Source organism: Kitasatospora aureofaciens, from assembly GCF_001188955.3.
Lineage (GTDB): Bacteria > Actinomycetota > Actinomycetes > Streptomycetales > Streptomycetaceae > Kitasatospora > Kitasatospora aureofaciens.
This window is the reverse complement of record NZ_JPRF03000065.1, coordinates 1-57,312: the sequence shown is the minus strand read 5'-3', so window position 1 is coordinate 57,312 and position 57,312 is coordinate 1. Positions and strand designations below refer to the sequence as shown.

At 72.8% G+C, this 57,312-nt stretch carries 48 protein-coding genes and 3 tRNA genes (1 of these 51 only partly in view); 16 read left to right on the top strand and 35 right to left on the bottom strand.

Translation table 11 applies throughout. The features are described 5' to 3' along the window. Positions 1-811, bottom strand: partial view of a S41 family peptidase gene (locus tag HS99_RS33320; protein WP_232543030.1) — the 5' portion only. The gene continues 2,426 nt to the left of window position 1, outside the view; only the first 811 of its 3,237 coding nucleotides appear in the window; the start codon lies at positions 809-811; its stop codon lies beyond the left edge, outside the window. A gap of 167 nt (positions 812-978) precedes the next feature. Here HS99_RS33320 and HS99_RS33315 point away from each other — a divergent pair, with 167 nt between their 5' ends. Then, the gene (locus HS99_RS33315) at positions 979-2,070 is read left to right on the top strand and encodes an IS630 family transposase (protein WP_030291294.1); all 1,092 of its coding nucleotides are present in this window, start codon (positions 979-981) and stop codon (positions 2,068-2,070) included. Here HS99_RS33315 and HS99_RS33310 read toward each other — a convergent pair. The 3 genes from HS99_RS33310 to hrcA form a co-directional block, all read right to left on the bottom strand. Beyond that, positions 2,067-2,816: a 16S rRNA (uracil(1498)-N(3))-methyltransferase gene (locus tag HS99_RS33310; protein ID WP_030283910.1), complete on the bottom strand. Its 750-nt coding sequence runs from the start codon at positions 2,814-2,816 to the stop codon at positions 2,067-2,069. The genes HS99_RS33315 and HS99_RS33310 overlap by 4 nt on opposite strands. 93 nt (positions 2,817-2,909) lie before the next feature. After that, on the bottom strand, positions 2,910-4,052 hold the full coding sequence (dnaJ, locus tag HS99_RS33305; protein ID WP_030283907.1) for a molecular chaperone DnaJ: 1,143 nt from the start codon (positions 4,050-4,052) through the stop codon (positions 2,910-2,912). A 75-nt stretch (positions 4,053-4,127) separates the two neighbouring features. Beyond that, positions 4,128-5,162, bottom strand: a complete 1,035-nt coding sequence (gene hrcA / locus HS99_RS33300) for a heat-inducible transcriptional repressor HrcA (RefSeq protein ID WP_030283905.1) — start codon at positions 5,160-5,162, stop codon at positions 4,128-4,130. Between the two features lie 270 nt (positions 5,163-5,432). Here hrcA and htpX point away from each other — a divergent pair, with 270 nt between their 5' ends. The 3 genes from htpX to HS99_RS33285 are packed head-to-tail and all read left to right on the top strand — an operon-like array spanning position 5,433 to position 7,824. Further along, positions 5,433-6,353: a zinc metalloprotease HtpX gene (gene htpX, locus HS99_RS33295; RefSeq protein WP_030283903.1), complete on the top strand. Its 921-nt coding sequence runs from the start codon at positions 5,433-5,435 to the stop codon at positions 6,351-6,353. Positions 6,354-6,382: 29 nt separating this feature from the next. Further along, positions 6,383-6,967 carry a PspA-associated protein PspAB gene (gene pspAB / locus HS99_RS33290; RefSeq protein WP_030558031.1) on the top strand — a complete coding sequence of 195 codons (585 nt, stop codon included), beginning with the start codon at positions 6,383-6,385 and terminating at the stop codon, positions 6,965-6,967. 23 nt (positions 6,968-6,990) lie between these two features. Continuing rightward, positions 6,991-7,824: a DUF3097 domain-containing protein gene (locus HS99_RS33285; protein ID WP_030558033.1), complete on the top strand. Its 834-nt coding sequence runs from the start codon at positions 6,991-6,993 to the stop codon at positions 7,822-7,824. Here HS99_RS33285 and HS99_RS33280 read toward each other — a convergent pair. Genes HS99_RS33280 through HS99_RS33270 form a run of 3 tightly spaced genes read right to left on the bottom strand, consistent with a single transcriptional unit; the run spans position 7,815 to position 11,638 of the window. Beyond that, a complete protein-coding gene (locus HS99_RS33280) occupies positions 7,815-8,372 on the bottom strand; it encodes a Uma2 family endonuclease (protein WP_030283894.1) in 558 nt (185 codons plus the stop codon). The two genes, HS99_RS33285 and HS99_RS33280, sit on opposite strands and share 10 nt — an antisense overlap. A gap of 41 nt (positions 8,373-8,413) precedes the next feature. Further along, entirely contained in the window at positions 8,414-9,643 is a 1,230-nt protein-coding gene (hemW, locus tag HS99_RS33275) for a radical SAM family heme chaperone HemW (RefSeq protein ID WP_030283892.1), read from the bottom strand. A 57-nt stretch (positions 9,644-9,700) separates the two neighbouring features. Beyond that, entirely contained in the window at positions 9,701-11,638 is a 1,938-nt protein-coding gene (locus tag HS99_RS33270) for an AMP-dependent synthetase/ligase (protein ID WP_030283890.1), read from the bottom strand. 311 nt (positions 11,639-11,949) lie between these two features. Here HS99_RS33270 and HS99_RS33265 point away from each other — a divergent pair, with 311 nt between their 5' ends. Then, positions 11,950-13,683 carry an ABC transporter ATP-binding protein gene (locus HS99_RS33265; protein WP_030283888.1) on the top strand — a complete coding sequence of 578 codons (1,734 nt, stop codon included), beginning with the start codon at positions 11,950-11,952 and terminating at the stop codon, positions 13,681-13,683. 158 nt (positions 13,684-13,841) lie between these two features. Next, positions 13,842-15,740, top strand: a complete 1,899-nt coding sequence (locus HS99_RS33260; protein ID WP_191898877.1) for an ABC transporter ATP-binding protein — start codon at positions 13,842-13,844, stop codon at positions 15,738-15,740. A 122-nt stretch (positions 15,741-15,862) separates the two neighbouring features. Here HS99_RS33260 and lepA read toward each other — a convergent pair whose 3' ends face one another. Further along, entirely contained in the window at positions 15,863-17,731 is a 1,869-nt protein-coding gene (lepA, locus tag HS99_RS33255) for a translation elongation factor 4 (RefSeq protein WP_030283884.1), read from the bottom strand. 202 nt (positions 17,732-17,933) lie between these two features. Here lepA and HS99_RS45985 point away from each other — a divergent pair, with 202 nt between their 5' ends. From HS99_RS45985 to HS99_RS44315, 3 genes are all read left to right on the top strand, one after another. Beyond that, positions 17,934-18,239 carry an antibiotic biosynthesis monooxygenase family protein gene (locus HS99_RS45985; protein WP_030283882.1) on the top strand — a complete coding sequence of 102 codons (306 nt, stop codon included), beginning with the start codon at positions 17,934-17,936 and terminating at the stop codon, positions 18,237-18,239. Positions 18,240-18,435: 196 nt separating this feature from the next. After that, positions 18,436-18,705: a 30S ribosomal protein S20 gene (gene rpsT / locus HS99_RS33245; protein WP_030283880.1), complete on the top strand. Its 270-nt coding sequence runs from the start codon at positions 18,436-18,438 to the stop codon at positions 18,703-18,705. Positions 18,706-18,974: 269 nt separating this feature from the next. Continuing rightward, positions 18,975-19,850 (top strand): hypothetical protein, encoded by an 876-nt coding sequence (locus HS99_RS44315; RefSeq protein WP_141763865.1) that lies wholly within the window; start codon positions 18,975-18,977, stop codon positions 19,848-19,850. Between the two features lie 51 nt (positions 19,851-19,901). Here HS99_RS44315 and holA read toward each other — a convergent pair whose 3' ends face one another. Continuing rightward, positions 19,902-20,900: a DNA polymerase III subunit delta gene (gene holA, locus HS99_RS33235; RefSeq protein WP_030283877.1), complete on the bottom strand. Its 999-nt coding sequence runs from the start codon at positions 20,898-20,900 to the stop codon at positions 19,902-19,904. A 155-nt stretch (positions 20,901-21,055) separates the two neighbouring features. On the opposite strand from holA, the gene HS99_RS33230 reads away from it, so the two are divergent. After that, positions 21,056-21,349, top strand: coding sequence for a hypothetical protein (locus HS99_RS33230; protein WP_030558037.1), 294 nt, complete (start codon positions 21,056-21,058; stop codon positions 21,347-21,349). Between the two features lie 48 nt (positions 21,350-21,397). Here HS99_RS33230 and HS99_RS33225 read toward each other — a convergent pair whose 3' ends face one another. After that, complete coding sequence (locus HS99_RS33225; protein ID WP_030283875.1) at positions 21,398-22,333, bottom strand: LysR family transcriptional regulator; 936 nt, start codon at positions 22,331-22,333, stop codon at positions 21,398-21,400. 137 nt (positions 22,334-22,470) lie between these two features. On the opposite strand from HS99_RS33225, the gene HS99_RS33220 reads away from it, so the two are divergent. The 3 genes from HS99_RS33220 to HS99_RS33210 all read left to right on the top strand — a co-directional run bounded on the left by HS99_RS33220 (position 22,471) and on the right by HS99_RS33210 (position 26,025). Continuing rightward, a complete protein-coding gene (locus tag HS99_RS33220; RefSeq protein WP_191898876.1) occupies positions 22,471-23,763 on the top strand; it encodes an MFS transporter in 1,293 nt (430 codons plus the stop codon). Between the two features lie 77 nt (positions 23,764-23,840). After that, positions 23,841-24,440 (top strand): cysteine hydrolase family protein, encoded by a 600-nt coding sequence (locus tag HS99_RS33215; protein WP_030283872.1) that lies wholly within the window; start codon positions 23,841-23,843, stop codon positions 24,438-24,440. Positions 24,441-24,900: 460 nt separating this feature from the next. Further along, entirely contained in the window at positions 24,901-26,025 is a 1,125-nt protein-coding gene (locus HS99_RS33210) for a DUF4185 domain-containing protein (protein ID WP_030283870.1), read from the top strand. Between the two features lie 207 nt (positions 26,026-26,232). On the opposite strand, the gene HS99_RS33205 is transcribed toward HS99_RS33210, so the two are convergent. From HS99_RS33205 to HS99_RS33170, 8 genes are all read right to left on the bottom strand, one after another. Then, positions 26,233-28,830, bottom strand: coding sequence for a ComEC/Rec2 family competence protein (locus tag HS99_RS33205; RefSeq protein WP_063737964.1), 2,598 nt, complete (start codon positions 28,828-28,830; stop codon positions 26,233-26,235). An 82-nt stretch (positions 28,831-28,912) separates the two neighbouring features. Next, entirely contained in the window at positions 28,913-29,899 is a 987-nt protein-coding gene (locus tag HS99_RS33200) for a ComEA family DNA-binding protein (RefSeq protein ID WP_240520899.1), read from the bottom strand. 228 nt (positions 29,900-30,127) lie between these two features. Beyond that, on the bottom strand, positions 30,128-30,973 hold the full coding sequence (locus HS99_RS33195) for a DegV family protein (protein ID WP_030283864.1): 846 nt from the start codon (positions 30,971-30,973) through the stop codon (positions 30,128-30,130). A gap of 32 nt (positions 30,974-31,005) precedes the next feature. Continuing rightward, positions 31,006-31,857 carry a hypothetical protein gene (locus tag HS99_RS33190; RefSeq protein WP_030597856.1) on the bottom strand — a complete coding sequence of 284 codons (852 nt, stop codon included), beginning with the start codon at positions 31,855-31,857 and terminating at the stop codon, positions 31,006-31,008. 363 nt (positions 31,858-32,220) lie between these two features. Further along, positions 32,221-35,118, bottom strand: a complete 2,898-nt coding sequence (leuS, locus tag HS99_RS33185; RefSeq protein ID WP_030557594.1) for a leucine--tRNA ligase — start codon at positions 35,116-35,118, stop codon at positions 32,221-32,223. Positions 35,119-35,471: 353 nt separating this feature from the next. Continuing rightward, positions 35,472-36,767 (bottom strand): NsdA family TPR-like regulatory protein, encoded by a 1,296-nt coding sequence (locus HS99_RS33180; RefSeq protein WP_030283857.1) that lies wholly within the window; start codon positions 36,765-36,767, stop codon positions 35,472-35,474. 97 nt (positions 36,768-36,864) lie between these two features. Beyond that, positions 36,865-36,937: transfer RNA gene (locus HS99_RS33175), tRNA-Ala, on the bottom strand. 223 nt (positions 36,938-37,160) lie between these two features. Then, positions 37,161-38,600, bottom strand: coding sequence for an MFS transporter (locus tag HS99_RS33170; RefSeq protein WP_030597859.1), 1,440 nt, complete (start codon positions 38,598-38,600; stop codon positions 37,161-37,163). A gap of 103 nt (positions 38,601-38,703) precedes the next feature. Between HS99_RS33170 and HS99_RS33165 the strand changes: the two genes are divergently transcribed. Then, complete coding sequence (locus HS99_RS33165; protein WP_046385974.1) at positions 38,704-39,603, top strand: helix-turn-helix transcriptional regulator; 900 nt, start codon at positions 38,704-38,706, stop codon at positions 39,601-39,603. Between the two features lie 136 nt (positions 39,604-39,739). On the opposite strand, the gene HS99_RS33160 is transcribed toward HS99_RS33165, so the two are convergent. The 8 genes from HS99_RS33160 to HS99_RS45425 all read right to left on the bottom strand — a co-directional run bounded on the left by HS99_RS33160 (position 39,740) and on the right by HS99_RS45425 (position 44,409). Further along, positions 39,740-39,812 (bottom strand) — tRNA-Ala (locus HS99_RS33160). 57 nt (positions 39,813-39,869) lie between these two features. Then, positions 39,870-39,942: transfer RNA gene (locus tag HS99_RS33155), tRNA-Ala, on the bottom strand. Positions 39,943-40,106: 164 nt separating this feature from the next. After that, positions 40,107-40,754 carry a histidine phosphatase family protein gene (locus HS99_RS33150; RefSeq protein ID WP_030283851.1) on the bottom strand — a complete coding sequence of 216 codons (648 nt, stop codon included), beginning with the start codon at positions 40,752-40,754 and terminating at the stop codon, positions 40,107-40,109. Next, positions 40,751-41,209 (bottom strand): ribosome silencing factor, encoded by a 459-nt coding sequence (gene rsfS / locus HS99_RS33145; RefSeq protein ID WP_030597865.1) that lies wholly within the window; start codon positions 41,207-41,209, stop codon positions 40,751-40,753. The genes HS99_RS33150 and rsfS overlap by 4 nt, the downstream gene beginning before the upstream one ends. A 171-nt stretch (positions 41,210-41,380) precedes the next feature. Then, on the bottom strand, positions 41,381-43,183 hold the full coding sequence (locus tag HS99_RS33140) for an LCP family protein (protein ID WP_063737962.1): 1,803 nt from the start codon (positions 43,181-43,183) through the stop codon (positions 41,381-41,383). 13 nt (positions 43,184-43,196) lie between these two features. Beyond that, positions 43,197-43,829: a nicotinate-nucleotide adenylyltransferase gene (gene nadD / locus HS99_RS33135; protein WP_030283845.1), complete on the bottom strand. Its 633-nt coding sequence runs from the start codon at positions 43,827-43,829 to the stop codon at positions 43,197-43,199. Between the two features lie 124 nt (positions 43,830-43,953). Next, a complete protein-coding gene (locus tag HS99_RS45430; RefSeq protein WP_167344932.1) occupies positions 43,954-44,109 on the bottom strand; it encodes a hypothetical protein in 156 nt (51 codons plus the stop codon). Between the two features lie 153 nt (positions 44,110-44,262). Continuing rightward, complete coding sequence (locus HS99_RS45425; protein WP_157846575.1) at positions 44,263-44,409, bottom strand: hypothetical protein; 147 nt, start codon at positions 44,407-44,409, stop codon at positions 44,263-44,265. 261 nt (positions 44,410-44,670) lie between these two features. On the opposite strand from HS99_RS45425, the gene HS99_RS33130 reads away from it, so the two are divergent. Then, positions 44,671-45,741, top strand: coding sequence for a M48 family metallopeptidase (locus HS99_RS33130; RefSeq protein WP_030283843.1), 1,071 nt, complete (start codon positions 44,671-44,673; stop codon positions 45,739-45,741). Positions 45,742-45,813: 72 nt separating this feature from the next. On the opposite strand, the gene HS99_RS33125 is transcribed toward HS99_RS33130, so the two are convergent. From HS99_RS33125 to proB, 5 genes are all read right to left on the bottom strand, one after another. Beyond that, positions 45,814-46,875 carry an SCO2583 family membrane protein gene (locus HS99_RS33125; protein WP_030557590.1) on the bottom strand — a complete coding sequence of 354 codons (1,062 nt, stop codon included), beginning with the start codon at positions 46,873-46,875 and terminating at the stop codon, positions 45,814-45,816. A 102-nt stretch (positions 46,876-46,977) separates the two neighbouring features. Next, positions 46,978-47,559, bottom strand: coding sequence for an SCO2584 family spore wall biosynthesis protein (locus tag HS99_RS33120; protein ID WP_030597867.1), 582 nt, complete (start codon positions 47,557-47,559; stop codon positions 46,978-46,980). Positions 47,560-47,667: 108 nt separating this feature from the next. Next, positions 47,668-48,951, bottom strand: a complete 1,284-nt coding sequence (locus HS99_RS33115; protein WP_030283836.1) for a glutamate-5-semialdehyde dehydrogenase — start codon at positions 48,949-48,951, stop codon at positions 47,668-47,670. 64 nt (positions 48,952-49,015) lie between these two features. Beyond that, the gene (locus HS99_RS33110) at positions 49,016-49,540 is read right to left on the bottom strand and encodes a DUF8830 family protein (protein ID WP_030557588.1); all 525 of its coding nucleotides are present in this window, start codon (positions 49,538-49,540) and stop codon (positions 49,016-49,018) included. 166 nt (positions 49,541-49,706) lie between these two features. Then, positions 49,707-50,843, bottom strand: coding sequence for a glutamate 5-kinase (gene proB, locus HS99_RS33105; RefSeq protein ID WP_046385975.1), 1,137 nt, complete (start codon positions 50,841-50,843; stop codon positions 49,707-49,709). A gap of 309 nt (positions 50,844-51,152) precedes the next feature. Between proB and HS99_RS44310 the strand changes: the two genes are divergently transcribed. Beyond that, complete coding sequence (locus tag HS99_RS44310) at positions 51,153-51,947, top strand: hypothetical protein (protein WP_030557586.1); 795 nt, start codon at positions 51,153-51,155, stop codon at positions 51,945-51,947. Between the two features lie 93 nt (positions 51,948-52,040). On the opposite strand, the gene obgE is transcribed toward HS99_RS44310, so the two are convergent. The 4 genes from obgE to HS99_RS33080 form a co-directional block, all read right to left on the bottom strand. Next, positions 52,041-53,519, bottom strand: coding sequence for a GTPase ObgE (obgE, locus tag HS99_RS33095; RefSeq protein ID WP_030283827.1), 1,479 nt, complete (start codon positions 53,517-53,519; stop codon positions 52,041-52,043). Between the two features lie 119 nt (positions 53,520-53,638). Then, positions 53,639-53,896: a 50S ribosomal protein L27 gene (gene rpmA, locus HS99_RS33090; RefSeq protein WP_030058248.1), complete on the bottom strand. Its 258-nt coding sequence runs from the start codon at positions 53,894-53,896 to the stop codon at positions 53,639-53,641. Between the two features lie 14 nt (positions 53,897-53,910). Then, positions 53,911-54,228, bottom strand: coding sequence for a 50S ribosomal protein L21 (gene rplU / locus HS99_RS33085; protein ID WP_030233759.1), 318 nt, complete (start codon positions 54,226-54,228; stop codon positions 53,911-53,913). Between the two features lie 229 nt (positions 54,229-54,457). After that, a partial coding sequence (locus HS99_RS33080) for an Rne/Rng family ribonuclease (RefSeq protein WP_063737961.1) occupies positions 54,458-57,312 on the bottom strand: 2,855 nt, incomplete at its 5' end.

Genomic DNA, 57,312 nt, shown 5'->3' with positions numbered 1-57,312 from the left:
GGCGGCGGGGCGCGGCGGTGTCCAGGTCGTCCAGCAGCCAGAGGTCGCCGGCCCGGTGGAAGACCACCCGGGTGCCGTCGGTGGCGGCGTTGCGGGCGTAGAAGCCGTCCGGGTCGGTGCTGTGGCGGCGCAGGTCGGAGCCGTCCGGACGGCTGGACCACAGCTCGCCGACGCCCTCGTGGTCGGAGAGGAAGGCGATCCGTTCGCGCACCCAGAGCGGGGAGTCGAGCTGCCCGTCCAACTCCTCGTGGATGCGGGTGAACCGGTCCTGACCGATCCACAACTTGCCCGCCCGGCCGCCCCGGTAGCGCTTCCACCAGGCCGGCTCGCGGTTGTTGACGGTCACCAGCAGCGCGCGCTCGCCGTCCGGCTCGAAGGCCAACCCGCCGACCGGCCCGTACGGCAGCCGCGCCGTCTCGCCGCCGTCCAGCGGGACGGCGTGCGCCCAGGTGCGCCGCACGCCGGACTCGCCAGCGCCGGTGGTGGCGATCGGGCGCCCGTCGGCGGTCCAGCCGTGCACCCGGGTCTCGCCGTTGCCCCAGTACGTCAGCCGCCGGGACGGCCCGCCGTCCACCGGCACCACGTGCACCTCGGGGGCGCCGTCCCGGGTGGAGGTGAAGGCGATGAGCCGCCCGTCCGGGGAGAACCTGGGGTGGTGCACCGGCAGGTGATCGGCGGTCAGCCGCCAGGCCCGGCCGCCGTCCAGCGGGGCGAGCCACAGGTCGTCCTCGGCGACGAAGGCGACCAGGTCACCGTGCAGATGGGGATGGCGCAGGTAGGCACCCGCGGAGGTGCTCAGGGAGTCCGTCACCCGGTCAGCGTAAGCAGGTGCGGGTACGATCCGCGCCGGTTTCCCGAGAACCCCGGCCCGGCGCACGGGAGTCAGGGCGTATCCGGCAATTCGCGCCCGGCGGGAACTGTCAAAGACGCCCTAGTGTCCTGAGTCTGGAATTTCATTCATAAATATAGACTGGGGCTGTGGCGCGGACGGGTCGGCCGAAGGTCGAGTTGGTGTTGTCGGAGGATGAGCGGGCTGCCCTGGAGGGGTGGGTGCGTCGCCGGTCGACGCCGCAGGCCTGGGCTTTGCGGTGCCGGATCATCCTGGAGTGCGCGAGCGGCGCGTCCAACAAGGACGTCGCGGAGCGGCTGGGATCGACGCCGCATGCGGTCGGCCGGTGGCGGGCCAGGTTCGTCGAGCACCGGATCGCCGGTCTGGGCGACATGCCCAGGCCGGGAGGTCCCCGCACGGTGACCGACGAGCAGGTGGCCGAGCTGGTCGCCAAGACCCTGGAGCGCACCCCGAAGGACGCTACGCACTGGTCGACCCGGTCGATGGCCAGGGAGACCGGTCTGTCCCAGTCCACCGTGTCACGGGTCTGGCGCGCGTTCGGACTGCAGCCGCATCGCGCTGAGACCTTCAAGCTGTCCACCGACCCGTACTTCGTGGACAAGGTCCATGACGTGGTCGGCCTCTACCTCGACCCGCCCGAGCGTGCCCTGGTGTTCTGCGTGGACGAGAAATCCCAGATTCAGGCGCTTGACCGGTCCCAGCCGGTGCTGCCGATGATGCCGGGCGTGCCGCAGCGGATGACCGCCGATTACGTCCGCCACGGCACCACCACCCTGTTCGCCGCACTCGAGGTCGCCACCGGCAAGGTCATCGGCTCGCTTCACCGCCGCCACCGGGCCGAGGAGTTCAAGAAGTTCCTGCTCCGGCTGGACAAGGAGGTCCCCGAGGGGCTGGATGTTCACCTCGTGCTGGACAACTACGCCACCCACAAGACGCCGGCGATCAAGACCTGGCTGGTCTCCCACCCTCGCTTCCACCTGCACTTCACCCCGACCGGCTCGTCATGGCTCAACCTGGTCGAGCGCTGGTTCGCCGAACTGACGAACAAGCAGATACGGCGAGGCGTCCACAAGTCCGTCCAGGCCCTCGAAGCCGATATCCGTGACTGGATCGCCACCTGGAACACCGACCCGAAGCCCTACGTCTGGACCAAGACCGCCGACGAGATCCTCAACCGCCTAGCCGGATATCTGAAGCGAATTCCTGACTCAGAACACTAGGACCAGCGGCCGGTGCGCCCCAGCAGCAGCGCCCCGGCGGCCACCCCGGCGGTCGAGGTGCGCAGCACCGAGGGGCCCAGCCGGTACGGCCGGGCGCCCGCCTCGGCGAAGGCGGCGAGCTCCTCCGGGGAGACCCCGCCCTCCGGGCCGACCACCAGGACGATGTCCCCGCCGGCCGGCAGCGCGGCCTGCGCCAGCGGCTCGGCGCCCTCCTCGTGCAGGACGGCGGCCAGGGCGGCCTGCGCCAGCAGCGGCGCCAGCTGCCGGGTGGTCATCAGCTCCCGCACCTCGGGGAAGCGCAGCCGACGGGACTGCTTGCCCGCCTCCCGGGCGGTGGCCCGCCACTTCGCGAGCGCCTTGGCGCCCCGCTCGCCCTTCCACTGGGTGATGCACCGGGAGGCGGCCCAGGGGACCACCACGTCCACGCCTACCTCGGTCATGGTCTCCACGGCCAGCTCGCCGCGGTCGCCCTTGGGCAGCGCCTGGACCACCACGATCCGCGGCGCCGGCTCCGCCTCCCGCCGCACGGCGTCCACCGTGACGTCGATCGCGTCCTTGCCCAGCACCTCGGCGACGGTGCCGTCCACGCCGAGGCCCAGCCCGTCCGCCAGCGTCACCGCCTCGCCGGCCGTCAGCCGCTTCACCGCCGCCGCGTGGCGCCCCTCCGCGCCGTCGAGCCGCACCACGGCCCCGGGCGCGGCGGCGGCGATCCGCTCGGTCTCGACGACGAAGACGGGCGCGGTCATGAGGAGGACCTTTCCGGGGAGGGGCCAGCGGCCGGGTGGGGACAACACGGAAGGGGTGCCGGGGGACTGCCCCCGGCACCCCTTCCCGGACGACTACCGGCCGTTGAAGGCGTCCTTCAGGCGCGAGAAGAGGCCCTGCTGGCCCGGCGCGAACTGGCCGGACGGCCGCTCCTCACCGCGCAGCATCGACAGCCGGCGCAGCAGCTCCTCCTGCTCGGCGTCGAGCTTGGTGGGCGTCTGCACCTCGACGTGCACTATCAGGTCGCCACGGCCGCCGCCGCGCAGGTGGGTGATGCCCCGGCCGTGCAGCGGGATCGACTGGCCGGACTGGGTGCCGGGCCGGATGTCGACCTCCTCCAGCCCGTCCAGGGTCTGCAGCGGCACCTGGGTGCCGAGCGCGGCGGCCGTCATCGGGATGGTGACGGTGCAGTGCAGGTCGTCCCCACGCCGCTGGAAGACGCTGTGGGCGGTCTCGGCGATCTCGACGTACAGGTCGCCGGCCGGGCCGCCGCCGGGGCCGACCTCGCCCTCGCCGGCCAGCTGGATCCGGGTGCCGTTGTCGACACCGGCCGGGATCTTGACCGTCAGGGTGCGGCGGGCCCGCACCCGGCCGTCGCCGGCGCACTCGGGGCAGGGGGTCGGCACGACGGTGCCGAAGCCCTGGCACTGCGGGCACGGGCGGGAGGTCATGACCTGGCCCAGGAAGGAACGGGTGACCTGGGAGACCTCGCCCTTGCCGCGGCACATGTCGCAGGTCTGGGCGGAGGTGCCGGGGGCCGCGCCCTCACCGTTGCAGGTGGTGCAGGTGACGGCGGTGTCGACCTGGAGTTCCTTGGTGGTGCCGAAGGCGGCCTCCTCCAGGGTGATCTCCAGCCGGATCATGGCGTCCTGACCGCGGCGGGTGCGCGAGCGCGGGCCGCGCTGGCCGGCCGCGGCGCCGAAGAAGGCGTCCATGATGTCGGAGAAGCCGAAGCCCGCCGCGCCGGCGCCGAAGCCGCCCGCGCCACCGCCGCCGCCGGGCGACAGCGGGTCGCCGCCGAGGTCGTAGACCTGGCGCTTCTGCGGGTCGGAGAGCACCTCGTAGGCGGCGTTGATCTCCTTGAACCGCTCCTGCGTCTTCGGGTCCGGGTTGACGTCCGGGTGCAGTTCGCGTGCCAGGCGCCGGAACGCCTTCTTGATCTCGTCCTGCCCCGCATCCCGTCGGACGCCGAGTACCGCGTAGTAGTCCGTGGCCACCAAATGCTCCGCTTGTTCCGCCTGTAGTAGTGCGACTGGACACCGCCGCCGGACATCCGGCGACGGTTTTGCTTGCTACGACTCGGCCAGGATCTGGCCCACGTACCGTGCCACCGCTCGCACCGCCCCCATTGTGCCCGGGTAGTCCATCCGGGTCGGTCCGATCACACCCAGTTTGGCCACGCTCTCGTCGCCCGAACCGTAGCCGACCGAAACGACCGAGGTGGAATTCAGCCCTTCGTACGCGTTCTCCCGCCCGATCCGGACCGTCATCGCGGGGTCCGCGGTCTCACCCAGGAGGCGGAGCAGGACCACCTGCTCCTCCAGTGCCTCCAGCACCGGCTGGATGGTGAGCGGGAAGTCGTGCCCGAAGCGGGTCAGGTTGGCCGTGCCGGCCAGCATGATCCGCTCCTCGTTCTGTTCGGCGAGCGCCTCGAACAGCGTCGCCAGGACCGTACTGACGGTCGGCCGGTCGGTCTGCTCGAAGGCCGCCGGCAGCTCCTCCAGGAGGCCCGGGACGTCCGGCAGCCGCTGGCCCGCCGCCCGTGCGTTGATCCGGGTCCGCAGGTCCGCCAGGACCGTCTCGCCGACGGTGCCCGGGCAGTCGATCATCCGCTGCTCGACCCGGCCGGTGTTGGTGATCAGCACCAGCATCACCTTGGCCGGGGCCAGCGCCACCAGCTCGATGTGCCGGACCGTGGAGCGGGTGAGCGAGGGGTACTGCACCACGGCGACCTGCCGGGTCAGCTGGGCGAGCAGCCGCACCGTGCGCCTGACCACGTCGTCCAGGTCGACGGCGCCGTCCAGGAAGTGCCGGATCGCCCGGCGCTCCGGGGAGCTCATCGGCTTGATCTCGGCGAGCTTGTCGACGAACAGCCGGTAGCCCTTGTCGGTGGGGATGCGCCCGGCGCTGGTGTGCGGCTGGTGGATGTACCCCTCCTCCTCCAGCGCCGCCATGTCGTTGCGGACCGTCGCCGGGGACACCCCCAGGTTGTGCCGCTCCACCAGGGCCTTGGACCCGACCGGCTCCTCGGTGCCCACGTAGTCCTGGACGATCGCGCGCAGCACGGCGAGCTTGCGGTCGTCCAGCTGGCGGACCTCACCGGCCATGGGGCACGCACCTCCGTCTTCGCACGTTGTCCGTCTGTGATGCTGCGAGCCGCTCCTCCCGGAGGGCCCCGACCTTGGCACTCTGCACGCACGAGTGCCAAAACCGTACGTGCCAGTGTACGGCCCGGCCCCTACCGCAGGAACGGCCCGGCCGGGGTGATCCTGCCCGCAGTTCCGGACGGCCACCGCGACACTCCGCGTGCGGGGGGTGGTGCCCCGGGGCCGTCCGGGTGGCAGCATCGAAAGCGACGGCGAACGGAGGAGCAAGAGATGTCGAGCTCGGGCCAGCACACCCGTTTCGCGCCCGACCGCGGCCTGACCAGCCGCATGGTCGCGACGATGTTCGTGATCGGGCTGCTGTACGTCGGCTTCACGGGCCTGCTGATCGCGCTGCTGCGCGGGGCCTGGCCGCTGATCGTACTGATCTCCGGCGGGCTGTTCGTGGCCCAGTTCTGGTTCAGCGACAAGATCACCGAGCGGGCCATGGGCGCCCGGCCGGTGACCGCGGAGCAGTTCCCCCAGCTGCACGGCACGGTCGACCGGCTCTGCGCCCTGGCCGACATGCCCAAGCCCCGGGTGGCGGTCGCCGACAACGACATGCCCAACGCCTTCGCCACCGGCCGCAACCCGCAGAACGCCGTGGTGTGCGTCACCACCGGCCTGCTGCGCCGGCTCGAACCGGAGGAGCTGGAGGGCGTCCTCGCGCACGAGCTGTCGCACGTCGCCCACCGGGACGTCGCGGTGATGACCATCGCCGGCTTCCTCGGCGTGCTCGCCGGGGCGATGACCCGGATCGCCATGTACGGCGGGTTCATCGGCGGCAACCGCAACAGCAACGACCAGAACGCGGCCATCGCGGCGCTGGTCATCCCGCTGGTGTCGATGGTCGTCTACGCCATCAGCTTCCTGCTCACCCGGCTGCTCTCCCGCTACCGTGAGCTGGCCGCCGACCGGGCCGCCGCCCAGCTCACCGGCCGCCCCAGCGCCCTGGCCTCCGCCCTCACCAAGGTGACCGGGCAGATCGCCGCCATCCCCACCGAGGACCTGCGCCGCTCCCAGCCCTACAACGCCTTCTACTTCGCCCCCGCGCTGAGCGCCCGGGAGACCGCCTCCCAGCTGCTCTCCACCCACCCGACGCTGGAGAAGCGACTGGCCCAGCTGGCGAAGATCTCCGAGCAGCTCGGCCGCTGAACACCCCCGCCTGCTTCGAAAGGACCGCCGTGGGATTCCTGGACGCCCTGTTCGGCCGCACCAAGCCCGTCAAGCCCGACCTCGACCAGCTGTTCGGCCTGCCGTCCGCCGCGCTCACCCTGGAGGCCGGGGCCGGGTTCCTGCCCACCGGACTCGGCTCGGTCTGCTTCGCGGCCGTCGAGGGCGCGGCCTTCGTCCAGGTGGAGCAGCAGGTCCGGGCGCTGCTGGACGCCGACACCGAGCGCGGTGGCGTCCCGGTGGAGGCCTCCAAGGACGGCTACGGCTACTCCTGGCTGCTCGCCCGGCACACCCCCGACGAACTGCCGGAGCTGGTGAACGACCTCCACGCGGTCAACAGCGAACTCGAGGCGAACGGCTTCGGTCCGCAGCTGCTCTGCTCGCTGGTCGCCTTCCGTAACGGGGAGGGCCAGTCGCTGGCCCTGGTCTACCTCTACAAGCGGGGCACCTTCTACCCCTTCGCCCCGATGCCGGGCGGCGGCGAGCGGCGCAACAGCCCGCTGGAGCTGCAGGTCAACGCGATGCTGGGGAACGACCTGCGGCTGGAGAAGGACCTCAGCCGCTGGTTCCCGGTCTGGGGCGCGCCCGGCCTCTGACGGGCCGTCCTATAGTCGCCCCCATGCGCAGCCACCAGTACGGACCCGACCTCACCCCGCCGTGGAAGAAGCAGCAGCCCGCGCCCGAGGTGCCCGCCGAGCGGGACCTGGTGGTGGAGGAGGCGGCCACCGGCTTCTGCGGGGCGGTGGTGCGCTGCGAGAAGACCGCCGAGGGCTTCACCGTCACCCTGGAGGACCGGTTCGGCAAGCACCGGGTCTTCCCGATGGTCCCGCGCGGCTTCCTGCTGGAGGGCAGGGTCGTCACCCTGGTCCGCCCCGCCGGCCCGGCCCCCTCCCGCGCCCCGGGCCGTACGGCCTCCGGCTCCGTCGCCGTCCCCGGGGCCCGTGCCCGGGTCGCCCGCGAGTCCCGGATCTACGTCGAGGGCCGGCACGACGCCGAACTGGTCGAACGGGTCTGGGGCGACGACCTGCGCATCGAGGGTGTCGTGGTCGAGTACCTCCGGGGCATCGACGACCTCCCCGCGATCGTCGCCGACTTCGCCCCCGGCCCCGGCCGCCGCCTCGGCGTCCTGGTCGACCACCTGCTCCCGGGAACGAAGGAGCAGCGGATCGCCGCCCAGGTCACCGGCGACTCGGTCCTGGTCGTCGGACATCCCTACATCGACATCTGGCAGGCCGTGAAACCGTCCTCCGTCGGCATTTCCGCCTGGCCCGCCGTCCCCCGCGGCGAGGACTGGAAGGAGGGCACCTGCCGCCGCCTCGGCTGGCCGGTGGACACCCCGGCCGCCTGGAAGCACATCCTGTCGAAGGTGAACAGCTACAAGGACCTGGAACCCGAACTCCTGGGCCGGGTCGAGGAGTTGATCGACTTCACGACCCTGCCGGGTCAGGAGTAGGTCTGGAACTCCGAGGTGTCCAGGGTGATGTCGAGCAGGTCCACCCGAATCGGGTCACCGAATTTGGTGGTCCGCTCGGACCAGTACACCGGGAGTCCCGACGGCGTGTCGGTGGTCAGGTCCGTGAGGAGCACGCACACGCCCTTGAGCGGATCGACGATGAGGTACGCCGGAATGCCACCCTGGGCGTACATCTCACGCTTGATCCGGTAGTCCCGGTGCACGCTGGTCTTGGAGACCACCTCGACCACGAGGGTCACCGCGGAGGCGGACAGCAGACGGCCCGCCTCCGGGACGACACCACGCTCGAAGACGACCAGATCCGGTTGGGGTTCGCTGGCCTCACCGGAGATGATCAGGTCCTGGGTCTGGAGTGCCCGCCACCGGGCGTACGGAGTCTGATGCTGAATCGCGGAGACGATGAGGTTGCGGACCATGTCCGGCCCGGCCATCATCACGATTTCCCCCCTGATGAGTTCGGCCTTGACGCCTTCCGGCACCTCCAGGTTCTCGAAGATCCCGGTCATCCGATCATCGATGGCGGTCATCGCACGCTCCCTCCGACGGCTGACGCCCACGTTAACGAATGTCAGTCCACGAGGTCACGCACGACCGCGTCCGCCAGCAGGCGGCCCTGGAGGGTGAGGGCGGCGCGGCCCCGCTCGTAGGGCTCGGGGGCGAGGAGGCCGTCGGAGAGGGCCTTGGTGGCGGCCTTGCGGCCCGTCCCGGTCAGCAGGTCGAGCGGGACTCCCTCCACCAGGCGGAGCTCCAGCAGGATGCGCTCGACCCGGCGGTCCTCGTCGCTGAGGACCTCGCGGCCCTGGGCGGGGGTGCGGCCCTCGGCGAGGGCCTGGGCGTAGGCGGCGGGGTGCTTGGCGTTCCACCAGCGGACGCCGCCGACGTGGCTGTGGGCGCCGGGGCCGGCGCCCCACCAGTCGGCGCCGGTCCAGTAGAGCTCGTTGTGGCGACAGCGGCCCTCGGGGGTGGTGGCCCAGTTGGAGACCTCGTACCAGCCGTAGCCGGCCGCGGCGAGGGCCTGCTCGGCGATGAGGTAGCGGTCGGCGTGCACGTCGTCGTCGATCATCGGCAGTTCGCCGCGCTTGACCCGGGCGGCCAGCCGGGTGCCCTCCTCGACGATCAGGGAGTACGCGGAGACGTGGTCCGGCCCGGCGCCGATCGCGGCGTCCAGGGAGGCCCGCCAGTCGTCGTCGGACTCGCCGGGGGTGCCGTAGATCAGGTCGAGGTTGACGTGCTCGAAGCCGGCGGCGCGGGCCTCGGCCACACAGGCCTCGGGGCGCCCCGGGGTGTGGTGGCGGTCGAGCAGCTGGAGGACGTGCGGGCGGGCGCTCTGCATGCCGAAGGAGATCCGGTTGTAGCCGCCCTCGCGCAGTTCGCCCAGGTACGCCGGGTCGACGGACTCCGGGTTGGCCTCGGTGGTGACCTCGGCGTCCGGGGCGAGCCCGAACTCCTCGCGCAGCGCGGCGAGCATCTTCACCAGGTCCCGGGCCGGCAGCAGGGTGGGAGTGCCTCCGCCGAGGAACACCGTCCGCACCGGCAGGTCGGCGTCGCCCAGCACCTTGCGGGCGAGCCGGATCTCGGCGACCACGTTGTCCGCGTAGGTCTCCTGCGAGGCAACCGCCCCGGAGGAGCGCAGTTCGGTGGCGGTGTACGTGTTGAAGTCGCAGTAGCCGCAGCGGCTGGCGCAGTACGGCACGTGCAGGTAGAAGCCGAACGGCCGCCGGCCCAGCCCGGTGAGGGCGTCGGTGGGCAGGGAACCGTCGGACGGCACCGGTTCGCCGTCGGGAAGTGCGGAGGGCATGACCCCATTGTCCCGTACGGCCCGCGAACCCCCGCGCGGGCCGTACGGGAGCGGGGCTCAGGCCTCGTTGGTGCCCGCGTACATCGCCGCCACGGCGTCCGCGTAGGTCCGCTCGACCACCGGGCGCTTGATCTTCAGGCTGGGGGTGAGCTCGCCGTGCTCGATGTCGAGGTCGCGCGGCAGCAGGTGGAACTTCTTGATCGTCTGCCAGCGCTGGAGGTCGCCGTTGACCCGCTTGACGAAGCCCTCGATCAGCTGGTGCACGGCCGGCTCGACGGCCAGCTCGGCGTAGCTCTTCCCGGCCAGGCCGTGGTCGGCGGCCCACGGCATCAGCACCGACTCGTCCAGGCCGATCAGCGCGGTGCAGTAGTTGCGGCCGTTGCCGATCACCAGGATGTTGCTGACGAACGGGCAGACCGCCTTGAACTTGCCCTCGACCTCGCTGGGCGCCACGTACTTGCCGCCGGAGGTCTTGAACAGGTCCTTCTTGCGGTCGGTGATCCGCAGGAAGCCGTCGGGGCTGAGCTCGCCGATGTCCTCGGTGTGGAACCAGCCGTCCGGCTCCAGCACCTCGGCGGTCTTCTCCGGCAGGTTGTGGTAGCCGCGCATGACGCCGGGGCCGCGCAGCAGGATCTCGCCGTCCTCGGCGATCCGCACCTCGGTGCCGGGCAGCGCGCGGCCGACCGTGCCGATCCGCACGTCCTCCTTGCGGTTGACGCAGGAGCCGGCGCTGGTCTCGCTCAGTCCGTAGCCCTCCAGGATCGGCACCCCGGCGCCGAGGAAGAAGTAGCCGATCTCGGGGGCGAGCGCGGCGCTGCCGGAGACGGCGCCGCGCATCCGGCCGCCGAAGGCCGCCCGGATCTTCGCGTACACCAGCTTGTCGGCGAGCGCGTGCTGCAGGCGCAGGCCGAGCGGGGCGCTCTCGGCTCCGGTGGCGATCCGGTTCTCCTGGACCACCCGGGCGTACTCGCGGGCGACCTGGGCGGCCCACATGAAGATCTTGTACTTGGCGCCGCCCTCGGCCCGGGCCCGGCCGGCGATGCCGTTGTACACCTTCTCGAAGATGCGCGGCGCCGAGGCCATCACGGTGGGGCGGATGACCGGCAGGTTGTGGATGATCCGGTCGACCCGGCCGTCCACCGCCATCACGTGGCCGGTGGCGATCTGGCCGGAGATCAAGGTCTTGCCGAAGACGTGCGACAGCGGCAGCCACATGAACTGCACGTCGTCGGGGCCGAGCAGGCCGCTGGCCTCCTGGGCCTTGCCCTCGTACGCCCAGCAGTCGTGCACCAGGCGCACGCCCTTGGGGCGGCCGGTGGTGCCGGAGGTGTAGATGAGGGTGGCCAACTGCTCCCGGTCGAGCGCCGCGACGGCCTTCTCGACCGCGTCCGGGTGCTGCTCCAGGTACTCGGCGCCGCGCCGTTCCAGCTCGGCCAGGGTGATCAGGTCGAGGCCGGCCGTCCGGAGTGTCTCCGGCCGGGGCGCCCCGGCGGGCACGTCGAAGAGGATCACGGTGCGCAGCTCGGGCAGCTGGTCGATGTGGTCGACGGCCTTGGCCAGCTGGGCGGCGTTCTCGGCGAACATGGCCCGGGAGCCGGAGTTGGAGAGGATGAAGGCCGTCTCGTCCGCGTTGGTGCTCGGGTAGATCGTGGTGATGGCCGCGCCCGCGCACATGGCGCCGAGGTCGGCGAGGATCCATTCGAGCCGGGTGGAGGCGGCCAGTGCGACCCGGTCCTCCGGCTGGATGCCCAGCGCCATCAGGCCGGCGGCCACCGCCTTGACCCGGACGGCGGTCTGCGCCCAGGTGAGCGAGCGCCACTGCTCGGCGCCGGGCGCGCCGTCCGCGGCCTGCTCGTCGACCGTCACGGGGTGGCGGTAGGCCTCGTGGTTGGGCGTCGCGGCGACGCGTTCGAGGAAGAGGTGGGCGACGGAGGCGGGACGCCCGGCGACGATGTCGGCTTTGCCGGAGTCGATCAGGGACTGCGCGGAACTCAACGAGGACCTCCGGGGGCGGGTGGCCGTCTGAGGGATTGTCGCGGCGTCCGTGGGGGCGGCCGCCGGGCCCGTTAACCTGAGCGGTACCGGTCAGTAACAAGGGCGTAGTCAGCAGCCTAGGGGGAAACCGGTCATTCCGTAAGGGGTCGAATCCAGCTGGCACGCCATCACGGGCCCGATGCCCGGCACCGCGGACGCAATGGCAAAGGCCCGGCAAACCTCGGCCGGACAGCCCCGGAATCGTCTGGACGACGCCACAGAACCACGAGAATTGGGGTGCGAACCCGACCGGCGACGACAAGAGTGTGCCAGTGCTGATCAGACTGCTCCGGGCGTACCTACGCCCCTACTCCCGACCGATCACCCTGCTGGTGGTCCTCCAACTGGTGTCCACCCTCGCGGCGCTCTACCTGCCGACGCTCAACGCCGACATCATCGACAAGGGCGTGGTCAAAGGCGACACCGGCTACATCCTGCGCCTGGGCGCCGTCATGATCGGCGTCACCCTGGTCCAGGCACTGTGCTCGATCGGCGCCGTCTACTTCGGCGCCCGCACCGCGATGGCCTTCGGCCGCGACGTCCGCGCCGCCGTCTTCGACCGGGTGCAGAGCTTCTCCGCCCGTGAGGTCGGCCAGTTCGGCGCCCCCTCCCTGATCACCCGCACCACCAACGACGTCCAGCAGGTCCAGATGCTGGCCCTGATGAGCTTCACCCTGATGGTCGCCGCACCGATCATGTGCGTCGGCGGCATCATCATGGCGCTCAACCAGGACGTCCCGCTCTCCGGACTGCTGCTCGCCGTCATCCCCGCGCTCGGCGTGGTCGTGGTCCTGCTGGTGCGCGCCCTGCGGCCCAAGTTCCGCAGCATGCAGGTGAAGATCGACACCGTGAACCGGGTGCTGCGCGAGCAGATCACCGGCATCCGGGTCATCCGCGCCTTCGTCAAGGACGACCACGAGCAGGCCCGCTTCGCCGACGCCAACGAGGACCTCACCCACACCGCCCGGCAGGTCGGCCGGCTGATGTCCGTCATGTTCCCCGCCGTGATGCTGGTCGTGAACATCTCCAGCGTCGCCGTGCTCTGGTTCGGCGCCCACCGCATCGACAGCGGCGACATGGAGATCGGCGGGCTCACCGCCTTCCTCTCCTACCTGATGCAGATCCTGATGAGCGTCATGATGGCCACCTTCATGTTCATGATGGTGCCGCGCGCCGAGGTCTGCGCCGAGCGCGTCCAGGAGGTCCTGGACACCTCCTCCAGCGTCGTCCCGCCCACCGCCCCGGTCACCGAACTGCTGCGCCGCGGCAACCTGGAACTGCGCGACGTCGACTTCCGCTACCCCGGCGCCGAGGCCCCGGTGCTGCGCGGCATCGACCTCACCGCCCGCCCCGGCCAGACCACCGCCATCATCGGCTCCACCGGCAGCGGCAAGTCCACCCTGCTCGGCCTCGTCCCCCGGCTCTTCGACGCCACCTCCGGCCAGGTCCTGCTCGACGGCGTGGACGTGCGCGAGCTCTCCGCCGACGCCATCGCCGACAGCGTCGGCATCGTCCCGCAGAAGCCGTACCTGTTCACCGGCACCGTCGCCAGCAACCTCCGCTACGGCCGCCCCGACGCCACCGACGAGGAACTCTGGCACGCCCTGGAGATCGCCCAGGCCAAGGAGTTCGTCGAGAAGCTCGCCGAAGGCCTGGACGCCCCCATCGCCCAGGGCGGCAGCAACGTCTCCGGCGGCCAGCGCCAGCGCCTGGCCATCGCCCGGGCCCTCGTGCGCAGGCCCGACGTCTACCTCTTCGACGACTCCTTCTCCGCGCTCGACTACGCCACCGACGCCAAGCTGCGCAAGGCCCTCGCCCGCGAGACCGCCGACGCCACCGTCCTGATCGTCGCCCAGCGCGTCTCCACCATTCGCGACGCCGACCGGATCATCGTCCTCGACGAGGGCGCCGTCGTCGGCACCGGCACCCACCACGAACTGATGGCCGACAACCCGACGTACCGGGAGATCGTGCTCTCCCAGCTCACCGAGCAGGAGGCGGCGTGACCACCCCAGCAAAGCCCGCCGGGAACCCCGCCGGGCCGGCGGCCTCGGCCGCGCCCGGACCGGCGTCCGGCAAGCCCGCCGGGAAACCCCAGGACCAGCTGCCCAGCGACTCCCAGGCCGCCGCCGCCCGCCGCGGCCCGGCCGGACCGGGCCGCTTCATGGGCGGCCAGGGCGCCGAGAAGTCCATGGACTTCAAGGGCTCCGGCAAGCGCGTCCTCGGCCTGCTGCGCCCCGAGCGCAAACTGCTGGCCGGCGTCCTGCTGCTCGGCGTCCTCGGCATCGGCTGCGCCGTCACCGGCCCCAAGATCCTCGGCGACGCCACCGACCTGATCTTCGCCGGCGTCATCGGCGCCCGCTTCCAGCCCGGCACCTCCAAGACCGAGGTCATCGAGGGCCTACGCGCCCACGGCCAGGGCGGCATCGCCGACCTGCTCTCCGTCGTCGACTTCACCCCCGGCCACGGCATGGACTTCGGCGCCATCGGCTCCGTCCTGCTCTGGGTGCTCGGCATCTACCTCGCCTCCGCCGGCTTCGGCATCCTCCAGGGCCAACTGGCCACCAAGGCGATCCAGTCGGCCAGCTACCGGCTGCGCCAGGACGTCGAGGCCAAGCTCGCCCGCCTGCCGCTCAGCTACTTCGACAAGCAGCCGCGCGGCGAGGTGCTCAGCCGGGTCACCAACGACATCGACAACATCGGCCAGTCCATGCAGCAGACCATGGGACAGGTCGTCAACTCGCTGCTCACCGTGGTCGGCGTGCTGGCGATGATGTTCTGGATCTCCTGGCTGCTGGCGCTGATCGCCCTGGTCTCGGTGCCGCTGTCGGTGGTCGTCGCCGCCAAGGTCGGCAAGCGGGCCCAGCCGCAGTTCGTCCAGCAGTGGAAGTCCACCGGCCAACTCAACGCCCACATCGAGGAGATGTACACCGGCCACACCCTGGTCAAGGTGTTCGGCCGCCAGCGCGAGTCCGCCGAGACCTTCCGCGAGCACAACGACGCGCTGTTCCACGCCAGCTTCCGCGCCCAGTTCATCTCCGGGATCATCCAGCCCGCGATGATGCTGATCGGCAACCTGCAGTACGTACTGGTCGCGGTCGTCGGCGGCCTGCGGGTGGCCAGCGGCTCGCTGTCCATCGGCGACGTCCAGGCCTTCATCCAGTACTCCCGGCAGTTCAGCCAGCCGCTCACCCAGGTCGCCAGCATGGCCAACCTGGTGCAGTCCGGGGTCGCCTCCGCCGAGCGCGTCTTCGAACTCCTCGACGCCCCCGAGCAGAGCCCCGAGCCGGCCATGCCCGAGAAGCCGGACGCGGTCCACGGCAGGGTCTCCTTCCAGGACGTGTCCTTCCGCTACGACCCCGACAAGCCGCTCATCGACGACCTCTCGCTCAAGGTCGAACCCGGCCAGACCGTCGCCATCGTCGGCCCCACCGGCGCCGGCAAGACCACCCTGGTCAACCTGCTGATGCGGTTCTACGAGGTCAGCTCCGGACGGATCACCCTCGACGGCGTCGACATCGCCGCGATGTCCCGCGAGGACCTGCGCTCCGGCATCGGCATGGTCCTCCAGGACACCTGGCTGTTCGGCGGCACCATCGCCGACAACATCGCCTACGGGGCCGGGTCCGCCACCCGCGAACAGGTCGTCGAGGCCGCCAGGGCCGCCCACGTCGACCGCTTCGTCCGCACCCTCCCGGACGGGTACGACACCGTCATCGACGACGAGGGCACCGGCGTCAGTGCGGGCGAGAAGCAGTTGATCACCATCGCCCGGGCCTTCCTCGCCCAGCCGTCGATCCTGGTCCTGGACGAGGCCACCAGCTCGGTCGACACCCGCACCGAGGTGCTCATCCAGCGGGCCATGGCGCGGCTGCGCACCGGCCGCACCAGCTTCGTCATCGCCCACCGCCTCTCCACCATCCGGGACGCCGACGTCATCCTGGTGATGGAGAACGGCTCCATCGTGGAGCAGGGCTCGCACGACGAGCTGATCGCCGCCGACGGCGCCTACGCGCGGCTCTACCAGGCGCAGTTCGCGGAGGCCGTGGCCGAGGTCGACTGACCGACCGACCGGCCGGCTGGCCGGCTGGCCGGCCGGCCAGCTGACCGGCCGATCGGTCTCCGGCCGGGTCCGGACACGCGGAAGGGCCCCGGGGTGATCGCCCCGGGGCCCTTCCGTCGTTGCTACTTCTTGTCCTTCGGCGACTCGGCGTCGGTGGACAGCGCCGCGATGAAGGCCTCCTGCGGGACCTCCACGCTGCCGACCATCTTCATCCGCTTCTTGCCTTCCTTCTGCTTCTCCAGCAGCTTCCGCTTGCGGGAGATGTCGCCGCCGTAGCACTTGGCGAGGACGTCCTTGCGGATCGCCCGGACCGTCTCGCGGGCGATCACCCGGGAGCCGATGGCGGCCTGGATCGGCACCTCGAACTGCTGGCGCGGGATCAGCTTCTGCAGCTTGCCGGCCATCATCACGCCGTAGCCGTAGGCCTTGTCCTTGTGCACGATCGCGGAGAACGCGTCCACCGCGTCACCGTGCAGCAGGATGTCGACCTTGACCAGGGCGGCGGTCTGCTCGCCGATGGGCTCGTAGTCGAGCGAGGCGTAGCCGCGGGTCTTGGACTTCAGCTGGTCGAAGAAGTCGAAGACGATCTCGGCGAGCGGCAGGGTGTAGCGCAGCTCGACCCGGTCCTCGGACAGGTAGTCCATGCCCTGGAGGCTGCCGCGGCGGGACTGGCAGAGCTCCATGATCGCGCCGACGAACTCGTTGGGCGCGAGGATGGTGCCGCGCACGACCGGCTCGTACACCTCGGCGATCTTGCCGGACGGGAACTCGCTCGGGTTGGTGACGGTGTGCTCGGTGCCGTCCTCCATCACCACCCGGTAGACCACGTTCGGGGCGGTGGAGATCAGGTCGAGGTTGAACTCGCGCTCCAGGCGCTCCCGGATGATCTCCAGGTGCAGCAGGCCGAGGAAGCCGCAGCGGTAGCCGAAGCCCAGCGCGACCGAGGTCTCCGGCTCGTACACCAGGGCGGCGTCGTTCAGGCGCAGCTTGTCCAGGGCGTCGCGCAGCAGCGGGTAGTCCGAGCCGTCCAGCGGGTACAGGCCGGAGAACACCATCGGGCGCGGGTCCTTGTAGCCGCCGAGCGGCTCGGTGGCGCCCTTGTGCATCGAGGTGATCGTGTCACCGACCTTGGACTGCCGGACGTCCTTCACACCGGTGATGATGTAGCCCACCTCGCCGACGCCCAGGCCGTCGGCGACCTTCGGCTCGGGCGAGATGACGCCGATCTCCAGCAGCTCGTGGGTGGCGCCGGTGGACATCATCTGGATGCGCTCGCGCTTGGTGAGCTGGCCGTCCACGACACGGACGTAGGTGACGACGCCGCGGTAGGAGTCGTACACCGAGTCGAAGATCATCGCGCGGGCCGGGGCGTCCGCGGCGCCGACCGGGGCCGGGATGGTGTTGACGATGTGGTCCAACAGGTCCTCGACGCCGAGGCCGGTCTTGGCGCTGACCTGCAGCACGTCCGAGGGGTCGCAGCCGATGATGTGCGCGATCTCCGCCGCGTACTTCTCCGGCTGGGCGGCCGGCAGGTCGATCTTGTTGAGGACCGGGACGATCGTGAGGTCGTTCTCCAGCGCCAGGTACAGGTTGGCGAGGGTCTGCGCCTCGATGCCCTGGGCCGCGTCGACCACCAGGATGGTTCCCTCGCAGGCCGCGAGGGAGCGGGACACCTCGTACGTGAAGTCCACGTGGCCGGGGGTGTCGATCATGTTGAGGATGTGCGTCGTCCCGGCGTCCGGCCCGGTCTTCGGGGCCCACGGGAGGCGGACCGCCTGCGACTTGATGGTGATGCCGCGCTCACGCTCGATGTCCATGCGGTCGAGGTACTGGGCACGCATCTGCCGGGGGTCGACGACGCCGGTGATCTGCAGCATCCGGTCTGCGAGCGTCGACTTGCCGTGGTCGATGTGGGCGATGATGCAGAAGTTGCGGATCAGCGCCGGGTCGGTACGGCTGGGCTCTGGCACATTGCTGGGGGTCGCGGGCACCTTGGTCCGATTCTCCGTTGGTCCGGGGCCGGGGGTGTCCGGATCATCGCTGACCGGCTATCCCGGGGACCGGACAGTCTCGTCCGATCGAAATAGTTCCTCCCATCTTCCCACGACCTCGGCACCGGACACCGTTCGGGCACCTCGCAGTGTTCCGTGCGCTGTTCCGTCCCCGGTCGCGAAGGGGGCAGGATGGCCTCCCGTGATCCTGGAAAGCGCCCTGCTCGACGTCCTGCCCGGCCGGGAGGACGAGTTCCTCGCCGCCTTCGCCGAGGCCCGTCCACTGATCGCCGTCCAGCGCGGGTTCCGCACCCTGCGGCTGCACCGCTGCCTGGACGAGGGGCGCGGCTCCCGCTTCCTGCTCCAGGTGGAGTGGGAGACGCTCGCCGACCACACCGAGGGGTTCCGCGGCTCGGCCGAGTACGGGCGGTGGCGGGAGCTGCTGCACCGGTTCTACCGGCCGTTCCCGGAGGTCGAGCACTACGGGGAGCCGGTGCTGAGCGCCTGAGCCGGCGGCCGGTGCGGCGGCCGGACCGCCGGCTGGACCTCCGGCTGGACGTCCGGCCCGGCGGCCGGTTTGGGGCGGGCGGTGGGCCCCTGGTAGCGTGGTCAGCTGCACCTGGCCTCGGCATGCCCTCTCAGCTGGTCCGACGGCCATCAGGCGCAGCCCGTTCAAACCTTTTAGACAAGACTGAGGCTCCTTCGTGGCGAACATCAAGTCCCAGATCAAGCGCAACAAGACCAACGAGAAGGCGCGCCTGCGCAACAAGGCCGTCAAGTCCTCGCTGAAGACCGCTCTGCGCAAGGCCCGCGAGGCCGCTGCCGCCGGTGAGACCGAGAAGGCCGCCGTGCTGGCCCGCGCCGCCTCCAAGGCGCTGGACAAGGCCGTGAGCAAGGGCGTCATCCACGCCAACCAGGCCGCCAACAAGAAGTCGGCCATCACCAAGCGCGTCAACGCGGCCGCCCAGGCCTGACGCCGCCGGGGGCTCCGGCCCCCACCGCCTCCGGACGAACCGGCCCTCTACCCGGACTCCAGAGGCGTGCCAGACTCGCACCGCACGCGGCCTGCGTTCGCCACGCGGGTGCGGTGCACACCAGCTGTACGGCAGGCGCCGCAGTCGGCCTCTTCGCAGAGGCCGACTGCGGCGCCTGTCGCGTTCCGCGCCCCGGCCGCTATGGTCGATCACGCGCGACCGAGGATGCGGGGGGGCATCCCGAGCGCAAGTCCCGAGGGGGGAACTCCATGACCACGCCACCACCGTCGCAGCCGCCGTCCCCGGCACCCAACGGGCCCGGGTACGGGTTCCCGCAGCAGGCACCGGGGGCGCCCGGCTTCGGTCCGCCGCCCGGACTGCCCGCCTCGCCGGGTGCGGGCGTGCCCCTCGCCGGGACCGGGCCCGGTGGTCCCGGTCCTGCTGGTCCCGGTCCTGTTCCTGTTCCTGCGGGTGGGGCGCCCGGGGGCCGCTCCGGGGGCAACCTGCGGCGCAACGCCGTCTGGGCCTTCGTCGGTGCGCTGCTCGCCTCGGCCGGCTGGACCGCCGCCGTACTGGTCGTACCGGGCATGGTCGGCAGCAGCAGCGGCGACTCCGCGCCGCGCAGCCTCGGCAGCTACCACGTCTCGGACGACTTCTGCGCCGTCGGGAAGCCCAACCGGCTGCTGGAGAAGTACTCGGTCAACACGACCGGCAGCTCCCCGAGCCACCACACCGACCGCAACCCGGCCCTGGACAGCATGAACTGCTCGATGTCCCTCAAGCGGACCGGCGGCACCAGCGACAGCGAGTACGCCTCGGTCTACCTGCGCGCCGACCTGCACAAGGCGGTGAACCCCGCGCCCGAGCTCTCCGCCAACAAGGAGACCTACCGGACGCGCGGCTACCAGATCTCCAGCATCCCGGGCATCGGCGAGGACGCGTACTTCGTGTACAAGGACGACGGCTCGTCGGACAAGTACCGCGACGTCTACGCCGAGGTGGACGTCCGCGACGGCGGGATGACCTTCTACATCACCTACAGCGCCAGCTACACCCAGGGGAAGGCCACCCCGCCCTCCATGGACGAGCTGCGCACCATGCTGCAGTCGGACGCCGACAGCACCGTACGGGCGATGCGCAAGTAGCGCGGGGCGGGCTACCGGGCGTCAGTAAGCGGGGCGGGCCGCCAGCCGGCGTCAGTAGGCGGGGCGGGAGCCGGCCCGGGCGGCCTTGGCGACGGCGACCACCGCGCACTCCAGGGCGAAGGCCGGGTCGTCCGAGCCGCCCTTGACCGCCGCGTCGGCCTGGGCGATCGCGGTCAGCGCGGTGGCCACCCCGTCGCCCGTCCAGCCGCGCATCTGCTGGCGGACCCGGTCCACCTTCCACGGCGGCATGCCCAACTCGCGGGCCAGATCGGCCGGGCGCATGTTCCGCCCGGCCGTGGCCAGCCGCCCGATGCTGCGCACGCCGGACGCCAGCGCGTAGGTGATGCCGGTCGGCGGCTGGCCGACGGCCAGCGCCCAGCGCAGCCGCTCCAGCGCCTCCGCCGCCCGGCCGGTGACCGCCAGGTCGGCCACCTCGAAGCCGGTCGCCTCCGCCCGGCCGCTGTAGTAGCGGGCCACCACGGTCTCGTCGATGGTTCCCTCGACGTCCGAGGTCAACTGGCTGCAGGCCGCCGCCAGTTCGCGCAGGTCACTGCCGAGCGCGTCCAGCAGCGCCTGGCAGGCCTCCTGGGTCGCGGAGCGGCCCAGGGCGCGGAACTCGCCCTTGACGAAGGCCAGTCGCTCGCTCGCCTTGGCCAGCTTGGCGCAGGCCACCTCGCGTCCGCCCGCCTTGCGCCCGGCGTCCAGCAGCCCCTTGCCCTTGGCCCCGCCGGCGTGCACCAGCACCATGATCACTTCTTCGGCCGGCGACTCGATGTACGCCTTGACCTCCTTCACCGATTCGGCGGAGAGGTCCTGGGCGGCCCGGACCACGATCACCTTGCGCTCGGCGAACAGCGAGGGAGTGGTCAGCTCGGCCAGGCTGCCGGGCTGCAGCCCGCCGGGGGGCAGGTCCCGTACGTCGGTGTCCGGGTCCGCGGCCTTCGCCGCGGCCACCACCTGGGCGACCGCGCGATCCAGCAGCAGCTCCTCCTGGCCGACCGCGAGGGTCAGCGGGGCGAGCAGGTCGTCGGGTGCACTCTTCCTGGCCATCGCCTACCAGCATCCCACGCGCCGCGGACAGTCCCTCCCGGACGGGCTTTGCGTGGACAGGCCTCGGCGTGAACGGGCCGGCCTCCGTACGGGCCGGCCTCCGTACGGGCCAACCGCCCTGCCGGGCCGTTCCGCCCGACCTGGAGAATGGGCCGGTGACCGAGAACCACACCCCCGACCTCCCGGACGTCGACGACCCGTTCGTCCGCCAGCTGCTCGTCCTGCCCGACCGCGACGCCGCCGACGAGGCCGCCGAGGAGCTCGGCGCCGCCCACCCGGACCTCGGCGAGCCGGAGATCGTCCGCGACGCCCTGGCCGGCGAGGACGACGCCGAGGACGCCCAGTGGCTGGTCGTCCTCGACCCGCCGGCCAACGGCTGGACCCCTGCCCTGCTGCACGTCCTCGACACCCTCGCCACCTCCCACGAAGGCTGGCGCGAGGAGGCCTGACCAGCGTTCCCGATCACCTCGACGCCGTCCCGGGCCCCCGGCAGTCGCTCAGCGCGGGAGCACCCAGCCCGGCCGCCAGGTGCCCGGGGCGTCGAGGGCGGGCCGGGTCGCGGCGAGGTGGGCGCGGAGGGCGGCCAGGGCCGGGTGGGGGTTGTCCCGGTGCCAGAGGAGGGAGTGCGGGTAGACGGGCGTCGGGTCGGTCACCGGGATGCGGCGCAGGCCGTGGCCGGCGGGCCAGACGACGCGGGTGTGCTCGCTCATGAAGGTGGCCAGGGCCGGGGTGTCGGCGACGGTGTCGAGGAGCGCGTCGGAGCCGAAGTTGGGGCCGGTCACCTCGATGCCGAGTCCGAACTCGGCGACGAGGTCGTCGTAGTAGGCGGCCCACTCGGTGCCGGGCGCGATGCCGGGCATCCAGATCCGGTGCCCGGCGAGCTGGGCGACGGTCACCGAGCGGGCCCCCGCCAGTGCGTGGGCGGGGCCGGTGAGGAGCTGGAGCGGCTCGTCCAGCACCCGGACGGACTCGATGTCCTCGGGAAGGGACCGGCCGGGCGCGGCGACGGCGCGGAAGGAGGCGTCGATCGCGCCCGAGCGGATGGCGCCGACCGCCGCCTCGACGTCGAACAGCATCACCACGTCGAGGTCGACCTCGGGGTGCGCGCGGTGGAAGTCGCGCATCAGGCCCGACGGCGCGACCCGCGAGGCGATCACGTCGACCCGCAACGGCCGGCGGCCGGTGCCCACGGACGCCACGGCACGCTCGGCGGCCCGCAGCAGCTCGCGCGCGTGGGGCAGGAAGGCCTGCCCGTCGATGGTGAGCTCGGCCCCGCGCGGGGTGCGGGTGAACAGCCGGGCTCCGAGGTCGCGCTCCAGGGTGGCGACGCGCTTGGAGACGGCCTGCTGGGTGATCGCCAGGTCGGCGGCGGCCTTCTGGAACTGGCCCGCTTCCACGACGGCGGCGAAGGTGCGTACGGCTTCGAGGTCCACGCCGATCCACCTTAGTGAACAACGGACGGTTGTGGAGAAACGGCGGGACGGTTGTTTGACCTGCGATTGTGCCGCTCGGTTAGCTCTCACCGGTCAACGTCGGCTTGTTCGAACGGGACGTCGAGGGAGTGCGCGGCATGGTGGACAGGATGAGCGGGGCGGGCGGGACAGGCAGGACGGGCAGGTGGCGCAGGACGGGCAGGAAGCGGCTAGGGCCGCAGTTCGGCTGGCTCTGGGCCGCGTACGCGGTCAGCGCGTACGGGTCCGGGCTGGGGTTCGGAGCCCTCCCGCTGATCGCCGTACTGGCGTTGCACGCCGGACCGGCCGAGGTATCCGCACTGTCCGCGGTGGGCCCCGCGGTGGGCGCGCTGATCGCGGTGCCGCTCGCACCGTGGGTGGAGTTCCGGCGCAAGCGCCCGGTGATGATCGCGATGGACCTGGTCCGGTGCGCGGCCATGGCCACCATCCCACTCGCCTACGCCCTCGGCCTGCTCGGCTTCGTCCAACTGCTGGTGGTCTCGGCCGTCGTCGCCGCGGCCAAGATCGCGTTCAACGCGGCCAGCGGCGCCCACCTCAAGGCCCTCGTCCGGCCCGACGACCTGCTGGTCGCCAACGCCCGGTTCGAATCCACCAACTGGAGCTCCATCGCCGTCGGACCGCCGCTCGGCGGAGCCGCGATCGGCCTGTTCGGGCCGGTCACCACGGTCGTGGCCGACGCCCTCAGCTACCTGCTCTCCGCCCTCGGCATCACCGCGATCCGCGGCCGGGAGGAGACCCCGCAGCCCACCGCCAAGGCCCCGGTCCGGGCGGGCGCGCTGCTCGACGGCTGGCGGCACATCCTGGGCGACACCGGCCTGCGGGCGCTCTACCTCAACAACATGCTCGTCAGCGGCCTGATCATGGCCACAGAACCGCTGCTGGCTGTCCTCCTGCTGCGCCAACTCCACTTCCCCGCCTGGCAGTACGGCCTCGCCTTCGCCGCCCCCTGCCTCGGCGGGCTCATCGGCTCCCGGCTCGCCCGGCACGTCGTGGCCCGCTACGGACGGCACCGGGTCTTCCGGACCGTCGGCACCCTGCGTGCCGTGTGGCTGATCGGCCTGGTGTTCGTCCGCCCCGGCGTCGTCGGCCTGGTCACCGTGATGGCCGTCGAGCTGGCGATCATCGTCAACATGAGCCTCTACACCCCGGTGCTCGCCACCTACCGGCTCGAACGCACACCCAAGCACCTGGTCGCCCGCACCCTGTCGGCCTGGTCGATCGGACAGCAGGCGTCCATCGCGGTCTGCACCGCCCTCGGCGGGCTGCTCGCCGACGCCACCGGCCCGCGCACCGCCCTCGCCGTCGCGGGGCTGCTCATCCTCGCGACCCCGCTGCTGCTCCCCCGACGCGAGCAGGCACAGGAGCCGGAAGCCGCTCTCAGCCACGCCTGAGACCACCGGCGTCCGGTCGCCGCCGCTCCCGCACCATCCACAAGCTCTCACCCCAACCACAAGGAGGAGACCCGCGCATGAGCACCACCCCCGCGCTCGACCCCGCACACACCGCTCTTCTCGTCCTGGACTGCCAGCCCGCCGTCCTCGCCGTCCTGCCCGACGACGCCGCCCGCGAGGCCCTGCTCGGCCGCATCGAACGGGCCGTCGCCGACGTCCGGGCAGCCGGCGGCACCGTCGCCCACGTGCGCGTCGCCTTCACCGAGGCCGACTGGGACGCCGTCCCGGACACCAACAAGTCCTTCGGCCCACTCGCCCGGCACCGCGCCATGCACCACCAGGACCCCAGCACCGGCTTCCACGAGCGCCTGGCACCCCGCGGCGATGACATCGTCGTCCGCAAGACCCGGTACGGCGCCATGTCCACCACCGACCTCGACCGGCAACTGCGCGAACGCGGCATCACCACCCTGGTCGTCGCCGGCACCAGCACCACCGGCGCCGTCCTGTCCACCGTCCTCGACGCGGCCGACCGCGACTACCTGCTCCACGTCCTCTCCGACGCCGTCGCCGACCCGGACCCCGAAGTCCACGACCTCCTGCTGCGCCGGGTCCTCCCCTCCAGGGCGCACCTCGTCGACACCGCCGGACTGCCCGAGCTGCTCCGGGCCGACTGACACGCCCGACGACCGGGAGCGCACACCGCAGGGATGAATCGACGGTGTGCCAGGAGCCCGCGGCCGTCGATGCCCGGACCTCCTGATCCACAGTGGCGGGCGGCAGTCGGCTGCCCAACAACCCTCCTCCGCCCGTTCCGGGAGCCCCCTGACGCAGGGCGGACCGCCGCGGCACAACCGTTGGACAGCCCCTCGAGGGCCCCGCCGGTGCTCGGCGGGGCCCTCGCCGTCTCCGTGCTGCTCTGGATGCGCCTTGACGCCCCCTGGGCGTTCCCGGCGACGCGCCGACCGGAACCGGACCGTCAAACTCCGCAAGGTATAGCCAATTCGGGTGAAGGTTTGTCCACTGATCGGCTGGACGCGACGGGCCGCCATAGCCTCGGTGGCGCCCCGTCGCCGCTCGGGTGCGCGATCCGGGCGAAGGTGCGGGATCCGTCGATCCGGAAGGCCACCGACACCCATGACACGCTCAGCGGACGGAAACGACGAGTCGACCGGCGGGCCCTCCCGCCGCCAACTCCTCAAGATCGGCATCGGCGTCGCCGTGGGAGCGGGGGCCATCGGTCCGGGTGCGCCCTCCGCCGTCGCCAACGGCCCGTACGACCCCACCAGTCCGACGATCGCGACCAAGGTGAAGAACCTCAGCGGCCCGGTCGAGACCGGGCCGCTCGCCTCGCCATGGACCGACCTCGGCATCCCCGTGCGGTGCCCGAACGGCAGCATGCTCTTCGTCTGCGGCGACACCTTCGACGGCGACCAGGTGGGCTCCGCCGACTGGCGCGCCCCGGTCGGCCTGCGCTCCAGCAGCGCGGACCTGAACAACCTGCGCATCGACGGCAGCGTCGGCGGTGGCCACGCCAACAGCCTCGTCGACGAGCCGCACAACCCGGTCGGCGACAAGTTCACGACGGCGATCCCGTCCGACGTGTTCGTCGTCGACGGGGTGATGTACATGCACCTGATGCGCGGCGTCATCTACGACACCCACCACACCGACTTCTGGCGCTCCACCGACAACGGCGAGAGCTGGGAGTACCTGTGCCAGTGGCCGGGCGACCTGCACGGCGGCCAGTTCCAGCAGAAGACCTACGCCGTGGCCGACGACGGCTACTGCTACGTGCTCTCCACGGTCTTCAACCGCGACGTGCAATCGGGGATGCTGCTGCACCGGGTACGGAAGGAGAGCCTCGGCAATCCGGACGCCTACGAGCCCTGGGGCTTCGCCGACGGCGGCTGGCGGTGGAACGCGCCCGCCCCGACGACCGTCTTCGGCACCCGCAAGTGGGGCGAGATGTGCTTCCGGGCCATGGACGGCAAGTACGTGCTCACCTGGCTGAACATGGACCCGTTGTCGATCAGGGCGATGGTCTTCGCCCTCCCGACCTCGGACCTGACCAGGACGCTGGAGCAGACCATGATCCTCCCCGGTGCCCCGGGCCAGGAGATCGGCAACCTCGTCGCCAGCCCGTACGGCGGCTTCGTGATCCCGGGCTCGACGTTCGGCAACTTCCACATCGTCGTCAGCCAGTGGTACGACCCGAAGAACTACCGGATCATGCAGTACCGGATCAACATGCTGTCCTGAGCCTGCCCGCTCGGTGGCTCATCCCTGGGGCGGGGGCCCCGGCGGCGGGCGTTTCCGTCGGTGCGCTCCGGGCCTGCCCGGAGCGCACCGCAATCCTCTTCCCCCGGGCCCCGGCCCCGCCCCGCCCCTCCCCTCCCCTCCACCCTCCCTCCACTCCCCACCCTACCCATGCCCACCCCACGTCGTGGAGGGAGGAGGAGAGCGGGGTCACAGGGGCGGGGCCCGGGGCTTGCGGGTGGAACGCCCGGAGCCGGAGTGGCCGGCGCGGGCGCCGTGGTCGGGCTGGGGGTGCACGGCGACGGCAAGGGTGGACGGGGAGTCGCCGGTCACGGCGATGTCCCCCACGCGGTCGGTGCGCAGGACGGTGGCGCCCAACGCGCGCAGCCGGTCGACCGTCCGAGGTGACGGGTGCCCGTAGGCGTTGCCCTCGCCGCAGGAGATCAGGGCGAGCCTGGGCCGTAGGGCACCGGCCAGGTCCCAGTCCTGGTGGGCCGAGCCGTGGTGTGCCACCTTCAGGACGTCGACCCGGCCGAGGCGGCCCAACAGGCCCGACTGGGCAGGCGGTTCGAGGTCCCCGAGCAGCGCCATCCGCAGGCCTCCACGCAGTGTCACCAGCAGGGCCACACTCGCGTTGTTCGCGCCTGGCGCCTCGACGGCCGCCCCGGGATCGGGCCACACCACGTCCCAGGACAACTCCGCACCCACCGAACGCCGTTCACCGCGGCCCGCACGTACCAGTGGCACACCGGCCCCTGTCGCCCAGGCCGTCACCCGGGCCGCCTCGCCTGGCGGATCGTCCAGCGCCGTACCCTCGACCGCGCCCACCCGGCGGCCGCGCAACACCCCCGGCACGCCCTCGACATGGTCCGCGTGGAAGTGCGTCAACAGCAGCAGCGGCACCACCGTGATGCCGAGTTCACGCAGGCATCGATCGGCCGCTTCGGGGTCCGGCCCGCTGTCGATCACCACCGCGCTGTCCGGCGCACCGGTCGCAAGGGCCAACATGTCTCCCTGTCCGACGTCGCACATCGCCAGCCGCCACCCCGGCGGCGGCCAGCCCGTGGCGATCCGGGCCAGCTGCGGCGGGCGCAGCAGTACGGCCAGCAGCACCACCAGCAGGACGCCCGTCACCAGCGCCCTGACCCAACGGCGGCGGGGGCGGGCGTGCCGGCCGGTCTCCGCCCGCCGGGGCAGCAGCAGGGGCGCCGCCCAGCAGGCGGCCAGAGTCGCCAGTGCGACCGTCACCACACCGAACCAGCCGCCCGGCCAGGACAGTTGGCCACCGGGCAGCTCGGCCCCGCGCCGTCCGACGAAGGCCAGCCAGCCGGCCGGCACCCCGGCCGGTTCGGCCAACAGCCGCGCCAGGGACGGGAAGAACGGCTGCAGCACGAGCACCCCGAAGCCGAGCAGCGTCGCCGGGGCCACCGCCAGCTCGGCCAGCAGGTTGCACGGGACCGCGACCAGGCTGATGTGCCCGGACAGCACCACCGTCACCGGAGCGCAGAGCGCCTGCGCGGCCGCCGTCGCCGCCAGCGCGCCCGCCAGGTGGTGCGGCCAGCGCCGGGCGCGCAGGGACTCGGCCCAGTGCGGCCCGAGGACGAGCAGCCCGGCGGTGGCCAGCACCGACAGCAGGAAACCGAAGGAGCGGGCCAGGAACGGGTCCAGCAGGACGAGCACCAGAACGGCCCCGGCGAGCGCCGGTACGGCCTGGCGGGGGCGGCCGGTGGCCAGGGCCAGCATGCCGATCAGCCCCGTCCCCGCCGCCCGCAGCACACTGGGCTCGGGCCGGCAGACGGTCACGAAGGCCAGCGTCAGCCCCGTACCGAGCAGGGCGCTGGTGCGCAGCGACAGCCCCAACAGCGGTGCCAGTCCGCGGCGTTCCGGGGTGCCGGCCTGGCCGGGGGAGCCCAGCAGTACGCCGAGGACGATCGCCAGGTTGGCCCCGCTGACCGCCACCAGGTGGACCAGGTCGGTGGCCCGGAAAGCGTCCACCAGGTCGTCGGGCAGCCGCGAGGTGTCACCGACGACCAGCCCGGGGAGCAGCCCGCGCGCGTCCGGCGGGAGTCCGTCGCTGGCCGTGCGCAGGCCCTCGCGCAGTCGGCCGGCGATCCGCTGCGGCAGGCTCGGCGGTGCGAGCTGCCGGGGCGGACCGTGGACGAGGAGCAACGCTGCGGACTCGGTGTCGTAGCCCTCCCCCGCCGGACGCACCTCGGCCTCGACGGCCAGCCGCTCCGAGGGGAGCAGCCGCTGCCAGGACTCGCTCTCCGCGCCGCGGACCATGACGGTCACCGGGGTGTGCGTCCGGCCGGCCCGTCCGTCCGGGAGGAGGGTGGCTCGGTCGACCACGGCCTTGACGGTGAGGAGGGTCTGCCCGCCGGTGGTGGCGCCCCGGGAGGTGTGGACCCTCGGGTCCCCCGCGACGGTCAGCTCCACCGCCACCTCCTGGGCGGGCGTGCCCGGGGAGCGCGGCGGCGCGTGCTCGGCCGCCCGGGCCAGCTCCGGCAGCAGCCCCCGGTGCAGGTCGGCGGTGTGCAGCGGGGTCGCGATCGCGGCCGCCGCGCCGGTGAGCAGGGCGGCCGCCAGCGCCGCCGCGGCGCCACGTCGGCGCAGGAGGCCCGGCCGGGCGAGCAGCAGCACGGCCACGAGCACCGCGCCGCCCGCCAGCGAGAGGAGCAGCACCTCGGACCCCGGCTCGATGGGCAGGAGCACCGCCGTGACCAGCCAGGCCGAAACGGCGGGCAGCAGCAGTCGGAAGTCGGCACCCGTGGAGCGGGCGCGCGGCAGCGGCACGGTGGTGGCGGACATGGCGGTACCTCCCTCCGGGGGTCGGCAAGCGGTAGCAGAGCGGGTGCCGGAGCACGAGAAGCAGGCGGAAGCAGAGCGGGTGTCAGAGCGTGAGGAGCGGGCGGAGTTCCGCGAACGTACGGGCGCCGATGCCGCTGACCTGCCGGAGCTGGTCGATGGAGCGGAACGAGCCGTGCGAGGCGCGGTAGGCGAGGATGCGCTGGGCGAGGGTCGGGCCGACGCCGGGCAGGGCGTCGAGCTGTTCGAGGGTGGCGCGGTTGAGGCTGACGGGCGTTCGGGGCGCGCCGGCCCCGGGAAGTCCGCCGGCGCCTCCGGGGACCTGGACGGGAACCGGCGCCTGTGCCTGCTCGCCGACCAGGATCTGTTCACCGTCCGTCAGGACGCGGGCCAGGTTGAGCCCCCGGGTGTCCGTCTCCGGCAGCGGACCGCCCGCCGCCCGCAGGGCGTCGGCCACCCGGGAGCCCCCGGGCAGGGTGTGCAGGCCCGGCAGGTGGACGCGGCCGCCGACGTCGATGACCACGGCGGGCCCGGCGCCCGGCCCCGAGGACGCCTCGGGTGGACCGGCCCCGCCGCCGGATGGGCTGTCGGCGGCGGACGGGCCCGGCTCCGGCACCGCCGACGCCGCCGCCAGTGCCGGAACGGCCACCGCTTCCGGCCTGGCCAGCCAGAAGTGCTGCACGGCGTAGCCCACCGCGAAGAGCAGCAGGATGGCCAGCCCGGCCACCGCGCGCCGGTCGAGGGCCAGCACGGAGGCGAGCCGTATCCGCGCCCCGGCATCCGGTGGATCGGGTACGTCAACTGCCCCCGGGGGCAGCGCCGCCGACTTCCCCACCGCCGCCGCGGACGCCGGAGGCAGGGCCGCGGACGCGGACGTCGAGGCGGGAGGGGGCGGGGACGAGGGGGCAGGCGGGACCGCCGACGGTGGAGACGGAGAAATCGGCGGAGGGAGAGCAGCAGGCGCAGCAGCACCCACCTGCTCGTCGTCCGTCGGCAGCAGCGCCGCCATCCGCAGCCGCACCGTCTCGTTGATCGCTTGGCGCTTCGCCGCGCCCAGGCCCATGGTCGTCATGGCGAGGACGCTAGAAGCCGCCCGGCGAGCGCGCAGAAATTACCGAAAGCCTGTGGACAACCCGGAGGTTGTGGATAAAAACGGTCACTCACACGAGTGGTCGCCCCATGCCCAAGTTGACCCAAGCCATGCCATGCCATGCCACGCCAGGCCAGGCCAGGCGAGGCCACGCCCAGACCAAGCCAAGCCAAGCCAAGCCGGGCCCAGCCCCGCCCGACCGCCCCCGCCTCAGCGCGGCGCGACCACCACCGCGAGCAGCCCCGGCCCGACGTGCGCGCCGATCACCGCCCCGACCTCGCCCACGTACAGGTCCCGCAGCCCCGGCACCCGCGCCCGCAGCCGCTCCGCGAGCGGCTCGGCCCGCTCCTCGGCCGCCAGGTGGTGGACGGTGATGTCCACCTCGCCCTCCCCCGACCGCTCGACCGCGATCTCCTCCAGCCGCGCGATCGCCCGCGACGCCGTCCGCACCTTCTCCAGCGGCTCGATCCGCCCGCCGTCCAGATGCAGCAGCGGCTTGACCGCCAGTGCCGACCCGAGCATCGCCCGCGCCGCGCCGATCCGTCCGCCGCGGCGCAGGTGCTCCAGGGTGTCCACGTAGAAGAAGCCACTGGTCCCGGCCGCCCGCCGAGTGGCCGCTTCGGCCGCTTCCGCGAGGTCCCGGCCGGCTGCGATCGCCTCGGCCGCCGCCAGCACCCCGTACCCGAGGGCCATGCCGACCAGCCTGCTGTCCACCACCCGCACCGGCACGGGCGCCTCGGCGGCCGCCAGTCGCGCGGCCTCGACCGTGCCGGACAGCTCGCCGGAGATGTGCACGGACACGATCCCGGTGGCCCCTGCCTCGGCCGCCGCCCGGTACGCCGCGGCGAAGGTCTCCGGGTTGGGCCGGGAGGTGGTCACCCGCTGCTTGGCGCGCAGCGCCTCGGCGACGTCCTTCGGGGAGATCTCGACGCCCTCGCAGAGGACCGAGTCACCGACCGCGACGCTCAGCGGAACCACCGTGATCCCGTGCCGGTCGAGGGCCTCCTGCGGCAGGTAGGCCGTGGAATCGGTGACAAGTGCGAGGTCGGAGGGCATGAGCCGGAGATTACTCCCCGTTCCTCCGGGAGTCAGCTCGCCGAGGGCCCTGCCGAGGGCCCCGTCGACGGCTTCCGCAGCCGCTGCGCCAGCTTCGTCAGCGGGTCGGCGAGCCCGAGCAGGTCCTCCGCGCTCGGCCGCCCCTTCCCGTCCGTCAGTCCGGCCCGGACCGCCCCACCACCGGACGAACCCGCCCCACCACCGGACGAACCCGCCGCACCAGCCGCACCGCCCACACCGGCCGAGCCGCCACCGGAAGCGGCAGCGGAAGCGGCAGCGGAAGCGGCAGCAGTCCCCGAAGCAGCCCCAGAAGCGGACCCCGAACCGGCCCCGGTGTCCCAGTGCCGCAGCGCCCCCGCCTCGCTCTCGCACTCCTGGCTCAGTCGGCTCAGCTCGTCGTCCGCGAACCGGTGCATCCGGTCCTGCGCCGCCCACCGCATGGTCTCCGCCGCATGGGTGATCCGTTCCGCCCGCTCCCGCAGTTCCGGCAGCTTGGCGGCGACCCGCGCGGTGTCCGGTTCGCGTTCCAGGACCCGCAGTTCGCCGTCCAGCTCGGCCGCGTGCGCGTCGAGCCTGGTCAGCAGCGCGAGGGACTCGCCGAGCTGGCCGTCCTGTGCCAGTCCGCCCTCCAGCACCTGCCTGGTGCCGTCCAGCGAGGTCCGCAGCTTGAGCCGGACGCTGGCGATCTGGGCCGGCGGGCCGACCTTGGTGTACGTCTTCGCCTTGAGGGTGGCGGTCTCGACGGCGCGCCGGGCGTTGGCCTCGTGCTTCTCGACCTTCGCGGCGACGGCCTTGGCGGCCTTGACCGTACCGACCACCGCCAGTACGAGCGTCGCGATCCCGAAGAGCAGGACCAAGCCGATCATCACGCCGAACACGTCCATCGCGCGCCACCTTCCGCCGCCGTTCCGGCCCCCAACGAGCCCAACGCGGGCCGCAATGCCGAGGGTTCCACGGTAGCCGCCGCACCGGGCCCGAGGGGGTCCGAACGGTCCCGGCGGCCGGAGATCAGGGACAGATCGGGGATCTCCCCGAGGGCCCGCCCCACCGCCCGTACAGCGCGCCCACCGCCCGTACCACGCGCTGTACGGCCCGGAAAACGCGCCGAAAGGCCCGGAAAACGCACCGGGCGGGTGCCCCGAAGGACACCCGCCCGGTCAATCACGCCCTGATGGAGCCACGAACCACGAACAGCCCCGACCTCATCCGGTCGTCACGCTCACCCGGTCACGCTCGCCCGGTCACGCTCACCCGGTCACGATGTTGACCAGCTTCGGCGCCCGCGCGATCACCTTCCGCACCGCCGCGTCACCGATCGCCGCGACCACCGCCGGGTCCGCCAGCGCCAGCGCCTCCAGCTCCGCGTCCGTGATGCCGGGCGCGACCTCCAGCCGGGCCTTGACCTTGCCCTTGATCTGCACGACGCAGGTCACCGTCTCGTCGACCACGTACGCCGGGTCGGCGACCGGGTAGTCGGCGTGCGCCAGCGACTCGCCGTGACCCAGTCGGCGCCACAGCTCCTCGGCGATGTGCGGGGCCAGCGGCGCGACCATCAGCACCAGCTGCTCGGCCACCGCCCGCGGCGTGGAGCCGCGCTTGACCAGGAAGTTGTTCAGCTCGATCGCCTTGGCGACGGCCGTGTTGAAGCGCAGTCCGGCCATGTCGCCGCGGATGCCGTCGATGGCCTTGTGCAGGGCGCGCAGGGTCGCCTCGTCCGGCTCCTCCTCCGTGACGACCAGCTCGCCGGTGCCCTCCGACACGATGTTGCGCCACAGCCGCTGCAGGAAGCGGTACGAGCCGACGACGGCCCGGGTGTCCCACGGGCGGGAGACGTCCAGAGGGCCCATCGACATCTCGTACAGGCGCAGCGTGTCCGCGCCGTACTCGTCGGCGATCTCGTCCGGGGCGACGGCGTTCTTCAGGGACTTGCCCATCTTCCCGGCTTCGCGCTTGACCGGTTCGCCCTGCCAGAAGTACTTGCCGTCGCGCTCCTCGACCTCGGCGGCGGGCACCGGGAAGCCGCGCTCGTCGCGGTAGACGTCCGCGGTGATCATGCCCTGGTTGAACAGCTTGTGGAACGGCTCGACGGAGGAGACGTGGCCCAGGTCGTGCAGCACCTTGTGCCAGAAGCGCGCGTACAGCAGGTGCAGCACGGCGTGCTCGGCACCGCCGACGTACAGGTCGGCGCCGCCGCCCGGCTTGTTCTCGGTCGGGCCCAGCCAGTAGCCCTCGTTGGCCGGGTCCACCACGGCCTCGGTGTTGGTCGGGTCGACGTAGCGCAGGTCGTACCAGCACGAACCGGCCCAGTTGGGCATGGTGTTGGTCTCGCGGCGGTAGCGCTTGACGCCGTCGCCCAGGTCCAGCTCGACGTTGACCCAGTCCTCGTTGCGCGACAGCGGGGTCTCCGGCGAGGAGGCGGAGTCGTACGCGTCGTAGGTGCGCGGCGAGTAGTCGTCGACCTCGGGGACCTCGACCGGCAGCATCGACTCGGGCAGCGCGTGCATCACGCCGTCCTCGTCGTAGACGATCGGAAAGGGCTCGCCCCAGTACCGCTGGCGGCTGAACAGCCAGTCGCGCAGGCGGTAGTTGACGGTTCCCTCGCCGATGCCGCGCTCGGCCAGCCAGGCGGTGACGCGGGCCTTGGCGTCGACGACGCTCAGCCCGTCCAGGGACAGGGACAGCGCCGGATCGCCCTGCTCGCGCGCCGAGTTGACGATGACCGAGTCGTAGGTGTCGAAGGCGTCGTCCCACTGCGCCGGGTCCGAGCCGCGGCCGTCGGTGGGCTCGACGACGCAGCGCATCGGCAGCGCGAAGGCGCGGGCGAAGGCGAAGTCGCGGTGGTCGTGGGCGGGGACGGCCATGATGGCGCCGGTGCCGTAGCCCATCAGCACGTAGTCGGCGATGAACACCGGCACGGACTCGCCGCTGACCGGGTTGACGGCGTAGGCGCCGGTGAAGACGCCGGTCTTGACCTTGGCCTCGACCTGGCGCTCGACGTCCGACTTGGCGGCGGCCGCGGCGCGGTAGCCGGCGACGGCCTCGGCCGGGGTGGCGGCGCCGCCGGTCCACTCGGCGGGCACGCCCTCGGGCCAGGCGGCGGGGACGATCGAGTCGACCAGGCCGTGCTCGGGCGCCAGCACCATGTAGGTGGCGCCGAACAGGGTGTCGGGCCGGGTGGTGAAGACGGTGATCTTCCCGCCGTCGACGGCGAAGTCCACCCGGGCGCCCTCGGAGCGCCCGATCCAGTTGCGCTGCTGCAGCTTGATGGCCTCGGGCCAGTCCAGCAGGTCCAGGTCGGAGATCAGCCGGTCGGAGTACGCGGTGATGCGCATCATCCACTGGCGCAGGTTGGACTTGAACACCGGGAAGTTGCCGCGCTCCGAGCGGCCGTCCGCGGTGACCTCCTCGTTGGCCAGCACGGTGCCCAGGCCCGGGCACCAGTTGACCGGCACCTCCTTGGCGTACGCCAGGCGGTACTCGCCCAGCACCTCGTCGCGCTCGGCGGCGGACAGCGCGGCCCAGGCGCGGCCGCCCGGGACCTCGCGCGTGCCGGCCTCGAACTGGGCGACCAGCTCGGCGATCGGACGGGCCTTGCCGGCCGCCTCGTCGTACCAGGAGTTGAAGATCTGCAGGAAGATCCACTGCGTCCAGCGGTAGTACTCCGGGTCGATCGTGGAGATCGAGCGGCGCGGGTCGTGGCCCAGGCCCAGCCGGCGCAGCTGCTGGCGCATGTTGGCGATGTTGGCCTCGGTGGAGACCCGCGGGTGGGTGCCGGTCTGCACCGCGTACTGCTCGGCGGGCAGGCCGAAGGCGTCGTAGCCCAGCGTGTGCAGCACATTGTGGCCGGTCATCCGCTGGTAGCGGGCGAAGACGTCGGTGGCGATGTAGCCCAGCGGGTGGCCGACGTGCAGGCCCGCGCCCGAGGGGTACGGGAACATGTCCATGATGAAGCTGTGCGGCTTCGCGGCGACGTCACCGGCGGACGGGTCGGCCAGCTCACCGGTGGGGTTGGGGGCGTGGAACGTGCCCTCCTTCTCCCAGATGTCCTGCCAGCGGGACTCGATCTCCGCCGCCAGCGCGGCGCTGTACCGGAACGGCTCGGTCGCGGTCTCGGCCGCGCCGGACGCAGGGGTCGTCTCGCTCATGGTCCTTCAAGCTCCATCGGTGTCAGTTGGCGAACCGCGCGACGCGACCGGTCCGTGGACCCGTCCCACGACGCGGGCGGGGGCGGAAAACAAGGGGCGGAAAACAAAAAATCCCCTCGCAGGAGGGGACGCCACGCCGACTCCGGCACCGCCCGAGGGCGCAGCCGGTCCTGGTCAGCGCGGCCGGCTAAGGAGCAGGCGCACGGTTCGCATGGGCTCAGGGTACCGCAAGCAGGTCAGGGCGCTCCCGGGTATCCCGCCTGGAGGGACGGGCCGGGCAGCCCCTCACCCCATCGCTCACCCCGGGTATCCCGCCTCGACGGAGGGGCCGGGCAGCCCCCCGCCCCCGCAGCTCACCGCGCCGCCGCCCGCCCCGCAGCCTCGAAGTCCCGCAGCGCCCTGGCCAGCCGCTCCGACTGCATCCCCGCCGCCAGTGCCCGCGCCAGCCCCACCGTCCGGGCGGCCTCCCGCTGGTCGCCGAGGCACCGGTGGGCCTCGGCGAGGCGGACCATCAGCATCGCCTTGGCGCGGGCCCGCCCCGGCCCGAGCCCGGCGACGGCCTCGGCGAGCAGCCCCTTGGCCATCCGGTGCTGGCCGAGCGCGAGCCGCCCCTCCCCCACCATCCCGGCGAGGTCGGCCCGGGCCTCCTCCGTGCCGGGCACGCCGTCGAGTTCGGCGAAGGCCCGGGCGGCGGCCGCCTCGGCCTGCTCGGCCTCGCCGCGGCGGCCGTGGGCGCGGGCGATCCGGCCGAGCTGGCGGGCCCGGCCGGCGGGGCTGAGTGCGGGGCCGTGGGCGTCCAGGGCGGTGCGCAGCGCGGTGACGGCGTCCAGGCCGCGCCCGCCGGTGCCCTGGGTGGCGAGCACCACCAGCGCCCCGAGTCCGGCGACGCCGAGCCGGGGGTCGCCGCTGACGTGGGCGGCGCGCAGCGCGGCGACGAAGGCCCGCTGGGCGGCCGCGTCGTGGCCGAGGTCGTACGCGGCCCAGCCGGCCAGGCGGGCGAGCCTGCTGGCGGTGCCGTACAGCTCGCGGCCGAGCCGTTCGTCGTACGCGCCGAGCTCCAACAGCTTGGCCAGCATGGCGAGTTCGGCTCGGACGGGGCCGAGGACGAGTCCGCCGCCGCAGGAGCGTTCGAGGCGCTGCTTGCTGCGGTAGGACAGTCCGAGCTCGCCGGCCAGCGAGGGGTCGACGCGCAGCGCGCCCTCACCTCCGCCGACCGGTGGCGGTGGCGAGGAGAGCCGTTCGGCGGCATGGTCGAGGTCGGCGCTGCGGAACAGGTCGGTCAGGCGGACCGGGCCGGCGTCGGTGGCGGCCTCGCGCAGCGCGGTCTGGGCGTTGTCGGCGGTCCACGGGTCGGTGAGCAGCCTGGGCGAGAGGATCTTGGCGCCGCGGTGGCCGCCCATCCGGCCCCAGAGCTGCTCGTAGGTGACGGCCATGCCGAGGGTGCGGCTGAGCACCTCGCAGACGGTCTGGTCGTGCGGGCTGCGCGGCACCATGCCGCGGTCACGCCACTTGTACGGGGCGGTGGAGCTGATCGCCAGGCCCGGCGGCAGGGCGAGGCTCACCTCACGGGCGAGCCGTTCCGGACTCCAGCCGAGCTGGTGCAGTATCCGGGCCAGCTCCTCGTTCCGCCTTCGCTGCAGATCGGCCATGGCACGACGGTAGCGGTCTTTGCGGCCCGCCCGCCGATGGCATGCACACAACGGCGAAGAGCCGCCCCCCGAATCGGGAGGCGGCTCTCAACCTCTGTGGAGCTATGGGGAATTGAACCCCAGACCTCTTGCATGCCATGCAAGCGCTCTACCAACTGAGCTATAGCCCCTTGACCTGCGATGTCACCGGGTCTCCCGTCGTTTCCGTCCGGTTTCCCTCGGCGACATCGACTACTTTACACGGTCCGGGGCGTGCTCCTGAAATCCGTTTCCCGAGGCAGCCGAGCAGGACAGCCGCACCGGACAGCCGCACCGGACAGCCGGGAAAGCAGCGTCGCCGGGCAACCGCCCGCCACCCGACCGGCCACCCGACCGGCCACGAGCGCTCCCCCGTCAGCGCACCACCCGCCGGCTGCGCTCGGCGAAGCCCGCCCCGACGAGCACCACCGCCGCGTTGACCGCCAGGGTGATCAGCAGCGCGTGCCCCGAGTCGGCGGCCGGCGCCGGCAGGTCCACCTGTCCGAGGAACACCGAGCCGAGCACCGCGACCCCGATCACCTGCCCGAGCTGGAGAACGGTCACCGTCATCCCGCTGGCGTCGGCCGCGTCCTCGGGTGCCACCCCGGCGAGCGCCCGGGCGAACAGCGGCGCGTACGCCGAGCCCGCGGCCAGGCCGAGTGCGGCCGTCTCGGCCAGCACCACCACCCCGATCCCGGCGCCGTCGCCGAGCAGCACGCCCAACAGCAGGTAACCGCCCCCGAGCAGCAGTCCGGCGACCGACGGCAGCAGAGCGTGCAGCCGGCCCGGCAACCGGTGCCAGCGCAGGCTGGCCAGGCCGAAGGCGATCGCGACGGGCGCCGAGCAGAGCCCGGCCCGCAGCGCGCTGTGGCCGAGGGCCGCCTGCTGGTGCAGGGCGAAGGCGAACATGAAGCCCGCGTAGGCCGCCATGATCGTGAACAGTCCGACGGCCGCCGGGCGCAGCCCGGGCGCGCGCAGCACCCGCCCGGGAATCAGCGGCTGCCCGCCGCGCCGGGCGACGCCGCGCTCGACCACCACGAACAGGCCGGACAGCAGCACGCCGGCCGCGATCATCGCCCAGCCCCAGACCGGCCAGCCGAGTTCGTTGCCGAGCACCAGCGGCACCACCAGCAGGCCGAGCGCCGCGCCCAGCACGACCAGGCCGGGGACGTCGAAGCCGCGCGAGGCGTCGCCGGGCAGCTTCGGCAGCAGCCGGGCGCCCGCCGCCAGCAGCACCAGGCCGATCGGCACGTTGACCAGGAACACCGGCCGCCACCCCGTACCGAAGAGGTCGGCGCTGACCAGTACCCCGCCGAGCACCTGCCCGAACGCGACGCCGACGGCCAGCACCGCCGAGTAGAGGCCGATCGCCCGGGTGCGGGCGGCGCCGGTGAAGGTCCGCTGGAGCAGGCTCATCACCTGCGGCACCATCAGCGCCGCGCCCGCTCCCTGGAGCAGCCGGAAGGCGATCAGCCAGCCGGTGGTCGGGGCGAGGCCGCAGGCCAGCGAGGTGGCGGTGAAGCCGGCCAGGCCCAGCTGGAACAGCCGGCTGAAGCCGTAGCGGGCGCCGAGCCGGGCGCCGGTGATCAGCAGTACGGCGTAGGAGATGGTGTAGCCGGCGATCACGAGTTGCAGGGCGGCGCCGGAGGCGCCCAGGTCGGTGCGGATGGTGGGCACGGCGACGTTCACGATGGAGCCGTCGAGCACGGCCATGAACTGCCCGCACAGGACGAGCGCGAGGAGCAGCCCGGGCCGTACGGCCGGTGCCCCGGTGGTACCTCCGGCCACGCCGGGCCGGATCTGAAGGTCCGTCATGGCCACCAGCCTGGGGCCGTGCCGGTACTGGTGGTTAGAGCCTGCCGATCCTGGTACCGGCAGCACCTGTATCGCCCGGGCGCGCTGCGGCACGATGGACGGCATGACCGTCCTGGAGGAACTCCCGACCGCGGCGGGCGGCCGCGAACGCCGTCGGACCGAGCTGGCCCGCTTCCTGAAGGCCTGCCGGGCGCGGGTCACCCCCGAGGACGTCGGCCTGCCGCCCGGGTTGCGCCGCCGTACGCCGGGGCTGCGGCGTGAGGAGGTCGCGCAGCTCGCCGGGGTCGGGGTCACCTGGTACACGTGGCTGGAGCAGGGGCGGCCGATCAACGCGAGCGAGCAGGTGCTGCTGGCGGTGTCCCGGGCGCTGCGGCTGGACGGCACCGAGCGCCAGCACCTGTTCCGGCTGGCCGGGATGGCTCCGTCGCCGCTGGCGCAGCCGGCCCCGCCGGAGCTGAGCCCGTCGATCCAGGTGATCCTGGACTCGCTGGCCCCGCTGCCCGCGGCGGTCTCCAACACCCGGTTCGACGTGCTGAGCTTCAACCGGCCGTACCGGTCGCTGTTCGGCACCGAGCGGATGCGCCCGTCCCACGGGGTCTTCTTCAACAGCCTCTGGTGCATGCTGACCGCACCGGCGTGCTGCAACCCGTGCGAGAACCCGGAGGAGACCCTGCCGCGGATGGTGGCGGTGCTGCGCTCGGCGTACGGCAAGCACGTCGGCGAGCCGGCCTGGGAGGACCACGTGCAGCGGCTGTCGGCCGGCAGCGAGCTGTTCCGGGAGCTGTGGGCCCGCCAGGAGGTGTCGCCGCCGCACACGCTGCGGCGGGCCTTCCGCCACCCGGAGCTCGGCGTGATGCGGCTGAACGCCACCTACCTGACGATGCCGGGCGTGCCGGAGTGCTACATCGTCGTGTACGTCCCGGAGAACCCGGAGGACCGGGAGCTGGTCGAGCGGCTCGACTCGCTGACGCCGGGCGGCTGGACCCACACCTGCACGCCGTGACGAGCCGTGCGTAGCCCGGGAACCCGAGAGCCTGGGAACCCGAGAGCCCGGCGAAACCCGAGAGCCCGGGGGGCCCGAGAGCCCGGCGAAACCCGAGAGGCCGCCACCCACCGGGTGACGGCCTCTCGAACTGCTGTGGAGCTATGGGGAATTGAACCCCAGACCTCTTGCATGCCATGCAAGCGCTCTACCAACTGAGCTATAGCCCCGCGACACGGACGACCGTGGCTGCGGAACCCCGACTGACCACGACCGCCGATGCGGAGTGGAGCTATGGGGAATTGAACCCCAGACCTCTTGCATGCCATGCAAGCGCTCTACCAACTGAGCTATAGCCCCGCACTCACCGGATCTCCCGCTTCCCTTCCGGGCCGCGTTCCTTCCCTGCGAACGAGGAAGACTCTAGCTGGTCAGGCCCGGAACTGCGAAATCCGCTCCTTCCGGGCCCCCGCGAAGCCCCCTCCACCGAGTGCCCTCCACCGAGTGCCCTCCGCCGGGTGCCGTCAGGTGTCGTCGCCGATCACCGGCTGCGGGAGCGTGCCCGCGTTGTGCTCCAGCAGTCGCCAGCCGCGCGCCCCCTTGCCGAGCACCGACCAGCAGCAGTTGGACAGGCCGCCGAAGCACTCCCACACGGGCGGCTCCAGGCCCAGCAGCCGCCCGAGCATGGTCCGGATGGTGCCGCCGTGGCTGACCACGACCAGCGTGCCGTTCTCCGGCAGCTTGGCGACGGCCTCCAGCACCACCGGCACCGAACGGTCGGCGACCTCGGTGGACAGCTCGCCGCCGCCGCGCCGCACCGGCTCCCCGGCCGCCCAGGCCGCGTACTCCTCCGGGTAGCGCTCGCGGATCTCGGCGTTGGTCAGCCCCTGCCAGGAGCCCGCGTACGTCTCCCGCAGGCCCTCGTGGTGCTGCACGTCCAGCCCGGTGACCGCGGCCAGCTCCTCGGCGGTGCGCCGGGCGCGCTTGAGGTCCGAGGAGATCAGCAGGTCGGGGCGCAGGCCGGAGAGCAGCCGGGCCGCCCGCTGGGCCTGCAGGACGCCCTGGCCGGTCAGCTCGATGTCCGTGGTGCCCTGGAACCGCGATTCGAGGTTCCAGGAGGTCTGGCCGTGCCGCCAGAAGACGATGCGCGGGCCGCGCGCGTCCCTGCTCAGTGCAGGTCCTCGGGCTTGCCGAAGTCGTCGGCCGGGGCGACGGCGTTGCCGGCCTCGTCGGTGATGGCGTCGGGGCGGTTGCGCGACTCGATGGCGTCCGCGGGCAGCGGCAGCTCGGGGCAGTCCTTCCAGAGCCGGTCCAGCGAGTAGAAGGAGCGCTCCTCGGAGTGCTGGACGTGCACGACGATGTCCAGGTAGTCGAGCAGGATCCAGCGGCCCTCGCGCTCGCCCTCGCGGCGCACCGGCTTGATGTCCAGCTGCTCGCGCAGCTGGTCCTCGATCTCCTCCGCGATCGAGCGGACCTGGCGGTCGTTGTTCGCGGAGGCGATCAGGAAGGCGTCGGTGATCGACAGCACCTCGCTGACGTCGAAGGCGATGATGTTGTGCGCGAGCTTGTCGGCCGCCGCCTGCGCGGCGACGGTGATGAGCTGCTGGCTGTGGTCGGTGACGGTCACGGTGTTCTTCCGGCTCGGCGGCTTGGGGCGGCCCCGGCGCGCGGCCGGGGTCGCCTTCCAGGATCTCACGCCGCCCCAGCGGCCTCGGAACGCATTTCCGGGGTCGCGGGGGCGGCGGGGCCGGACCGGGCGCCGGCCGGTCACCGGATCCCCCGGTGGCCGGCCGAGCGGCTACTGGGTCTTCGGCGGCTGGTAGTCCTTGCCGAGCACGACCACCAGGTCCGCGTTCTGGGCGTCGCCGACCTTCTTCACCGCCGTGTCCGGCAGCCCCAGGCTGGTCGCCAGGGACTTCGCCGCGGCCTGCCGGGCGTCGTCGGTGTAGCGGATCTCACTACTGGCCTGCGGCGCGGCCTTGGCGCCGCCCGGGATGAACGTCAGGCCCGAGTTGATGATCTGGACCTGCGCGGCGGCGCCCGCCGCGTCGTTGCCGGAGGCGTCCTGCAGCGAGACCCGGGCGGGGGCGTCGCCGGCCGCCGCGGACTTCACGGTGCCGCCGAGCACGTCCTTGACCTGCTTGCCCGCCGTCGCCTCGTCCAGGGTGCCGTCCGGCTTGACGGTCAGCGCGGTGGTACTGAAGTGGCCGTCCTTGGCCTGTTGGGCGAGCTGGGCGAGCACCCCGGCCAGGGCGTCCTCGGGCAGCGAGGGGTCGAGCACCGCGTTCATCCGGTGCACGTCGTCCTTGGCGTCCTTGAACTCGGTCGGCATGGTGCGCACCACCGCGTCCATCACCTGCCCGAACCGGGCCAGCTGGGCGTCCCGGTTCTCGCCGGGCGCCTGGAGGGTCGCGTACGCCACCGCGGCCTTGCCGCTGAGCAGGGTGTTCTTGCCCGCCGGGGACAGCTCCTTGCCGTCCGGCTTGCCGCCCTCGTGGGTCGCCGCGTTGGTGTCCACCCGGACGCCGCCGAGCTGGGAGACCAGCAGTTCCAGGTACGGGGTGTCCAGCCGCCAGGTGCCGGCCACCGGGGCGCCCAGCACGGTGGCCAGGCCGTCGCGGGTCGCCGAGGCGCCGATCGCGTCCATGGCCTGGCCGACGGTGGTCACCGGCGGGTCTCCGGGGCCGGGCAGCCGCAGCACGTCGGGCAGCAGCAGGACCGTGCCCTTGTGCCCGGAGGCGTCGTCGACCAGCAGCGCGCTGGACACCTTGCCCTGCAGGTCGCGCAGGTGGACGACGTTGACCTGCCGCCCGCCGGCCGCGGCGGCCGCGGTCGGCTTGTCCCCGGTGAACCACAGGTAGCCGCCGACGCCGCCGGCCGCGAGCGCCAGCACCACACCGAGGCCGACCAGCCGGTTCTTCAGCTTGCGGCGCCGCTCGGCGCGCACCTCGCTGCGGGACTCGGCGAACTTCAGCCAGTCGATGACGTCCTCGGACTCCTCCTCCCCCTCGTCGACGAAGGTGAACTCTCCCGTGGCGTAGGCGTCCTTGGGCGCCCGGCCGCCGGCCTTGCCGGACCGGGCCCCGGCGACCTGCTCGGACGGCGACTCCGGCGCGGCCGGGGCCGCGGAGGCAGGCGCAGCGGGAGCGGGCGCGGACGCCTCCGGCGCGACGGTCGGCGCGGACTGCGGCTCGGCGGCCACCGGCGCGGCCTGGTACGGCTGCTGGTACCCCTGGTAGCCCTGCTGCTGGTGACCGCCGTACGGGTCCTGGGCGTACACCGGCTGCCCGTACTGGTCGTACTGCTCGTGCTGCTGCCCGTACGAGTGCTGCTGCGGGAACTGCCCGGTCTGCTGCTGGTACCCCTGCTGGTAGCCCTGGTCCTGCTGGTACCCCTGGGCCTGGCCGCCGTACGTGCCCTGGCCGTACACCGGCTGCCCGTACTGGTCGTACTGCTCGTACGGCTGCTCGTACTGCTCGTACGCCTGCGGTTGCGGCTGCGCCTGCTGGTACCCGTGGCCCTGGCCCTGGTACGGCTGCTGGTACTGCCCGGTGGACCACTCCTCCGGCTGCTGCCCGCCGTTGCCGTTGCGATCGCTCACGCCCGCTCCTGGCTCAGGTCCCGTGCGGCGCGTACAGCGCCCGCTTGTCGATGTAGCGGACCACGCCGTCCGGCACGAGGTACCAGACCGGCTCGCCCTTGGCGACCCGGTTGCGGCAGTCCGTGGAGGAGATGGCCAGCGCCGGGACCTCCATCAGGGAGACCCCGCCCACCGGGAGCCCGGCGTCCGACAGGGTGTGACCCGGGCGCGTGCACCCGATGAAGTGCGCCAGCGAGAACAGCTCGTCGGAGTCGTGCCAGGACAGGATCTGGGCGAGCGCGTCGGCGCCCGTGATGAAGAAGAGGTCCGCGTCCGGGTGGAGGGAGTGCAGGTCGCGCAGGGTGTCGACGGTGTACGTCGGGCCCTGGCGGTCGATGTCGATCCGGCTCACCGAGAACTGCGGGTTCTCGGCGGTGGCGATGACCGTCATCAGGTAGCGGTCCTCGGCCGGGGTGACGTGGCGGTCGCTCTTCTGCCAGGGCTCCCCGGTCGGGACGAAGATCACCTCGTCCAGGTGGAACGCGCTCGCCACCTCACTGGCGGCGACCAGGTGGCCGTGGTGGATCGGGTCGAAGGTGCCGCCCATCACGCCGAGGCGCTTCTTCACCGGTTCCGGTCCGCCGGGATTCCCGGCCTGCTCTCCCATGCCGCCACACCTTACGCGACGCCCGTCACGGTGCGGGAACGGCCGTGTGGGGGTTGCCCGCAGATGCGTGAGGGAGCGGCCGGCCCACTGGCCGGACGCTCCCCGAGCGGTCCGTGGTCCCGGCTCAGCGGTCCCGGTTGAAGCGGGTGACGATGAAGAGCAGGAGCATCAGGATGAACAGCGCGGAGCCGCCCGTCAGCAGCGGGTTCAGGCTGTCGTGGTTTCCCCCCTCGCCCTCGGCGAGCAGGTTAAGGACGGGGAGTGCGGCAGCAGTGCTCATGGTCGGCGGGACCTTCTCGGCTCGGTGAACGGACCTGGGGGTGGTTCCGGGCCGGTGAGGGCCCACCCGTCATCGTACGGGGGGTTACGCGGCAACCGCTCGGCGGCCCACCGCCGCTGACCGGCCGTGAGGCCCGGGTGTCGAACGGGGGGCTTACTGGCCCCGGAAGGCGCGGGCCATGATCCAGACCAGCAGGCCGATCCCGACGAAGGACGCGACCACGATGATCCGCAGGAACAGCCCCGGGCCGGCCTCGTCGGAGATGGGTGCGGCCAGGCTGACCAGCGCTTCGGTGGACATCTGAGGGGCTCCTCGAACTGCTCGGTACCGCGGCCGGGTCCGGTCCCGGTTCTCCAGGGCATTCAGGGTAAACCGGCCTCACACCGGCGCCGCCCACCGGGCCCCGTGCCGCGCCCGGGCCCGCGCGTACGCTGATCCGGGGACGAGTACGCAACCGCGGACGTTGCACAGGCAGTCGTTGCAGACGAGTCGTTGCAGGCGAAGACCAGCGGGGGGCCGGCCACTGCGCCGGAGCCGCCGTCGACAGGAGGCACTCACACCATGACCGACACGACCGCGAAGGCCCCGAGCCGGCGCCGCCAGCGTTTCCCCGAGATCTCCACCCGGGCCTGGGAGCACCCGGCGGACCGCTCGGCGCTGGTCGCCCTGCGCAAGCTGTCCGGCTTCGACGACATCCTGAAGAAGCTCGCCGGCCTGGTGTCCGAGCGCTCGATCCGGCTGATGTTCCTGGCCACCGCCGTGAAGACCTCCGAGCGCCAGTTCCCCGAGCTGTACGACATGGTCCGCGACGCCGCCTACGTGCTGGACCTGGATCAGGTCCCGGACCTGTACGTCACCCAGGACCCGGCGGTCAACGCGTTCACCATCGGCATCGACACCCCGATCATCGTGATCACCAGCGGCCTGGTCGAGCTGCTGGACGAGGAGGAGCTGCGCTCCGTCATCGGCCACGAGGTCGGCCACGCGATGTCCGGCCACGCCGTCTACCGGACGATGCTGATGATCCTCACCAACATCGCCACCCGGATCGCCTGGGTGCCGCTCGGCAACCTCGCGATCATGGCGCTCGTCACCGCGCTCAAGGAGTGGTTCCGCAAGGCCGAGCTGTCCAGCGACCGGGCCGGCCTGCTCGCCGGGCAGGACCTCCAGGCGTCCATGCGGGCCCTGATGAAGCTGGCCGGCGGCCACAACCTGGCCGAGATGAACGTCGACGCCTTCCTGGAGCAGGCCGAGGAGTACGAGAAGGCCGGTGACCTGCGTGACGGCGTGCTCAAGCTGCTCCAACTGCTGCCGCAGACCCACCCGTTCGCGGTGGTCCGGGTCGCCCAGCTGAAGAAGTGGGCGGAGAGCGACGAGTACCGCTCGATCACGGCCGGCGCCTACCCGCGCCGCAGCGACGACCGGGACACCTCGGTCGGCGAGCAGTGGAAGGCCGCCGCCGAGCACTACACGACCTCGGTCAAGGAGAGCAAGGACCCGCTGATGGGCCTGCTGCGCGACGTGGCCGGCGGCGCCGCGACCGTCGGCGGCAAGCTGCGCGACACCTTCACCGGCGGCGGCCGCACCGGCTCCCCGACGGACCACGGCTCCGCGGAGCGCACCGACGGCTGAGCCGCCCGGTCCGGGACGGCCGGCGCCCGCCCGGGGCACCGGCCGTCCCGGCTCGCCGCGGCAGCGGGCCCCTCAGCTCCCCGACAGGACCCCGCACACCTGCCAGGCCGGCCGCGCGTGGTCACCCGGGTCCACCGCTGGCGGCGGCGGGACCACCGCCCCCCGCGCGGTGGCCAGCACCGGCTGCAGGAAGCCCGCCATCGAGGCGGTGCACGGCTCCGGCCCGGCCTGCACCACCGAGTCCACCAGCCGCAGCTGCGCCGAGGCCAGGTCCACCCGGTCGAACTGGAAGGTCAGCTCGCGCCGCACGGTCTCCAGGGTGACGGGCGCCCCGGCCGGGGCGCCGGCCGGCTTCAGTGCGTAGACGAAGGTGTGGTCGGTGGTGATCTGCAGCGTCCCGCTGTCCGCCTCGTCGACCCGCATCGCGCCGACCACCTTCACGGTGTCGGAGGCCAGGGCGGCCTGCGCCGGGTCGAAGCGCACGATCCAGCCGGTCACCGCGTGGTGCCGGTCGTCCACCGGCTGGCTGACGGAGGCGTCGAACTGGGCCTGCTCACCGGGCGTCACGAAGGTCCGCACATCCGTGGTGGCGCCCTGGACCAGAGCGGCCGGCGTCAGCGAGGAGGCCACCAGGTAGCGCTGCACGGTGTCCAGCGCCTTGGTCACCTCGACCTTGCTGAAGTGCTCGGTCGCGGCCCCGGCCGGGGTGTTCAGCCCGGCCGCCCCGTCGCCGTACCCGGGCGGCAGCGCGGCGAACGGATCCGCCGGGTCGGCGACCGGGTGGACGGCCGAAGCCGGGCTCAACGCGACCAGGCTGACGGTCAGTTGACTGCCCTCCGGCCGTGACGCGAGGCCCTTGGGCGAGTTCACCCCGAAGTACACCGCGGCCCCGAAGGCCAGCAGGATGAGCAGCAGCAGGGCGAGCGCCTGGCGCGGCACCGTCCCCAGCGGCCCGAGCCGCACCCGCGCCCGGGTGGCCCTGCCGAAGGAGCCCGCCAGCCGCTCCCGGGCGGACAGCTCCTGGATCCGGGCAGCACGGACGAACGATTCGTCGAAGACGACGGACCGGAACTCGTCCTCGTTGCCGGAACCGCCCTCGGGCGTACCCTCAGGAGGCTCGCGCGGGTCACCCATAACACCAGGGTAGGCGGACGGCAGCCCCGCCACGAGGGCCCTTGCGCAGTTTGCCGGGAACGCTCCGTGACCACCCGCCCCGGGCGTGCGCCCCCGTACCGCTCAGCCCGCGCGCGCCGTGACCACCGGCAACGGCTCGGCGGGCGCGGACCGCGGGTCCGCCCCCGGGCTGCTGCTGCCGGACTCCGGCCGCCGGGGCGCGCCGGCGGCGCCGCCCACGCCCTGGTAGACCGCCGCGACCGCCACCGCCACCAGGCTGACGCCCATGATCACGGCCAGGACCCAGGCCACCGGCCGGTGCCAGCGCTGCTGGGCCACGTACCGCCCGCGGGCGCGCACCGGATCGTAGCGCCGCCCCCAGCGCCGGCCCCGGCAGCCGGTCGCCCGGACGGGGCCCGACCAGGGGTCGGGGTACAGGTGGTCCTCGTCGAGTCCGCTCGGGTACGGCCGCAGCTCCAGCGGCAGGCCGTCCCCGGCCGGAAAGTCGAAGCTCCAGCCCGATCCCGCGGTGTCCGGCTCGAACCGCGCCTCGGCTGCGGCGAGCTGCCGCTCCCTGGCCGTCGGCTCGTGCACCGCGGCGGACCGGACGAAGGCCTCATCGAAGACCACGGTGGCGAACTCGTCGTCCGCACCACCGTGGTCGGCGCCGTCGGGGTACGGCAAGCCCCCCACATCCTCAGCCACGGATTCAGCGTATTACCGGCCGCACGATTTGTCTGTGGCTCCCGGCAGTTGGTCCGTCACGCGTGTGACGGCCGCTCCCCCGACCCGGCGTGATCCGAGAGCCACGCCCTAACCGCGGACGTGCCCGTCACCGGTGACGATGTACTTGGTGCTGGTGAGCTCCGGCAGGCCCATCGGGCCGCGGGCGTGCAGCTTCTGGGTGGAGATGCCGATCTCCGCGCCGAAGCCGAACTCACCGCCGTCGGTGAACCGGGTGGAGGCGTTGACCGCCACCGTGGTCGAGTCCACCAGCTGGGTGAAGCGGCGGGCGGCGGCCTGCGAGGTGGTCACGATCGCCTCGGTGTGGCCGGAGGACCAGCGGCGGATGTGCTCCACCGCGGCGTCCAGCGAGGGCACCACGGCCGCGGCCAGGTCGTACGAGAGATACTCGGCGCCCCAGTCCTCGTCGGTGGCCGGCACCACGGTGGCGGCGCTGCCCTCGGCGGCCTTGAGCACCGCCTCGTCGCCGTGCACCGTCACCCCGGCCTCGGCCAGGGCGGCCAGCGCGAGCGGCAGGAAGGCGTCCGCGACGTCCTGGTGCACCAGCAGCGTCTCGGCCGCGTTGCAGACGCTGACCCGCTGCGCCTTGGAGTTCAGCAGGATGCCGACGGCCATCGCCAGGTCGGTCTGCGCGTCCACGTACACGTGGCAGTTGCCGGTGCCGGTCTCGATCACCGGGACGGTCGAGCCCTCGACCACGGTGCGGATCAGCGAGGCCCCGCCGCGCGGGATCAGCACGTCGACGTAGCCCCGGGCGCGCATCAGTTCCTGCACCGAGTCCCGGCTCTCCCCCGGGACGAGCTGGATCACGTCGGCCGGCAGCCCGGCCGCCTCGACGGCGTCCCGCAGGACGGCGACCAGCGCGGTGTTGGAGCGGTAGGCGGAGGCGGAGCCGCGCAGCAGCACCGCGTTGCCGGACTTCAGGCAGAGCGCCGCGGCGTCCACCGTGACGTTCGGCCGGGCCTCGTAGATGATGCCCACCACGCCGAGCGGCACCCGCACCTGGCGCACGTCCAGGCCGTTCGGCAGGGTGTAGCCGCGCACCACCTCGCCGACCGGGTCGGCCAGGCCGGCCACGTCGCGCACGTCGGAGGCGATCGCGGCGATCCGCTCGTCGGTCAGGCTCAGCCGGTCGATCACCGACTCGGCCGTCCCGGCCTCACGGGCCCGGGCCACGTCCTCGGCGTTGGCCGCGACGATCTCGGCGCTGCGGGCGACCAGCGCGTCCGCGATCGCCAGCAGCGCGGCGTCCTTGGCCCGGCGCGGCAGCGGGGCGAGCGCGGCGGCGGCCTCCCGGGCTCGGCGCGCTACGGCGAGGACGGGGCTGTCGGCGGTGGTGAGGTCGCTGGTCATGCCGCCAAGAGTAGCGACTGCCCCCGCGCGCCCGGTCGCCGTTTCGCCATCCGAACAGGGCCGGTCAGTACGGGTACACGCCGCCGAGGCGCGGCGGCGGACCGCCGAAGCCCTCGGCCACCCGCTTGTGGTACGTCGCCCGGTCGACCACCTCCAGGCCGACGATCTCCCACGGCGGCAGGTTCGCGGTCACCTTGTGCTCGCCCCACAGCCGCAGCGCGATCGCCGCCGCGTCGTGCAGGTCCCGGGCCTGTTCCCAGTAGCGGATCTCGGCGTGGTCCGCCGCGTAGCGGGCGGTCAGGAAGAACGAGTGGTCGTGCGCCAGTCGCTCAAGCGAGGCCCGTAGCGAGCACAGCGGGGTGGTCTGCCCGGCCACGCTCAGCACCACGTGCCACAGTCGCGCCTGCTCCGGCACACCGGGCGGTTCCGCCGCCTCCGCGCGCTGGGGCCGGAGCCCGCGCGCCCCGCCCGGTCCCTGCGGCGGCGGACCGGCCGGCTCGGCGGGGCCGTCCCCGCGTCCGCCGTCGATACTGGTCAGCCGCCGGCCCGCCGTCCCTCCGGTCAGCGCTGCCTCGCGCCTGCGTTCCACCGGCGGCCTCCTGTTCGGCGATCTCGTGTCGTCCCCCACCGCCCCCGCCGGCCCTCGGCCGACCGGCACGGCTGCGCCCCTCCTCGCCCGCGGCCGGGCCGCTCCCGGTACGGAGCGGCCCGCCGACCGCGCTGCGCCGTCCGGCCGGTGCCGGCCGAACGGCCGGTCAGCCGCGCAGAACGACCAGGTCGTCGCGGTGGACGACCTCGCGCTCGTACGCGGCGCCGAACTCCTGGGCCAGGTCGCGGGTGGACCGGCCGAGCAGGCGGGGCAACTCCCTCGCATCAAAGTTGACCAGCCCGCGAGCCACGATGTGGCCGTTTTCGGCAAGAAGGTCCACCGGATCCCCCGCGGCGAACTCCCCGTCGACCTTGGTCACCCCGGCCGGCAGCAGGGACGCGCCGGCCGAGACGACCGCCTCGACCGCGCCCGCGTCCAGGTGCAGGGCCCCGCGCGGGCTGCTCGCGTGGGCCAGCCAGAGCATCCGGTCGGAGGTGCGGCTGCCGGTCCGCAGGAAGAGCGTGCCGGTGGGCCGCCCGGCCAGCGCGTCGGTCGCGTGGCTGGCCGCGGTGAGCACCACCGGGATGCCCGCGCCGGTGGCGATCCGGGCCGCCTCGACCTTGGTGACCATGCCCCCGGTGCCCACGCCCGCCTTGCCGGCGCTGCCGATCTCGATGCCGTCCAGGTCGTGCGGGCCGCGCACCTCGGCGATCCGGCTGGTGCCGGGCTTGGCCGGGTCGCCGTCGTAGAGGCCGTCCACGTCGGAGAGCAGCACCAGCAGGTCGGCCCGGACCAGGTGGGCGACCAGCGCGGCCAGCCGGTCGTTGTCCCCGAACTTGATTTCGGCGGTGGCGACGGTGTCGTTCTCGTTGACGATCGGCATCGCGCCCATCGCCAGCAGCTGGTCCAGCGTCCGGTAGGCGTTGCGGTAGTGGGCGCGGCGGCTGGCGTCCTCGGCGGTGAGCAGCACCTGGCCGACCCGGATGCCGTACCGGGCGAAGGAGGCGGTGTAGCGCGCGACCAGCAGTCCCTGGCCGACGCTGGCGGCGGCCTGCTGGCGGGCCAGGTCCTTGGGGCGCCCGTCCAGGCCGAGCGGGGCGAGCCCGGCGGCGATGGCCCCGGAGGAGACGAGGACGACCTCGGGGGCGTCCGGGCGGCTGCGCACCTTGGCGATCGCGTCCACCAGGGCGTCGACCCGGTCGGCGTCCAGGCCGCCGGCCGCCGTGGTGAGTGAGGAGGAGCCGACCTTGACCACGATCCGCCGTGCGGTCAGCACCTCCTCCCGCAGTGAGTCCTCGCTCATCTCGCTGTACGCCCTTCCGGTGGTGCGGGTACGACGGGGCCGGGCCCGGCCGCCATGTCCGAAATCTACGCGATCCGCGCAGGTCACCCCCACGGGGTTTCACCGGCTGGACCCGGCCCGGTCACGGGCCCGCCACAACCAGTACGTCAATCCGGACGGCTGGTATGGTCCCTGACCGAAAGCCAGATCGGGGGACGGCTTCTTGCCCGCTGTACCCACTCGTCTTCGACGTTCCCGTCACACGGGGCGGCGCCGCAACGGGCAGGCCGGCAACGGTTCGCGGCCGCGCGCCCAGGAGAAAAGCGCACCATGCGTTCGTACACCACGAAGCTGACCGTCGCCGCCCTGGCGGCGGCCACCGCCCTCTCGCTCGCCGCCTGCGGTCCGGACAACTCGGACCCGGCCGGCACGGGCGGCGCCACCGGAGCGGCTCCGGCCCAGACCGGCGCGGCCACCGGCGGCGCGGCCGGCGGTTCGACCGCCGCCCCGTCGGGAGCGGCCACCGGTGGTGCCGCCACGGGCGGGGCCGGGTCCGGCGGCACGGCGACCGGCGGCGCGGCCACCGGCGGTGCCGGTACGGCCGGCACGTCCGGCACGTCCGGCGGCGGCGCGGGCGGCGGCGCGGGCGGCGGCAAGCTGCCGCAGGCCGGCACCTCGGTGAAGTTCGGCCAGCCGGCCAGCATCGACTTCGCCGACAAGACGTCCAACGCCGCCGCCAAGCTGCAGTGGACCGTCACCGGGATCCAGCCGGGCTCGATCAAGGACTTCCAGGACGCCAAGGCCAACACCGCCGGCCTGGACGGCCGCGCGCTGTTCTACGTCAGCTGGACCATGACGAACCTCAGCGACACCAAGCTGACCTTCAGCGACCCCGCCGCCAAGCTCAAGGTCTACGACGCCTCGGGCAACATCGGCATGGGCGCCGACCCGGTCGGGTCGACCCCGGTCGCCAAGTGCAATACCCCGAGCTGGGCCGGCGCCACCAAGGGCGTCGCGTTCAAGGGCTGCTCCATCGTCAGCTTCCAGGCCGGAGTCACCCCGGTGATGGTCGGCTTCGGCGACGCGAGCGACATCACCAAGGTCCAGGCCGCCTGGACGAAGTGACGTTTCGTCACCGCAGCACGAAGCGGACGGCCCTGCCACCTGTCGAGGTGGCAGGGCCGTCCGCTTCGCAACTACCGGCTACCGGCTACCGGCTCAGTAGTCCTCGTCGTCGCCCTCGATGGCGGACTGCCGGCCGCTGGAGAGCGCCTCGAAGGCGAGGAACTCGGCCTCGGCCGCGTCCCGCCCCTTCTGCTTCTCGCGGCGGCGGTCGACCGCCGGACGCTGGGTCTCCATCCGGTGGTCCTCGCCGCGGCGGCCGAGCATCTCGGCGCCGGCGGCCATGGTCGGCTCCCAGTCGAAGACGACGGCGTTCTCGTCCGGGCCGATGATGACGGTGTCGCCCTCGTGCGCCCCGACCTTCCACAGCCGGTCCTCGACCCCGAGCCGGGCCAGCCGGTCGGCGAGGTAGCCGACGGCCTCGTCGTTGCTGAAGTCGGTCTGGCGGACCCAGCGCTCCGGCTTGACGCCGCGGATGCGGTACGCGCCGTCCTCCTCCTCGATGGTGAAGCCCGCGTCGTCGACGGCGGCGGGCCGCAGCACGATCCGGGTCGACTCCTCGGCCGGCTTGGCGGCGCGCGCCTCGGCGACGATCTTCGCCACCGCGAAGCTCAGCTCGCGCAGGCCCTTGCGGGAGGCGGCGGAGACCTCGAACACCTGGTAGCCGCGCTCCTCCAGGGAGGCGCGGGTCAGATCGGCGATGTCCTGGCCGTCCGGGACGTCCACCTTGTTGAGCGCGACCAGGCGCGGACGGTCCTCCAGACCGCCGTACTCGGCGAGCTCGGCCTCGATGGTCTCCAGGTCGGTCAGCGGGTCGCGGCCGGGCTCCAGGGTGGCGCAGTCCAGCACGTGCACCAGCACCGAGCAGCGCTCGACGTGCCGCAGGAACTCCAGGCCCAGGCCCCGGCCCTGGCTCGCGCCCGGGATCAGACCGGGCACGTCGGCGATGGTGTAGACGGTGTCGCCCGCGGTGACCACGCCGAGGTTGGGGATCAGGGTGGTGAACGGGTAGTCCGCGATCTTCGGCTTGGCGGCGGAGAGCACCGAGATCAGCGAGGACTTGCCGGCGCTCGGGTAGCCGACCAACGCCACGTCGGCGACGGACTTGAGCTCCATCACGATGTCGCGGGCCTCGCCGGGCTCGCCGAGCAGCGCGAAGCCCGGGGCCTTGCGGCGGGCCGAGGCCAGCGCGGCGTTGCCGAGGCCGCCGCGGCCGCCCTGGGCGGCGACGAAGCTGGTGCCGTGGCCGACCAGGTCGGCGAGCACGTTGCCCTTGCGGTCCAGGACCACGGTGCCGTCCGGCACCAGCAGGACGAGGTCCTCGCCGTCCGCGCCGGTGCGGTGGCCGCCCGCGCCGGGCTTGCCGTTGGTCGCCTTGCGCTTGGGCGAGTGGTGGTACTCGAGCAGGGTGGTGACCTGCGAGTCCACGGTGAGGATGACGCTGCCGCCCTCACCGCCGTTGCCGCCGTCCGGCCCGCCGAGCGGCTTGAACTTCTCGCGGTGCACGGAGGCGCAGCCGTGGCCCCCGTTACCCGCGGCGACATGAAGTTCGACGCGGTCCACGAAGGTGGTCATGGTTGTGCCTCCAGTGCGGATGAGTCTGCTTGCTTGCTGCGTAAAGCCGAAGGGTGGACCGGAACATTCCGGCCCACCCTTCAGTGTGAGTCTGGTGCGACTCGCGAGTCCGCGGGGACTCAGGCCTCGACGGCCACGATGTTGACGACCTTGCGGCCGCGACGGTTGCCGAACTGAACCGCACCGGCGGTCAGCGCGAACAGGGTGTCGTCGCCACCGCGGCCGACACCGGCACCCGGGTGGAAGTGGGTGCCGCGCTGGCGGACGAGGATCTCGCCGGCGGAGACGACCTGGCCGCCGAAGCGCTTCACGCCGAGGCGCTGGGCGTTCGAGTCACGGCCGTTGCGGGTAGAGCTTGCGCCCTTCTTGTGTGCCATATCTCGCTAACCCCTTACTTGCTGACCGAGTCGATGCTGGTGATGCGCACCGCGGTGTGCTTCTGACGGTGACCCTGACGACGGCGGTAGCCGGTCTTGTTCTTGTAGCGCAGGATGACGATCTTGTCGCCCTTGGTCTGGTCGACCACCTCGGCGTGAGCCTTCACGCCGGCCAGGACCCACGGGTCGGAGGTGACGGCGTCACCGTCGACGACCAGGATGGTCGAGAGCTCCACCGAGTCACCCGGCTTGGCCTCAATACGGTCGATCTCCAGCACGTCGCCGACGGCGACCTTGTGCTGGCGGCCGCCTGCGCGAACGATCGCGTACATGCGGTACCTACTTTCCCAACTCGGTCGGAACTCCCGACGCCAGCCACCTGGGTACGGACACAGGGGCCTCTTTCCGACCGCTCCGCGCTGGGCGCGGGGCTCTCGGGAAGGTGATGTGCTCGGGAGCGTGGCGTAGACACGCCGATGGTCAAGAATACGGACCGGCCGCCTCTGGGGCAAACCGGCCCGTACGGCCCGGGGCGGATCGCGCCCGCCCCGGGCGTGGGCACTACTCGGCCGCCGTATCACCCTCGGCGGCCGCGGCCTTCTTGGCCGCCGCGCTCGTCCGCTTGGTCGCGGTCTTGCGGGCGGTGGTCTTCTTGGCCGCCGCGGTCGTCTTCTTGGCGGCGGTCTTCTTCGCGGCGGTCTTGCGGGCGGCCCGCTTCTTGGGCGCCGGGGCCTCCTCGGCGGGCGCCTCCTCCGCAGGGGCCTCCGCCTCGGCCGGGACCTCGACGACCACGGCCTCCGCGACGACGGCCTCCTCGGCGGCTTCGGGCGCGGCCTCGGCCACGGCCTCGGCGGCAGCCTCGGCAGCCGGGGCGGCGGCAGCCAGGGCCGCCTCCATGGCAGCCTCGGCCTTCGCCTGCAGCACCACGATCTCGGCGGCCTGCGGCGCACCCGCCGGAGCCGTCGCCTTGCGCACCGCGCGCCGGCGCGGACGGCCGGCCGGAGCAGCGGCCGGGGCCTCGGCCACCGGCGCCTCCTCGGCCTTCGGCGCCTCGACCACCACGGTCCCGACGGCCGGGACCTCGACGGCCTCCGCCTCGACGCCCGGGACCTCCAGGGCCAGCTGGCCCTCGATCTCCTCGCGCACCGGCTCGGCGGGCTCCACGGCCGCCTCGACGACGGCCTCGGCCACCGGCGACCCGGTCTCGACGGCCTGCGGCTCCTCGTGGCCAGCGCCGCCCTTGCCCCGGCGACGGCGCTTGCCGCTGCCCGGGCCCGCCTCGGCGGCCGCGGCCGCCGGGGCGTGCACGTGGACGCTCGGCTGCTCCATGTGCACGATCACGCCGCGGCCGTTGCAGTGCACGCAGGACTCGGAGAAGGACTCCAGCAGACCCTGGCCGACCCGCTTGCGGGTCATCTGGACCAGGCCCAGCGAGGTGACCTCGGCCACCTGGTGCTTGGTCCGGTCCCGGCCCAGGCACTCCAGCAGGCGGCGCAGCACCAGGTCGCGGTTGGACTCCAGGACCATGTCGATGAAGTCGATCACGATGATGCCGCCGAGGTCGCGCAGCCGCAGCTGGCGCACGATCTCCTCGGCCGCCTCGATGTTGTTCCGGGTGACCGTCTCCTCCAGGTTGCCGCCCTGGCCGACGAACTTCCCGGTGTTGACGTCGATGACGACCATCGCCTCGGTGCGGTCGATCACCAGCGAACCGCCGCTGGGCAGCCAGACCTTGCGGTCCAGCGCCTTCATCAGCTGCTCGTCGATCCGGTAGGTGGCGAACACGTCCACCTCGGAGGTCCACCGCTGGAGCCGCTCGGCGAGGTCCGGGGCCACGTTGGAGACGTACTCGTGGATGGTCTTCCACGCCTCGTCACCGGAGACGATGACCTTGGTGAAGTCCTCGTTGAAGATGTCGCGCACGACCCGGACGGTCATGTCCGGCTCGCCGTACAGCAGCGCCGGGGCGTTACCGGTCGCGGCCTTCTTCTGGATGTCCTCCCACTGCTGCTGGAGGCGCTGGACGTCGCGGGTCAGCTCCTCCTCGGAGGCGCCCTCGGCGGCGGTGCGCACGATGACGCCCGCGTCGTCCGGGACGATCTTCTTGAGGATCTGCTTCAGGCGGGCGCGCTCGTTCTCGGGCAGCTTGCGCGAGATGCCGGTCATCGAGCCCTCGGGCACGTACACCAGGTAGCGGCCGGGCAGCGAGATCTGGCTGGTCAGGCGGGCGCCCTTGTGGCCGATCGGGTCCTTGGAGACCTGCACCAGCACGGACTGGCCGGACTTCAGCACCGACTCGATCCGGCGCGGGCCGCCGTGGCCCAGCGCGCCGAAGTTGACCTCACCGGCGTACAGCACCGCGTTGCGGCCCTTGCCGATGTCGACGAACGCGGCCTCCATGGACGGCAGCACGTTCTGGACCTTGCCCAGGTAGACGTTGCCGACGTACGAGGTGGCCTGCTCCTTGTTGACGTAGTGCTCGACCAGCACGCCGTCCTCCAGCACGCCGATCTGGGTGCGCTGGCCGTTCTGGCGCACCACCATGACGCGCTCGACCGACTCCCGGCGGGCCAGGAACTCGGCCTCGGTGATGATCGGCACCCGGCGGCGGCCCAGCTCACGGCCCTCGCGGCGGCGCTGCTTCTTCGCCTCCAGACGGGTCGAGCCCTTGATGGACTGCACCTCGTCCGGGTCGAAGGACGGCTCGGTGGAGCGGCGGCGCGGCTCGCGCACCTTCACCACCGTGCGGACGCCGTCCTCGGTGGTCTCGGTGGTCTCGACGGCGCCGGACTCACCGCTGCGGCGGCGACGGCGGCGGCGACGGCGGGACGAGGACAGGCCGGCGGCCAGGTCGTCGTCGTCCTCCTCGTCCTCCTCCTCGGCAGCGGCCCGGACCGGCTCCTCGACGGCGGGCTGCTCGGCCTCGACGGTCTCGGCGGCCTCGAACTCCTCGGCCTCGCCACGGCGACGGCGACGGCCGCCACGGCGGCGACGGCGCGACGGACGGCCGTCATCCTCCCACTCGCCCTCGGTCTCCGGACCGGCGGCGGGGGCCTCCACGGCGGGCGCCTCGGCGGCCGGAGCCTCCACGGGCGCCTTGGCCGCCGGGGCCTTGGCGGCGGCCTTCACCGGCGCCTCGGCGGCCGGCTTGCGGCGGGTCGGCTCGACCCGGGTACGGACCCGGCGGCGACGGCCGACACCGCTGTACTCGTACTCGTCCTCCTCCGAGCGCTGCTCGGCGGCGGCCGGGGCCTCCACCGGCGCCGGGGCGGCGGCGGGCTGCTGCGGCGCGGTGGGCGGCGCGACGTAGGGGGCGGGCTCCTGGAACACCGGGGCCTGGAAGACTGCGGTGGCCGGGCGGACGGCGCGGCGGCGCACCCGGTGGTGCGGCTCCGCCTCGGCGGCGGGGGCGGGGG

Excerpts from the sequence above, each read along its gene's own strand:
- HS99_RS33310 (WP_030283910.1), bottom strand. The coding sequence starts at position 2,816 with ATGACCGCGCCCGTCTTCGTCGTCGAGACCGAGCGGATCGCCGCCGCC.
- hrcA (WP_030283905.1), bottom strand. The coding sequence starts at position 5,162 with ATGGCCGGTGAGGTCCGCCAGCTGGACGACCGCAAGCTCGCCGTGCTG.
- htpX (WP_030283903.1), top strand. The coding sequence starts at position 5,433 with ATGTCGAGCTCGGGCCAGCACACCCGTTTCGCGCCCGACCGCGGCCTG.
- HS99_RS33285 (WP_030558033.1), top strand. The coding sequence starts at position 6,991 with ATGCGCAGCCACCAGTACGGACCCGACCTCACCCCGCCGTGGAAGAAG.
- HS99_RS33280 (WP_030283894.1), bottom strand. The coding sequence starts at position 8,372 with ATGACCGCCATCGATGATCGGATGACCGGGATCTTCGAGAACCTGGAG.
- hemW (WP_030283892.1), bottom strand. The coding sequence starts at position 9,643 with ATGCCCTCCGCACTTCCCGACGGCGAACCGGTGCCGTCCGACGGTTCC.
- HS99_RS33260 (WP_191898877.1), top strand. The coding sequence starts at position 13,842 with ATGGGCGGCCAGGGCGCCGAGAAGTCCATGGACTTCAAGGGCTCCGGC.
- HS99_RS44315 (WP_141763865.1), top strand. The coding sequence starts at position 18,975 with ATGACCACGCCACCACCGTCGCAGCCGCCGTCCCCGGCACCCAACGGG.
- holA (WP_030283877.1), bottom strand. The coding sequence starts at position 20,900 with ATGGCCAGGAAGAGTGCACCCGACGACCTGCTCGCCCCGCTGACCCTC.
- HS99_RS33220 (WP_191898876.1), top strand. The coding sequence starts at position 22,471 with ATGGTGGACAGGATGAGCGGGGCGGGCGGGACAGGCAGGACGGGCAGG.
- HS99_RS33215 (WP_030283872.1), top strand. The coding sequence starts at position 23,841 with ATGAGCACCACCCCCGCGCTCGACCCCGCACACACCGCTCTTCTCGTC.
- HS99_RS33210 (WP_030283870.1), top strand. The coding sequence starts at position 24,901 with ATGACACGCTCAGCGGACGGAAACGACGAGTCGACCGGCGGGCCCTCC.
- HS99_RS33205 (WP_063737964.1), bottom strand. The coding sequence starts at position 28,830 with ATGTCCGCCACCACCGTGCCGCTGCCGCGCGCCCGCTCCACGGGTGCC.
- HS99_RS33200 (WP_240520899.1), bottom strand. The coding sequence starts at position 29,899 with ATGACGACCATGGGCCTGGGCGCGGCGAAGCGCCAAGCGATCAACGAG.
- HS99_RS33195 (WP_030283864.1), bottom strand. The coding sequence starts at position 30,973 with ATGCCCTCCGACCTCGCACTTGTCACCGATTCCACGGCCTACCTGCCG.
- HS99_RS33190 (WP_030597856.1), bottom strand. The coding sequence starts at position 31,857 with ATGGACGTGTTCGGCGTGATGATCGGCTTGGTCCTGCTCTTCGGGATC.
- leuS (WP_030557594.1), bottom strand. The coding sequence starts at position 35,118 with ATGAGCGAGACGACCCCTGCGTCCGGCGCGGCCGAGACCGCGACCGAG.
- HS99_RS33180 (WP_030283857.1), bottom strand. The coding sequence starts at position 36,767 with ATGGCCGATCTGCAGCGAAGGCGGAACGAGGAGCTGGCCCGGATACTG.
- HS99_RS33170 (WP_030597859.1), bottom strand. The coding sequence starts at position 38,600 with ATGACGGACCTTCAGATCCGGCCCGGCGTGGCCGGAGGTACCACCGGG.
- HS99_RS33165 (WP_046385974.1), top strand. The coding sequence starts at position 38,704 with ATGACCGTCCTGGAGGAACTCCCGACCGCGGCGGGCGGCCGCGAACGC.
- nadD (WP_030283845.1), bottom strand. The coding sequence starts at position 43,829 with ATGGGAGAGCAGGCCGGGAATCCCGGCGGACCGGAACCGGTGAAGAAG.
- HS99_RS45430 (WP_167344932.1), bottom strand. The coding sequence starts at position 44,109 with ATGAGCACTGCTGCCGCACTCCCCGTCCTTAACCTGCTCGCCGAGGGC.
- HS99_RS45425 (WP_157846575.1), bottom strand. The coding sequence starts at position 44,409 with ATGTCCACCGAAGCGCTGGTCAGCCTGGCCGCACCCATCTCCGACGAG.
- HS99_RS33130 (WP_030283843.1), top strand. The coding sequence starts at position 44,671 with ATGACCGACACGACCGCGAAGGCCCCGAGCCGGCGCCGCCAGCGTTTC.
- HS99_RS33125 (WP_030557590.1), bottom strand. The coding sequence starts at position 46,875 with ATGGGTGACCCGCGCGAGCCTCCTGAGGGTACGCCCGAGGGCGGTTCC.
- HS99_RS33115 (WP_030283836.1), bottom strand. The coding sequence starts at position 48,951 with ATGACCAGCGACCTCACCACCGCCGACAGCCCCGTCCTCGCCGTAGCG.
- proB (WP_046385975.1), bottom strand. The coding sequence starts at position 50,843 with ATGAGCGAGGACTCACTGCGGGAGGAGGTGCTGACCGCACGGCGGATC.
- HS99_RS44310 (WP_030557586.1), top strand. The coding sequence starts at position 51,153 with ATGCGTTCGTACACCACGAAGCTGACCGTCGCCGCCCTGGCGGCGGCC.
- obgE (WP_030283827.1), bottom strand. The coding sequence starts at position 53,519 with ATGACCACCTTCGTGGACCGCGTCGAACTTCATGTCGCCGCGGGTAAC.
- rpmA (WP_030058248.1), bottom strand. The coding sequence starts at position 53,896 with ATGGCACACAAGAAGGGCGCAAGCTCTACCCGCAACGGCCGTGACTCG.
- rplU (WP_030233759.1), bottom strand. The coding sequence starts at position 54,228 with ATGTACGCGATCGTTCGCGCAGGCGGCCGCCAGCACAAGGTCGCCGTC.